Raw genomic sequence first — 55,668 nt, 5'->3', positions numbered from 1 at the left:
GCCGCCCGCACCCTCCCGTCCCGCCCTCCTGGCGGGGACCACTCCCACGATCCACGCCGCGCCCCTGGGTGGGCGCAAAGCCCATCAGACCGAGCACGATCCGGCCCGCCGACGCTGAGGAGATCCCAGCCGTGAACACTCCGGAAGTACGCCGCCGGTTCCTGCCATTACTGACCGAGTGGCAGTTCAGCGGCCTCAAGCCTGAGCTGGCCGACGTCGTCGAGTACCGCAAGTCCGGCCTGTCCCTGAACCATGTGGTCGGCTGCCCGCTGGACTGCGGGTACTGCATTCGCCACCTGGAGCGCTACGCCAATTTCGGGATGAAGACACCGCGGGCGGTCATGCCGGACGACCAAGCGGTGAAGGCTCTCATTGGCCACCGGTACTTCCGGCCGCACGTCACTCCGGTCCAGGTCTTCAACAAGGCCACCGACCCGATGCTGCCGGTCGTCAAACCGCACACGTTCAACACGCTGCGCCTCCTGGACGAGCAGGGTCTGACCAACCACGTCCTCGTCATCACCCGATGGCGCGTCGATCCAGAAGACTGCGCTGCCCTCAACTCCTTCCGGAACATCCGGGTGACGGTGCTGGTGACCTACTCCGGCATCGACCACCCCGGCATCGAACCGGTGGACTCCCGGATCGCCGCGACCAGTCTCAAGACCCTGCGTCAGCACGCCGTGCGGTACCGCACGGTCCTGTACTGGCGGCCGATCGTGCCGGGCTTGAACGACACCGACGTCCACCTGGGCAACGCCAAGACCCTGTCCGAGGACGCGCACGCGACGGTGTTCACCGGCTTGTTCTTCCGCGACGAGATCGCCGCCTACTACCGCGACAACGGCCTCCCGGCGCCGTACACGAACACCGCGCGGCGGAAGATCCTGCCGCAGGAGCTGGAGGCCCGGATCCTGGACCTGTTCCGCAGACCGTCCGACAGTGAGGAGCCGTGGGGGCCGCTGTTCCGTAAGACGTCCTGTGCGGTCGCCTACGCGCACGGCCTGGCTGACTATAACGGGCACTACGGCATCAAGGAGTTGTGCGACATCTGTCCCAAGCGGCAGGTCGATCTCTGCGCGGCGGCGTGGAAGGCCCCGGCCTTCGCGGATGCTGACCGGCTCGCGACGGAACTGGGGGCAACCGGGCCCGTGGAGATCACCGATCGGGCGATCCTCACCGAGGGCCTGTCCGAACAGCCCCGCTACTACATGCAGCACGGCTACGGTTTCCAGGTCCACGACCGTGCCCATCCCCACCGCCAGCGTCGTCACGGCCGCGCCGAGATCGGCTGGAACGGCGAGAACGGAACCCCGACGCCGTGAACTTCACCACCTGGCCTTGCCCCTTCTACGTTGTCGATGTCGAAGGGAACGGCGCCAGCCCGCCCGACCTGGTGGAAGTCGCCGCTGTCCCGTTCGCCGACGGTCAGCCCGTGTCCGGTTCGGCCCGGTCGTGGCTGATCCGGCCACCCGTGCCGATCCCGGACAGGATCTCCCGTATCCACGGCATCACGAACGCCATGGTGGCCGACGCGCCCACCTGGGGGCAGGCCGCCGACGAGGTCGCCGACGTGCTGGACGGGGCGTGGATCGCCGCGCACTCCGCCAGCGTCGAGTACGGCGTCCTGACTCGCCACCTGCCCGCCTGGCGGCCTCTCGGGGTGCTCGACACCCTCCGTCTGGCGAAGGCCACGTTCACTGGGCACAAAGGCTTCGGCCTGGACGCTCTCCTCACACACACCGGTATCGACCTGGACGGGGTCACCGGGGCTCGGCACCGCGCCGGATACGACGCCCACGCCACCGCCCTCCTGCTGGGCCGCCTCGCCGTCCACTACGACAGCTTCGAGGCCCTGGCCGCCCGCGCGGTCCCGCCGGGCATGCCCGGCCAGCCCACCGCACCCGAATCCGAGGAGCGGACTCTGTGGTAGCCACCCCGTCCGACCGTGTCTGGGACGAGCCTCTTTTCTCCCGCACCTTCGAGGGGTCCGGCCGTACGCCCGGCAAGGGTGAGGTGCGGGACGCCGTCGCTGACGCCGTGCGTCGAGAGACCGGGGCCGGGTCCGGGGCCGGGTCCGTCGTGTGATCGTCGTCCCCGAGGTCACGGGGGACCACCTGGGGGCGGCCCGGTCCGTGCGCGCCCGGTACCGGGATCTCGACCTGGACTTGGCGGACGCCGTGAACGTGGCCCTCGCCGGCGACTACGACACCGACGCCGTTCTCACTGTCGACCGCCGTGACTTCCGAGCCGTACGGCCGCTCGGCCGGTACAAGGCGTTTCGGGTGCTGCCCGACGACCTGCCGCTCTGACCGCGCCCGCCCCGGAGTCTCCTTCCGGCCTCGCGCGCTGCGCTGCGTTGTGCTGTGTGTGCTCTCACGCGCGTGCGCGGTGGTGCGGCCTCGTATCCGGGGCCTTGGGTGCGGCGTTGCGAGCTCGCCGCAGGACGGGCTTCGCCGACTGTGTGCGCATCAGCAGCAGGCAGCAGCCGACGCCCGCGCCGATGCCGAGGAAGCGCCAGCGGGCCACCGCGTCATGCCACCCCGCATCGGTGGGACTGACGAAGAGCGCCGCGTCCTGGGGCAGCGCGAGCAGGACCGCCAGGAGTACCGCGAGCCCAGGCGCGGCCAGTGTGCTGCCTGACTGGCCGCCCGTGACCCGAAGGCCGAGCAGGGCGAGCAGCACCGTGAGCAGCGCGAGGGTGCTCGTTTCCTGGGCCAGCGCCGCGATCGGCAACGATTGGCGGTCGGACATCGCTGTGCGGGTCAGGCTCGCCGCGACGCCCCAGCCTCCGGTCAGGACCAGGAAACCCGCGGCTAGCCGGATGGCGCGTCGAGCGCGGCAGGTGACGGGGGCGACCGTTGTGCTGCGCGCTGCGGGATCGTCGAACAGGAAAGCCAGGCCGATGACGCCGAACACCGCGGAGACTCGCAGGAGTACCGCGGCGGCTTCGACCCCCGGACGCGTTGAGGACACGAGGGGAACGGCGGCCACTACGACGGCGCAGACGGCCCCGCAGAGCAGCGGCAGGGTGCGTGCGGCCCGCAGCTCCGGGCGTACCAGGGAGGGCAGCACCCGTGCCGGCCTCAGCATGGCGCGGTTCCTTCCGCGGCGGCTCGCGGGGCGGGGCCGCCGAGGATCTCGGCGGCCTGTTCGAGGCTGGTGTCGGCGTCGGTGAGCGTGCGCCACGACTGCTTGATCTCCGACGCGGTCCGGGTCGTGGGCTGGTCGATGAGGGCGAGTGCCAGATCGACCGCGTTGCGGTCCACGACCAAGCCGACGTTGGCGTTCAACGGGGAGAAGGTGGTCAGCCCGCCGTAACTGCGGGAGGCGTGGGAGCGCAGGGCGGACTTCGTCTCGGGGGTTGCCTGCGCCGCCAGCCAGAGGACGACGACTCCTCGGGCGCCGCACACCTTCGTCACGGCGGTGGCGGTGGCGGGGTCACCGGCGACGGCGCGATGGGCGAAGGCCGCGGCGAAACCGATGGTGGCGGTGTGCGCGCTGTCGCTTCCCTGGCCCCATTCGGTTCCCGCGACCACCGCGTCCGGGGTGCGGGCGTTCTGGTCGTCCGCGGCCCACCGGTTCACGGGCGCGGGCGGCACCACGCCCCCGGACGCGAAGACCGCCGGGTCGATGTGCTGTCGTACGAAGTAGTGGCCGCTCCGTGCCGAAGAGGGCAGGCGGTCGAGGATGCGATCGGCGACTTCGGACCACTGTGCGCGCCGGTCGATGAACTCGGGGAAGGCGCAGTAGGTCACCGCCCTGATGGTTGAGCACTCTTGCACGGCGGCGGGTTCCGTCGCGGCCGTGTCCCGAGCCGTGGCCACCGCGTTCGGCAGCGGACGTAACTGTCCTGCGGCGGTGGCCACGACGCTCACCAGAGCCGCCGCCAGCGCCGCCTGGACGAGCCGTCCGCGCAACCCGGCGCGCAGCAGCGAAAGGACGCCCAAGGCAGCGGTCACGCCAAGGAGGTACGCGAGATGCAGGCCAGCGGGGCGGTACAGCAGGTTGCTGGGGAGCGGGGGCAGGAACTCGTCCTCGAAGGCGATCGGCGCCAGCCAGCGCCATCGCGCGGAGCCGTTCAGAGCACCGGCCACGGTGAGCACGCCAAGCGCGGCGAGGACGAGGAGCCCGGCGGCGACGGAGGAAGCGAAGCGGGCCAGGCACACGGCGAGCACCCCGGCCAAGAGGACCACGAGCGGCCCGGTGGCCATCTCGCCCACGCTCGGCCCGCCGACGGCTCCGGGCTGAGCGGCGAGGTATCCGATCCGGGCACCGGCCAGGGCCCCGGCAACGGCTGCGGCGGGGAGCACGGACAGCAGATGGGCGGTGGTCCGCCGCCACGGTGCCACCACCAGAACGCTGTACGCCTCCGCGGTTCCGTCCCGCGCGGGGCGCAGGACGGAGAGGTGGACGGCGAGGAACGTGCCGACGGCCAGGAAGAGCAGCGGGACCTGCCCGAATCGGGCCTCGTCATGCAGTACGGGGTAGCGGTCCGAGGATGTGGCGGCGGTGTGGATCCATTGGGCCGCGTACGCGGCGAGAGCGGCCAGCAGCGCTGGGTGCCGAAGAAGCCGACGCGTCTCGAAGAGGGTGAGGGCCAGGACGGACATGGTCGTCGGCCGTGCGACCCGAGGCCGCGCCGCGCCCCGTGCGGGGGTGGCGTCCGAGCGCGTGGTGGTCGTCATGCCGCGGGTACCTCCTGGCTGAACTCGGGCACCGTGTCGAGGAGGAGGAGATAGCCGTCTTCGAGGGTCGGGGGCGCCAGTTCGGCCCCGGCGGGCGGGGTGCCGATGTTGCGGTAGGCGCCGCGGCCCGTGAGCCAGCCCGCGATCGCCTGCGGGCTGCGCTGCCGGCTCAGCCAGACCCTGCCCTCCGCTACCTTGCTCAGTTCCTCTGGCGCTCCGTTGAACTTCAGCGATCCGTGGTCGAGGACGACGACCCGACCGCACAGCGCGGTGACGTCTTCGGTCTGGTGTGTGGAGAGCAGGACGGTGCGGTCGGCGCCCAGGTCGGCTACCAGCTCACGGAATCGCAGCCGCTGCTCGGGGTCAAGACCGACCGTGGGCTCGTCCAGGACCAGCAGTCGTGGATTCCCCAGCAGCGACGCGGCCAGGGCCAGACGCTGACGCATGCCGCCGGAGAGCGATTTGGTCTTCTTGCCCCTTTCATCGCTCAGGCCGACCGCGGACAGCACCCTTCGTACCTCCTGGTGCCGTTCCCGGCGGTCGGTGATCTCTCGGAGGATGGCGACGTAGTCGACGAACTCGAAGGCGGTGAAGTGCGGGTGGAAGCCCGGCGACTGCGGGAGATAGCCGAGCCGGCGCCGGATCTCCGTACGCTGCTGCGCCTGGCGGGGGTCGAGTCCCAGTACCTCGATCTCGCCGCTGTCCGGGGGCAACGCCGTGGCCAGGACGCGCAGCAGCGTCGTCTTGCCTGCCCCGTTGGGGCCGAGGAGCCCGGTGATGCCTGGCTGAAAGGCCATGGAGACGTTGTTCACGGCCAAGGTGCTGCGGTACCGGACCGTCAGGTCGCGGACGGCCACGGAGGACGTAGCAGTGGTCATCGGCGGGTCACCTTTTCCACATCGAAGTCGGATCGGAGCACGGCCATCACGGCTACGGAGGCCAGGAGGACACCCGCGACGGCCGCCTGCCCCCCAGCGGAGGCGACTGCCTGCGCCTGCTGCGTGAGCGCGAGAGCGACCAGCCAGCCGACACCGGTCACACCGGCGGCCGCCACCCGGTCCAGGCGCGCGGACAGGGCGATGGTCAGGGCCGTCAGGGCGCAGGAGGGCAGTAACCAGCTGAAGGCCGCGAGCCCCAGCCGGGGGAGCGCGAGGGCAGCGGCGGCGGACAGCGGCACGCAGGTGCCCAGCACCACGGCGGAACGAGTGAGGACCAGGCGGAGCGAGCTCATCGGGGCGACCAGACCGATGTCATGAGCCGGATCCCACCGGCGGCCGAAGGACAGGGCGACGCCCGCGACCGGCAGCAGCGGGGCGATTCCCAGGAAGACCAGATGCGCGTCGGCTGGGCCGACCAGCCGCGCGGCGAGTGCGGTGAACAACAGAATCAGGGCGGCCCCGCACAGCCAGGATGTGCGCAGTGCGGGTGTGGCGGCCATGAGCCGGGCCACGTGGCCCGGCACGCCCACGCGCAGCAGCAGTCGCTCCAGCCGACCTGGGACGGGCATGTCGATTGCTTCGTCGAGGTGCTTCCAGATCCGGTCGAGTGCGACCGGTTCCACGGCGTGGGCTAAGCGGCCGACGCAGTTCGCGCAGGCGTCCAGGTGGGGTTCGAGCGCTTCTCGGGGTCCGGGCGGCAGCTCGCCGCGGGCGTACCGCCGCAGTACCTCATTCGCAGGGTGCACGGGGTGGCCGTCGCGCATCAGCGATCCCTCCTTTCGGTTTCGAGGTCCTCACGTAGCCGCTTCCGGGCCCGCATCGCGCGGGTCTTGACCGTGCCCGGCGGAATCCGCAGCCTGGCCGCCGCCTCGTTGGTCGACAGGCCGTCCAGTACGGTGGCCTGCACCACGGCTCGCAGGTCGGGGGACAGCCGGGCCAGCGCGTCGGACAGGTCGCCGTACCCGACCTCCGAGAGGACCTGTTCCTCCACGGAAGGCTCAGGGCGACCACGCAATCGGCGTAGAGCCAGATGCAGTCGCTCCTGGCCGCCGCCGGATCGTGACGCGTCCACCAGACGCCGGGAGGCGATCCGCCACAGCCAGCCCGCGATGTCACGCACCTCGGGCTGCCGCCCGTCGGCGCACCGTCGCCAAACCGCTAAGAAGGTCTCCTGCACCACGTCGTCGAGTTGGGCGGCGTCGGCGCATCGGTACTGGAGCCGGGCGATCAGCCACGGCGCGTACCGGCGGTACAGCGCCTCGAAGGCCAGCCGGTCCCCGTCGGCGACAGCAGCGACCAGATCCGGCTCCGGAGGATCGTCCCCATGCATCGACGTCACACCCCTTCGTCGTGCCGACCGCGCCGGTTGGTTCACCCTCCTGGAGATTTCGGAGAGAAGACGAGGGAAGACGAGGGAATAGCAGCACAGCACAGTACGGCGGGGAGAAGCCCGAGCCTCTCCCCGCCGTATTGCGGGCACGATCAGGCGCAGGTATCCGCCTTGTCGAACCTCGCAGGCCAAGACCGCTTGCTCGTGAACACGTAGTTCGGCTTCACTCCTGTGCAGGACGTATCAGAGGCGTATGCCCAGTAGATCTTCACGTACTTCGTGGTGGAGCACCAGTTGTAGACGCGTACGGTCCTGCCGTCCACGATGAGGTCCATACAGCCGGGCAGCCCCAGCGCCGATATGCTGCCGCTGCCCGAGCCCGCAGCGGCCGGCGACGAGGTGTCGCTCTCCCCGCCGGCGGCGTGTGCTGTACCGAGAGCGCTGGTGCTTGCGAGCGCGATCGTCGCGCTACCGAGGGCTAACGATCTTTTCAGCGTGCTGAGTTTGCTCACGTGCCCCTCCTGGCGTCGCTGCGGGTTTTCGCGAACTGGCATGCCAGGGAGGGACGTTAGCCAGCGGGGTGAGTGTGACGCATCGGGCCGGCTGGAGAACGGCGAGTATCCGCCGGTAGTTGAAATCGTCATGCTGTGGCGGAATCGCGTCAGTTGCCTGGTGCTTCTGCTCGGCACGGTCTGCTGGCGTATATTCGTGATCGAGCGGCACGGCATAGTTGACCGTATGACGGCGTCAAGCGGGGAATACCTCCGAGGCGGCCAGGCCAAGGGCTGAACCGTAGCGTGCCCCACGCGCTTTCCCAGGGTGAGGTGCGGGACGCCGTCGCTGACGCCGTGCGTCGAGAGACCGGGGCCGGGTCCGGGGCCGGGTCCGTCGTGTGATCGTCGTCCCCGAGGTCACGGGGGACCACCTGGGGGCGGCCCGGTCCGTGCGCGCCCGGTACCGGGATCTCGACCTGGACTTGGCGGACGCCGTGAACGTGGCCCTCGCCGGCGACTACGACACCGACGCCGTTCTCACTGTCGACCGCCGTGACTTCCGAGCCGTACGGCCGCTCGGCCGGTACAAGGCGTTCCGGGTGCTGCCCGACGACCTGCCGCTCTGACCGCGCCCGCCCCGATTGGCCATACCCCCCGCTGCCCCTGCCCCGTCGCCGAGAGCGACGGGGCAGGGGCGGCGTCTTATGCCGCTGCGGGTGCGTCGCGTACCGAGATCTGGGCGACCGTGTTGAGGAGGCTGCGCTGGAAGGTGGCCACGAAGCCCTCGACCGTGTCGGTGTCGCGGGGCTTGGTCAGGTAGGGCTTCAGTTTGCGCTCGACCTCGCGTACGCCCGGCTGGGACGCCATGTGGCGGGCCACGGCCTCCAGGTCGCCGGTGTACTCGATGACCCGGACCAGGGTGTCGTCGCGCAGGAAGACCGCGGTCGCCAGGATGGTGCCCGCCTGCTGGCCTGAGGCGTCTTCTACCTGGCTGCTCTTGACGCGGCGGAAGTTGCCGAAGATCTCGGTGAGCTCCTTCTCGTAACCCGGCTTGATGTCGTACGTGATGGCTGCGAACGGCATGTGGTCGTGCCCTTTCTGACCCGTGTCGAAGGAGCGCCCCCGCCGGGGGCGTCCGGCCAGCACAACGGGTGTGCCTCGGGCCGTGCTCGAACCGGCCTCGCCTGAGACGTGTTCGAGCGGACCTCCAGATCGCGGTGAGACGTTCCCTCGCGTCCCCGACCCCGTTGGGAGGAACCACGTGCATCGCACCCTGATCGTCGCCAAGCTCCGTCCGGACAAGGCCGACGACATCGCGCGGATCTTCGAGGAGTCCGACTCGAGCGACCTGCCGCACATGATCGGCGTCACGCGCCGGACCCTTTTCAAGTTCCATGGCCTCTACTTCCACCTGGTCGAGGCCGACGAGGACATCGGTCCCAATCTCTACCGGGCCCGTAGCCACCCGCTGTACGACGACATCAACACCAAGCTCGCCGAGTGCGTGGAGCCCTACGACCCGGACTGGAAAGAGCCCAAGGACGCGATGGCCGACCCCTTCTACGTGTGGACCAAGGACGGAGGGCGGATCCAGTGACCACCGCCATCACCCGAACCGTGAAGGTGGCCTCCGACGACGTCGAGGCCAACACCAAGCGCGGCGGAGACATCCGCACCACCCTCAGCCCCAAGAGCGTGGGCTGCACCTCCGGCTTCGGCGGCGTCATGACGCTGGAGCCCGGCGACTGGGTGACCGAGCACTACCACCCGTACTCCGAGGAGTTCCTGCACGTCATCGACGGCACCCTGGAGATGACGCTGGACGGCCGCGACGTCGTCGCGCTCGGCGCGGGCGACTCGCTGCTGGTGCCGATCGGAGTGCGCCACCGCCTGGTCAACACCGGTGAGATCACCGCCCGTTGCGCCTTCCACCTGTCGCCGCTCGCGCCGCGCCCCGAGCTCGGCCACGTCGACACCGAGCAGGCCCAGCACCCCGAGCAGCCCAACCCCGACGTCGGTGGTGCGCGGTGACCCGACGCGCCGTCATCACCGGCATCGGCGCGGTCGTGCCGGGCGGTGTGGGCCGTGAGGCGTTCTGGAACACGCTGTCCGAAGGGCGCACCGCGACCCGTCGGATCTCCCTGTTCGACGCGTCGGAGTTCCGCTCGCAGGTCGCCGCCGAGGCGGACTTCGACCCGGCGGCCGCGGGGCTGACGCCACGCCAGATCCGGCGGATGGACCGCGCCGCGCAGTTCGCCGTGGTCTCCGCGCGGGAGGCCCTCGCGGACAGCGGGCTCGACCTGTCCGCCGGTGACCCCGCACGCGTCGGGGTCGCCCTGGGCAGCGCGGTCGGCTGCACCATGGGCCTGGAGGAGGAGTACGTCACGCTCTCCGACAGCGGCCGGAAGTGGCTCGTCGACCATGAGTACGGCGTGCCGCACCTGTACGGCTACATGGTGCCGTCCACGCTCGCGGTGGAGGTCGCCTGGGAGGCCGGGGCCGAGGGCCCGGTCGCGCTGGTGTCCACCGGCTGCACCTCGGGCCTCGACTCGATCGGGCACGCGGCACAGCTCATCGAGGAGGGCTCGGCCGACGTCATGATCACCGGCGCGACCGACGCCCCGATCTCGCCGATCACCTCCGCCTGCTTCGACGCGATCAAGGCGACCACGCCGAACAACTCCGACCCGGAGCACGCCTCCAGGCCGTTCGACGGGGACCGCGACGGCTTCGTACTCGGCGAGGGCTCGGCCGTCATGGTGGTCGAGGAGCGCGAGGCGGCGCTGGCGCGCGGGGCCCGCATCTACGCGGAGATCGCCGGGTTCGCCGGGCGCAGCAACGCGTACCACATGACCGGACTGAAGCCGGACGGGCGGGAGATGGCCGAGGCCATCACCGTCGCGCTCGACCAGGCGAAGCTGGACCCGACCGCCGTCGACTACATCAACGCGCACGGTTCGGGCACCAAGCAGAACGACCGTCACGAGACGGCCGCGTTCAAGCGCAGCCTGGGGCAGCACGCCTATGACGTGCCGGTGAGCTCCATCAAGTCGATGGTCGGGCACTCGCTGGGCGCGATCGGCTCGATCGAGGTGGCCGCCTGCGCCCTGGCGCTCGACCGCCAGGTGGTGCCGCCGACGGCGAACCTCAAGACCAAGGACCCGCTCTGCGACCTGGACTACGTCCCGGTCACCGCACGGGAGCACGCCATGGACGCGGTGCTCTCCGTCGGCAGCGGCTTCGGCGGCTTCCAGAGCGCGATGGTCCTCGCCAGGCCCGGCACCGCCGCGGCCGCCGCCGCAGGAAGGGGACAGTGACCATGAGTGCCGTGAGCGCCCCCGTCGTGACGGGGCTCGGGATCTTCGCGCCCACCGGCATCGGCGTCGAAGACCACTGGTCGGCGGTGCTGGCCGGGAAGTCCGGCATCGGGCGCATCGAGCGCTTCGACCCGTCGTCGTACCCGGTGCGGTACGCCGGGCAGCTGCCGGGCTTCGACACCGCCGAGCGGGTGCCCAGCCGTCTGATCGCGCAGACCGACCACTGGACGCATGTCGCGCTGGCCGCGGGCGAGGCCGCGCTGGCGGACTGCGGCGCCGACGTCGCGGCCATCCCCGAGTACGAGATGGCCGTGGTCACCTCGTCGTCGTCGGGCGGCACCGAGTTCGGTCAGAAGGAGATGACCGCGCTCTACCAGAACGACCCGAGCTGGGTGGGGGCCTACCAGTCCATCGCCTGGTTCTACGCCGCCACCACCGGGCAGCTGTCCATCCGGCACAAGATGCGCGGCCCGTGCGGCGTGCTCGCCTGCGAGCAGGCGGGCGGCCTGGACGCCATCGGCCAGGCCAGGCGGCTGCTCGGCAAGGGCTCCCGGCTGGTCGTCACCGGCGGCACGGACGCCTCGCTGTGCCCGTACGGGCTGACCGCGCAGCTCAGCACGGGCAAGCTGTCCACCGTCCAGGACCCGCAGGGCGCCTATCTGCCCTTCGACGCCGAGGCCACCGGCTATCTGCCCGGCGAAGGCGGCGCGATCCTGGTCGTGGAGGACGCCGCGGCGGCCGCGGAGCGCGGCTCCGGCTCCGGTTACGGCCGGGTGCTCGGCTACGCCGCCGGTTTCGACCCGGCCCCCGAGTCGGGACGGCCGCGCGCCCTGCGCCGGGTGGCCGAGCAGGCCGTCGCCGACGCCGGGCTCGACGCGTCCGACATCGACGTGGTCTTCGCGGACGCCTCCGGCGTGCCCGCCGACGACCGCGACGAGGCGGAGGCCATCGCCGCGCTCTTCGGGCCGAACGGGGTGCCCGTCACCGCGCCGAAGACGCTCACCGGACGCCTCTACGGCGGCGGCGCGCCGCTCGACGCGGCGACCGCCCTGCTCGCCCTGCGCGACGGCGTGATCCCGCACACCCCGCACATCCGCGAAGTCGCCCCCGGCCTCGCCATCGACCTGGTCACCGACGCGCCGCGGGAACTGCCGCTGCGGCACGCCTTGGTCCTGGCGCGCGGACACGGCGGCTTCGCGTCGGCCCTGGTGCTGGGCCGCTGAGCCGACGCGCCGACGACCCACGGGCCGACGACCCATCCGACCTCACCGGCATCGAGGAGTTCCCATGGCTGGACACACCGACAACCACATCGTCATCGACGCGCCCATGGACGTGGTCTGGGACATGACCAACGACGTCCCCAACTGGCCGAACCTGTTCAGCGAGTACGCCAAGGCCGAGGTGCTGGAGCGGGACGGCGACACCGTCGTCTTCCGGCTCACCATGCACCCGGACGACGACGGCAACGTCTGGAGCTGGGTCTCGAAGCGCACCAGCGACCCGACGACCCGCCAGGTGCGCGCCGAGCGCGTGGAGACCGGCCCGTTCGAGTTCATGAACATCTACTGGGAGTACACCGAGGAGCCCAGCGGCGGCGTGCGCATGCGCTGGGTCCAGGACTTCCACATGAAGCCCGCCGCCCCCGCCACCGACGACGCGATGACCGAGCACCTCAACCGCAACACCAAGGTGCAGATGGGCCTCATCAAGGACCGGGTCGAGGCCGCGGCGCGCGCGCTGGTGCGCTGAGGAGTACCCCGTGCTGAACTATCTCGCCCCGGCGCTCCTGCTGCTCAACGGGCTGGCCGCCGGGGTCCTCTTCGGTACTCAGCTCGGTGGCTTCCCCTATCTCGCCTCGCTGCCCACCGGACCGTACGTCCACGCGCACGCGTTCTTCGGGCAGCGCTACGACCCGGCGATGCCGATCTGCCTGGTCGGCACCTTCGCCCTGGACGTGGTGCTGGCGGCGGTCGAGTCCGACGGCGCGGCGCGGACCCTGTTCGCCGTGGCGGCGGTGCTCGCCCTGGCCACCGCGCTGATCTCGGTCACCAAGAACGCGCCGGTCAACCGGTGGATGCGGACGATCGACCCGGACGACCTGCCCGACGACTTCCAGGACCCCCGGCGCGAGTGGGGCGCCTGGAACCGCCGCCGCAGCCTGCTCACCATCGCCGCGCTCGTCGCCAACTGCGCCGCGCTCGGCTTTCTGCTCTAGCCCTTACGTCTGACTTTACGGAGGATTTCCATGGATCTCGGTCTCAAGGGCAAGAAGGCCCTGGTCACCGGCGGCACCCGAGGCGTCGGCCGGGGACTCGTCCTGGCCCTCGCCCGTGCCGGCGTCGACGTCGTCACCTGCTATCAGCGCGACAGCGAGTACGTCGCCTCGCTGGAGCGCGAGCTCAAGGAGACCGGCGGCGACCACCACGTGCTGCGCGCCGACCTCTCCCAGCCCGAGGAGGTCGCCGGGCTGCTGACCCAGGTGCGCGAGCTGTTCGGCGAGCGCCTCGACCTGGTCGTCAACAACGCGGGCGCGATCAGCCACATCCCGTACGGCGAACTGCCGCTGGAGGAGTGGCAGCGCATCCTGAACACCAACGTCACCGGCTCCCACCTGGTCATCCAGAACGCCCTGCCGCTGCTCGGCGAGGGCTCGTCGGTGGTCTCCATCGGCTCCCGCGCGGTCGGCGCGGGCGTCCCGCTGCGCGCCCACTACACCGCGACCAAGGCCGCGCTGGAAGGCCTGAACCGGTCGCTCGCCAAGGAGTTCGGCTCCCAGGGCATCCGCTTCAACATCGTCGCGCTCGGCGTCATCGAGACGGAGAACTTCCACAACCTGCCCGAGGACCAGCGCAAGCTGATGGCCGAGCGGTACGGCGCCAAGACCGCCCTGGGCCGCCTCGGCACCCCCGACGAGGTGGCGGGCGCGGTGCTCTGGCTCGCCAGCGACCTGTCCCGGTACGTCACCGGCAACACCATCGGCGTCGACGGGGGGATCTCCTGATGACCTTCCGCGTGATGCTGCGCATGGAGATCGAGCCGGGCCGGGAGGCCGACTTCGAGAAGGCGTGGCTGGAGGGCACCGAGGCCGTCACCGGCCACCCGGCCAACCTGGGCCAGTCGCTGTCCCGCGAGGCGGGCGCCGACAACACGTACGTCATCGTCAGCGACTGGGTGGACGAACCGCAGTTCCGCGCGTTCGAGGACAGCCCGGCCCACCTGGAGCACCGGGCCACCCTGCACCCCTTCCGCAAGGGCGGCAGCTTCCATGTGATGGAGGTGCTGCACCGCATCGACGGCAAGGCGGCCGCCGATGCCCGGTAAGGACGGGGGCGCGGGCGGGGGCGAGGGTGTCGGCGAGGTCCGGGTCGTGGTGTACCAGGCCGCGTACGACGAGGAGCAGCTCGCCGCGGTCCGGGACGCCTACCACCAGGTGAGCGAGCGGCTCGCGAAGGTGCCCGGCATGCTCGGCAACGAACTGCTGCGCAGCCCCTTCGACACCACCTCGCTCGCCGTGCTGAGCCGCTGGGAGTCGCTGGACGCGTTCCGTACCTGGGAGGCCGGGGCGGACCACCGCCAGGACACGGCCCCGCTGCGGCCGTACCGGGACGACCGTAGCGGCTCCCCGTTCGCCGTCTACGAAGTCGACGCCACGTACTGAGCCCACGTACTGAGCCCACGTACTGAGCGCGGTGTCCGAGCGCACCGTGCGCCCGCTCGGCGTGCCTGCTCCGAGCCCCAAGAAGCCCTGCGACACGGAGAAGAGAAACCATCATGGCAAAGCGCCAGTTGGCGTTCATCGGCCTCGGCAACATGGGCGGCGGCATGGCCCAGCGGCTGCTGGACACCGGGCACGCGCTGACCGTCTACAACCGGACCGCGAGCAAGGCGTCCGCACTCGTCTCGGCGGGCGCGCAGCTCGCCGACGCCCCGGAGCGCGCGGCGGCGGGCCAGGACCTGGTCATGCTCAGCCTCAGCGACGAGAAGGCCGTCGAGGAGATCCTGTTCGACCGGGTGCTCCCGGTGCTGGCGCCCGGCACCGTCATCGTGGACACCTCCACCGTTTCCCCCGGCTACGCCCGCGAGGCCGCCGCCCGGCTCGCCGACAAGGGCATGCGCAGGGTCGAGGCGTGCGTCGTCGGCAACCCGCTCCAGGCCCGCAAGGGCGAGCTGCGGGTGTTCGTCTCGGGCGACCCCGAGGACCTGTACGCGACCCGGCCGGTGCTGGACGCCATCGGCGGCGAGGTCGTCCACGTCGGCGAGCCCGGCGCCGCGACCAGTCTGAAGCTGATCCTCAACCTGTTGCTCGGGGCCCAGGTCGCCGCGCTCTCCGAGGCCGTCGCGTACGGCACGGCGGCCGGACTCGACCGCGACCAGCTGATCAGCGTGGTCTCGGCGAGCGGCTTCAGCTCCCTGGTGATGCGGTTCCGCGCCGATCTGATGCTCAAGCGCAGCTACGAACCGGCCTTCTTCCGCTCCGAGTTGATGGAGAAGGACATCCGGATCGCGATGGAGGCGGCCGCCGAACACGACACCGCGATGCCGGTCCTGGGCGCGGTGCGGGAGCGGTTCGAGCAGGTCCTGGCCGCGGGCGACGGAGACAAGGACGCGTCCGTACTCGTCGAGCACCAGCAGCCACAAGGAAGGTGACGCCGTGCTGAGCACGACCCGGAGCACGTTGCGGAACACCGACGTCCTGGTGGTCGGCGCGGGCATCGCCGGTCTGTCGACCGCGGTGTTCCTCGCCCAGCAGGGCGTGGACTGCCTGCTGGTCGAACGGCAGCCCGAGCTCTCCGGCCACCCCCGCGCCCGCGGCATCCACCCGCGGGCCATGGAGCTGATGCGCGCCGCCGGGGTCGAGCCGGAGATCCGCGCCCTGCCGTCGGCCCGTCTCCTCGCGGACAACTCCGGGGTGATCGCGGCCGATTCGCTGACCGGAACCGAACTGGGCGCGCTCGACGAGAAATACGTGATGGACGTCGGCGCCGACGTGGGCCAGCTGACGCCGACCGGGTGGTGCCTGTGCCACCAGGGCGAACTGGAGGACGTGCTGCGGGGCCGCGCCGAACGGCTCGGCGTCGCCCTGCGGTTCGGCACCGAACTGCTCGGCTTCGAGCAGGACGGCCCCGAGGGCGAAGAGGTCACCGCGCACGTCAGGGACCGCGCCACCGGCGCCGAGCGGACCCTCAAGGCCCGCTATCTGGTCGCCGCCGACGGCGCGCACAGCCAGATCCGCCAGTCGCTCGGCATCCCCTTCGACGGCGAGGTGTTCGGCCACTACGTCAATGTGCACTTCCGCGCGGACCTGACCGAACAGCTCGCCGACCGCCGGTTCCTGCTGTGCTACACGTTCAATGAGCGGGTGCGCGGCGCGCTGCTGCCGCTGGACAACGCGTCCGAATGGCTGCTGCACATCGCCTACGACCCGGAGACGACGGACCTGGAGTCCTTCACCGACGAGCGGTGCGCCGAACTGGTGCGGGCCGCCACCGGGGTGGCCGACCTCGACCCGCGCATCCTGAGCGTCTCTCCCTGGGAGGGCGCGGCCAGGACCGCGGACCGGTTCCGTGACGGGCGGGTGTTCCTGGTCGGAGACGCCGGACATGTGATGCCGCCCAGCGGCGGCTTCGGCTCCAGCACCGGCATCCAGGACGCGCACAACCTGGCCTGGAAGCTGGCCGCCGTACTCGACGGGTGGGCCGGTCCCGCGCTGCTCGACAGCTACGACGAGGAGCGCCAGCCGATCTGCCAGGCCACCGTCGAGCAGGCCGCGCTGCGCTCCAAGGACCGGCCCCGGCTGGTCGACGCGCCGCACGAGCGGCCGCCGGTCGACCCGGAGATCGTCGAGGACTCGCTGGTGTGGCTGTCCTGGCGCTATCGCTCGTCGGCCGTGACGCCCTGGGACGAGGGCGTGCTGCCCGGATACGGCGTCTGGTCGGCCGAGAACGACGGGCGTCCGGGTAGCCGCGCCCCGCATCTGTGGCTGCGCCGGGGCGGGGCCGAGCTGTCCGTCCTGGACCTGTTCGGCTCCGAGCCGGTGCTGCTCACCGGGCCCGACAGCCGCGCCTGGCGGGACGCGGCCCGCGCCGTCTCGCACGAGCTGGGGCTGCCGCTGGTGACGTACGGCATCGGCACGGAGCTGGCCGATGTGGACGACCGCTGGCCGGAGCTGTACGGGGTGACGGCGCAGGGCGCGGTCCTGGTGCGGCCCGACGGCGTGGTCGCCTGGCGGTGCGCCGACGCGCCGGTGTTCGCCCGCAACACGCTGCGGGCGGTGCTGCTGCGGCTGCTGAGCCGTGAACACGGACAGAAGTGACAGAGGGAACGACTGCGGAGTGGGAAAGGACGGGGAGCGGTGACGCACAGGGTGATCCTTCGGATGGAGATCTTCCCGGAGACGGCCGGGGACTTCGAGCGGACCTGGCAGGAGGTGGGCGAGGCCATCGCCCAGGAGCCGGACAACCTCGGGCAGACGCTGCTACGGGACACCGAGGAGGAGGGCGTGTACTGGGTGATCAGCGACTGGACCGACGAGAGCCGGTTCCGGGCCTTCGAGGTCAGCGCGCGGCACCGGGTGCACCGCAGCCGCCTCAAGCCGTACCGCAGGGGCGGAGGGATGAACGTCGCCGAAGTGGTCCGGCACATCGCGCCGGTGAGCGAGCCGGTGGGCGAGCCGGTGGGCGCGGCCAGCTGAGCTGAGCCCACCGGGCCGCGCGAGGGCGCTGGCGGTGAAGGAGGACTCTCCTTCACCGCCAGCGCCCTTTCTGCTGCCGTGTCCGCTCCGAGTGCGCGCGCCTGGGTCGCGGGCGCGCGTTCGGTACGGGGCTGGCCCCGACCGGGCGATCCCGCGTGACCGCGTGACCGCAGGGCTGCTGGGCTGCTGGGCTGCTTGGGGTACGTGGGGCACGCGGGCAAGGAGCGGGCCCGTCTTCCCCGGTCTTCGCGGGGGAGACGGGCCCTGGGGGCAGCGAGGCCAGCGGCGGAGTCAGCGCGGCAGGCGCTCCGGCACCGTGGCGCGGGCGTCGGGGGCCGGTACGGCGTCGGAGCTGGCGTCGGAGCCGGAGTCGGCGTCGGCGTCGGCGGCCGTGGCGCGGCGTGACGGGCGGGGCAGGCCGAACCGGAGCAGGGTCAGCGCCGCCAGATACAGGGCGACCTGGCAGCCCAGCGCCCAGCCGACCGCCGTGACCGAATCGCTGGCGCCGCCCCCGGCCGCGTAGAAGACCGAGCCCACCAGCGCCACCCCGACGGCGTTGCCGACCTGGCCGAAGGTGGAGAACACGCCGCTCGCCGAGCCGATGCCGCCGCGCGCCATCGCGGAGAGCGTGAGGTTGTACAGCGGCGGGCTCAGCAGGCCCATGCCCGCGCCGCACAGCACCAGGCCGGGCAGGATGTGCAGCGGACGCAGGCCCGTGCCCTGTGCGAGGGTCACCCAGAGCAGCACCCCGGTGCCCAGCGCCATCAGCAGCGCGCCGCACTCCAGCATGGGACGGCCCAGACGGCCCGTCAGCGGCACCGACGCGCCCGAGGCGAACGCCGCGGACAGGGCGAAGGGCAGCAGCGTGAACCCCGTCTCCTTGGCGCTGAAGCCCAGACCGTCCTGGAGGTGGACGACGTACACCAGGAAGAAGGAGGCGACCGCGCCCAGCACCATGAAGTTCACCGCGGCGCCCGCCGGGAAGGCGCGACCGCGGAACAGCCCTGGCGCGAGCAGCGGGGTGCGCCCGGCCCGTTCGGCCCGGCGCTGGAGCGGGGCGAGCAGAGCGAGTACGGCGATGCCCGCGAGGCTCAGCAACAGCAGCGGGCCGCCGCCCGAGTCCCGGCCCTCCACCAGCGGGACCAGGAGCAGCAGCAGCCCGGCCGTGGCCACGGCCACACCGACCAGGTCCAGCCGCGGGGCCCCGCCGGAGCGCTCGGCGGGCAGCCAGCGCGCGGCCAGCACCAGGGCGACGGCCCCGATGGGCAGGTTGACCAGGAACACCGCGCGCCAGCCGAGGCCGAACACATCGGCGTGCGCGAGCAGCCCGCCGATCACGGGGCCGCCGCAGGTGGCCGCGGCGATCACGGCGGCCTGTACGCCGAACGCCGCGCCGCGCCGCTCCTTGGGGAACAGCAGAATGATCACCGGGGCGATCTGCGGGGCGAGCAGCGCCGCCGACAGGCCCTGGAACACTCGGGCGGCGATCAGCACACTCGGGTTCGGCGCGGCCGCGCACAGCGCCGACGCCAGCGTGAAGGCCACGATGCCCCACAGCGCCAGCGGCCGCCGCCCGAAGGCGTCGCCCAGGCGGCCCGCGGTGACCAGGGCCAGCGCGAAGGACAGGCTGTAACCGGCCAGCAGCCACTGCACGTCCGCGTCGGACGCGCCAAGACCGTCCTGGATGGACGGCGCCGCGATGCTCACCACCGTCACGTCGAAGGTGTGCAGGAAACCTGCGAGCAGGACCGCGCCCAGTGCGAGCCAGGAGCTGCGCGGCACGGTCGGTTGGGTGGTCACGTACGCCTCCTCGGAGTCCGCGCGTCCGTCCGGACGGCGCGGCAACTGTCCGCACCCGGCGCGGAGAACCGCTTGAGGATCGTTCGCGCCCGCGTCGTGCCTACGCCCCGCTCACCCTCCCGCTCACGCCCCGCCCACGTCGCACCCGCCTCGCGGGCGGGGCGTCGACCGGGCCTCCAGCGCCGCGCGTGTGCCGCGCGACCGAACTGCCCAAGACTGCGGCTGACTTTCTGGTTTTGGCGTAGAACGAGAGGTGGCGGCGTGTCCGGGCTCGTTGGATGGATCGACTTTGAAAGGGACCTGCGCAGGCACCGTCCGGTGGTCACGGCGCTGGCATCCACTCTGGCGCAGCGCGGGCCCGACGGCGAGGCCGTGTGGACCGGCGAACACGCCGCTCTCGGGGCCCGGTTGCTGCATGTGGACGGCGCCGCGGACGAGCAGCCCTATGTGCTGCCCGCCAGCGGACACGACATCGTCGCCTGCGTCACCGGCTGGCCGACCGGCACCGCCGCCGTACGCGCCGACCTGGCCGCGGCCGGGGTGCGGCTGCCCGCGACGGCGAGCCCCACCGCCCTGGTGGCGTACGCCTACCGGGAGTGGGGCCAGGACTTCCTGCCCCGGCTGAACGGCGCCTGGGCGGTGGCGATCTGGGACGGGCGCACCGAGGAGATGATCCTCGCCCGCGACCACCTCGGCGGCCAGCCGCTGTATCTGACCCGTACCGCGACCGGCGTGGTGTTCGGCTCCGAGCGCAAGGTGCTGCTCGCGCACCCCGAGGTGGACCCGGTCGTCGACGCGGCCGGGCTGCGCGAGGCGGTGTCCCAGGCGCTGCCGCACGGCGGCATCTTCTCGGGCTTCGACCGGATCGGCGCCGCGGAGATCGCCCGCTTCGGGCGCGACGGCGTCAAGCGCACCAAGTACTGGGGCATCAGCACCCAGCCGCACACCGACGACTACGACACCACCGTCGCGCGGGTCCGCGAGATCCTGGCGCGCAGCGTCGAGGACAACCTCACCGACGACCCGTCGCAGATGCTGGTGATGCTGTCCGGCGGCGCGGACTCCTCCGCCGTCGCGGGCCTGGCCGCCGACGCGCTGGCCCGTTCGCAGTCCGGCAGCCTGCGGACCTTCACCATCGACTTCCGCAGCAGCCAGTTCCAGGCGGACGTCATGCGCAGCACGCACGACACCCCGTTCGCCGCGGAGGTCGCCGCGCACATGGGCGCCGACCACACGCTGGTCGAGCTGGACACCGGGGACATCCTCGACCCCGTCGTACGGGTCGGCATGCTCAAGTCCAAGGACTTCCCGACGCGCCAGTACGACATGGACACCGCCCAGTATCTGACGGTGCAGCGCGCCGCGCAGGAGGGCTGCAAGGTGGTCTTCGCCGGGTACGGCGGCGACAAGTACTTCCAGGGCGCGACCTGGTTCACGCACAAGGACCTGGTGACCTCCGGCACCTTCCCGTGGGTGGCGCTCGCCCAGAAGTTCGGCGCGGCCAACGGCTTCGGCACCGGCCTGTTCAACGCCGACGCGCTCGCGGCGCTCGACTTCCAGACCTACTACCGCGACGTGTACGCGACCGCGGTCGCCGAGGTCGAGTACCTGCCCCACGAGGACGAGTGGCAGCGCCACATGCGGCGCGTCGCCTACCTCATGAACACCCGCTTCGGCATCGACGCGGGCTCCTACTCGGCGGCCGGACTCCAGCTGCGCACCCCGATCAACCACCCCGAGCTGGTCCAGTACGCGTACAACATCCCCAACGAGATGCACAACCGCCGCGGCATCGAGAAGGGCATCCTGCGGGCGGCCGTCGCCGACCTGCTGCCCGAGTCGGTGCTCAACCGGCACCGCAGCGCGTCCCCGGTGTCCCACCACCCCGACTACCCGGCCGACCTCCAGCGGGCGATCAAGACGGTGCTCGCCGATCCGGGCGCGCCGGTGCGGCAGATCCTGGACGTGGAGGCGACCGGCGCGGTCGCGGCCAGCCTGGAGCGGCTCACCAAGGACCGGATGGCCCGCGCCGACGTGGAGCTGATGCTTCAGCTGAACATGTGGCTGGACCACTACCGGGTGAGGCTGGCGCTGTGACCGGCGCGGACTCGCGCGCACAGCGCCTCGCGCGGCACCTGGACGAGGCGGGCCTCGACGCGCTCGTCGCCACGTCGGCTGAGAACGTCCTGTATCTGACGGGAATCTCCAGCGTCGGCGGCCAGAACCACCCCTACAGCAGCCGCGCCCTCGCGGTGGTGACACGGGACCGCACCGACGCCCCGTACTTCGCGAGTTCGAGCGGCGACGTGGACCAGTTCCTGGACGCCAGCACCGCGCTCAGCGGCGTCGTCGCCTACGGGACGTTCCACCGGATTCTGCCGGACGGCCTCGAACTCACCTCCCGCGAGGAGCGGTTCAGGGAGATCGGGGTGGACACGCCGCCCGCCCCGGACGCCCTGGCCGCCCTGGTGCGGATGCTGACCGACGCCGGTTACGACCGGGCGCGGATCGGCGTGGACGAGAACGCCGCGCCGCTGGGCTTCCTGGAGCGGCTCGGCGAGGCGCTGCCGGGCAGCGAGGTGCGCCCGGCGGCCGCCGTCCTCCAGCAGGTCCGCAAGGCCAAGAGCGAGGCGGAGGTACGCCGGATCGGCGAGTCCGCGGCCATCGCCGAGTCCGGCATCCGGGCCGCGCTGGGCATCGCCGCCGAAGGCGTCACCGAGCGGGACATGACGCGGGAGTTCGAGACGGCCGTGGCACGGGCGGGCGGCCGCCCCCGGTTCACGCTGATCAAGTTCGGCCGGAACGGGGTGCTGGGACAGACCCGGCCGACCGACACGCCGCTGCGGCGCGGCGACTCCATCTGGTTCGACGTGGGGTGCACCCACCAGGGCTACTGGTCCGACATCGCGCGGACCGCCAGCTTCGGTGAGCCCTCGCCCCGGCTGGTCGCGACGTACGAGGCGATGCTGGCCGGTGAGCAGGCCGCGCTGGAGGCGGCGAAGCCGGGCATGACGGGCGGCGAACTGTTCGACCTGACCGTCGAGGCGGTCCGGGACGCCGGGGTGCCGCACTACCGCAGGCACCACGTGGGTCACGGCATCGGCGCGGAGATCTACGAACCGGTGCTGATCACCCCCGGCAACCAGGACGTGATCGAGGCGGGCACCGTCGTCAACTCCGAGACTCCGTACTATGAGTTCGGCCTGGGCGGCGTTCATGTGGAGGATCCGTTCGTCGTGACGCCCGATGGCAACCAGCTTCTGACTACGCTGGACCGTTCGCTCATCGTCATCGGTTAGTCGGCCAGTCGGTCAGTCGATTTGTCGGCTAGGAAGACACAGGGACACATGACTCTTTCGCGACGCGGCTTCATCGGGGCCGTCGGCGCCACCTCGACGGGACTGCTGGCGGCCACCGTCGCCGCCTGCGACAGCGGTGGGGGAGGCGAGGTCCAGTCCACGAGCGCGGAGCTCCCGGAGCGCTTCAGCCTGGACTTCAGACGGCCGCCGGTGATCGAACCGGCCTCGTCGGACGGCACGACCGACTACTTCGATGTGCGGGCCCACACCGCCCGCGTCGAGATATTGCCCGGCTTGCAGACCGAGATCTTCAGCTACAACGGGACCTTCCCCGGCCCCACCTTCAAGGTGCGCAGGGGCCGTACGGCGGTCGTCAGAACCCGCAACGACCTGCCCGTGCCGATCGTCACGCATCTGCACGGCGGCACCACACCGGCCGAGAGCGACGGTTACCCTACCGACCTCATCCTGCCCACGTCGGGCTGGGCGGCCCCGGCGCACCACAGCGGCATGGAGATGACCGGCGAGACCACCGAGGGCAGCAGGGACTACACGTACCCGAACGCCCAGCGGGCCACCACGCTCTGGTACCACGACCACCGGATGGACTTCACCGGCCCGCAGGTCTGGCGCGGTCTCGCCGGGTTCTACCTGGTGCACGACGAGGAGGAGGACGCGCTGCCGCTGCCCAAGGGCGACCGCGACGTCCCTGTGATGATCATGGACCGGGCCTTCGAGGAGGACGGCTCGCTGTCCTACCCGTCGATCGACCCGACCCTGAAGACCACGCCCGGCGTCACCGGCGACGCGCACAACGGCATGACCGGCGACGTCATCCTGGTCAACGGGGTGCCCTGGCCGAAGCTCAAGGTGCCGGGCGCCCGCCACCGGCTGCGGCTGCTCAACGCCTCCAACGCCCGCCGCTACCGGGTGCGGCTGGACCCGGAGCCGCCGTCGGGCGACCCGTTCACGCTGATCGGCGGCGACGGCGGGCTGCTCGCCAAGCCGCAGGCGATGAACTCCGTCTATATGACGCCCGGTGAACGCTTCGACGTGCTCGTCGACTTCAGCGCGTACGAACCCGGCACCAAGGTCACGCTGAAGAACCGGCTCGGGTCCGGGTCCACCGGCGAACTCATGCAGTTCGTGGTGGGGGAGAAGGCCGAGGACGACACCTCCGTGCCGTCCACGCTCTCCACTGTCGAGCGGCTCGACCCGGCCAAGGCGGTGCGCACCCGCTCGTTCACGCTGGCCCGGCACCGGGAGGACGGCCACAACGTCTACAAGATCAACGGCCATCCGTTCAGCACCGACCGCAGCTGGGCCGACGTCAAGCGCGGCGACATCGAGATCTGGGAGTTCACCTCCACCACGCATCACCCCATCCATCTGCACCTGTCGCCCTTCCAGGTGTACAAGCGCGGTTCCTCCACCAACCTCAAGCCCGAGGACGTCGGTTGGAAGGACACGGCGCGGATGCAGCCCCGCGAGAAGCTCAGCCTGCTGGTCCGCTTCGACGACCACACCGGCAAGTTCGTCTTCCACTGCCACAACCTGGAGCACGAGGACATGGCGATGATGGCCAACTTCCGTGTGACGGAGTGACGTCAGGCCGCTCGGGCGGCCTGGTCGAGCAGTAGTTTCGCGGCCGTCGTCGCGCCGTCGGCCGGTTCCCGCCACGGGCTGAGGACCGGGCCGGCGGCCAGCCAGGGCCGGTCGGTGAGGACATGGCCGCGGAAGCGCGCCACCGGCGGCAGGCCGAGGGACTCCCTCAGGGCGTTGAGCCCGGTCCCGAACAGCTCGTCCATGGTCTCGGCGTCCAGGTCCCACAGCATGGAAAGAGGCGGCCTGAACTGCCCGATCCCGTAAGCCGCCCCCACGACACAACGGCCGGCGGCGGCGCCGGCGCGTGTCTCCACGCGTCGGCACCGCCGCCTGTCCCGTGTCCCCTCCTCAGGCCGCGGGCAGCGTCAGCGTCTCGCGCAGGGCCCGCTCCACGGCGGCGGCGTCCGCCGGGGCGTCGGCCGACCGCCAGGCGACGAAGCCGTCGGGGCGCACCAGGACTGCGCCGTCGGCCGTCACCCCGTACCGCTCGTGCCAGCCGCCCTCATCGGACCGGTCCTCCAGCTCCGTGCCGAACGCGGCCGTGCGCAGCCGTACGCCGGTCCGCCGCGCGGCGTCGGCGGCGGCCTCGCGCCACGCCGGGCCGCGCCCGTCGCAGAGCAGCACCGGCGACGCGCCGAACACGTCGAGCAGGGAGCCGGGGCGCGCGCCGTCCGCGTCGCGTATCAGCACCGGCACATGGGGCGCGCGGGTGCCGGGCTCGCCGGTCAGCTCCGCGGGCGTCCGGAACCGGGGCAGCTCCGCGTCCGCGCCCGCCGCCGTCGGATAGGTGTGCCCCAGCATCACGTCCAGCACGTCCGCGGTGGCCGCGCGCTGCGCGTCGCTCGCCCGCCCGGAACGGACCATCAGCCGGAGCCTGGCCTGCTCGATGGTGGCTTCGGCGACCGGCCTGCGCTCCGCGTCGTAGGTGTCGAGCAGCCCCTCGCCCGCCTCGCCGCGCAGCACCATGGCCAGCTTCCAGGCCAGGTTGTGCGCGTCGTGGACGCCGGTGTTGGCGCCGTAGCCGCCGATCGGCGGGATGACGTGCGCGGCGTCCCCGATGAGGAACACCGAGCCGTCCCGGAACCGCTCGGCCGACAGCGCGGCCAGCTCCCACGGCAGTACGCCGATGATCTCCACGGCCGCCTCGGGGTCGCCGATGGCCGAGCGCACCAGCCGCACACTGCGCTCGACGGTGAAGTCGTCGGCCAGTTCGCCCTGGTCGGGGTGGTACTGGAGGATGAGGGTGCCGCGCCCCAGCGTGTCGTCGTGGCCGAGCACCGCGCCGTTCATGTCGTCGTTCTCGATCTGGCAGATGGAGAACCGCCGCCCGTCCAGCGGCCCTTGAAGGTCCGCGCGGAACAGGACGCTCACCTGGTGCTGGAGCGTCCCGGCCCCCGAGCGGCCGATGCCCAGCGTCTCGCGCACCGGGCTGCGGCCGCCGTCGGCGGCGACCAGCCAGCGGGCCCGCACCCGCCGCTCCGCTCCCGTGTCCCGGTCCTTCATCGTGGCGACGACCGGCCCGTGCGGTCCCTCGGGCCGCTCGAACGAGGTCAGTTCGGTGCCGAACCGCAGCTCGGCCCCGGCCCGCACGGCGGCCTCCCGGACGATCGGCTCGATGCGGTCCTGGCCCAGCGAGATCTGCCGGGACGGCGTCAGCGCGCTGAGATCGCCCGGCTCGGGCAGCATCGTCGCCTTCAGCTCGCGGCCCGTCAGCGACTCCACGGTCGCCTGGCGGCGGTGCCCCGCGTAGCCCGCGGCGGCCCGCAGCACCTCGTCCTCGACGCCGACGGACCTGAGCACCTCCAGCGTCCGCGGATACCACCCCCAGGCGCGGGGATGGACGGAGGTCGACGCGTGCCGCTCCACCAGCACGCACCGCACACCGTGGTGCCGCAGGAACAGCGCACAGCTCAGTCCGGTGATCCCGCCGCCCACGATCAGGACATCCGTCGGTTCTCCGGGCAGCTCCTGAAGTTCCTCGGGCTCCTTGCCCACGGCCACTCTCCCTTCCGGTGCCGATGCCGGACCCCGGTACGCCTGGGTCCGGTCCGTGCGACATCGTCCGTACGGCTGCTGGAGAGGCCGTCCAGGGAAACTCGAGGTGGTCCCGCCAGCCTGTGGCTCCACCACCGAGAGGAGCCCCACACCGTGTCCGGAATCGCAGGATGGATCGATCACACGAGGGACCTGCGGCGGGAGCGGTCCACGCTGCTCGCCATGACCGCGGCCCTCGCCCAGCGCGGCCCCGACGGAGAACGGCTGTGGCTCGACGAGCACGCCGGTCTCGGCACCCGGTGGTCCGACGCGGACGGTACCAACACCCCGCAGCAGCCCTGGGAGTTCCAGCAGGACGGGCGCACCGTGCTCGTCGCCGCCGTCACCGGCGTGCTGTACGACACCGACGCGCTGCGCGCCGAACTCGGCGTCACCGGACCCGCCACACAGGCGGAACTCGTCGGCCGCGCCTGGCTGCGCTGGGGCGGGGACTTCGCCGAGCACCTCGACGGCGCCTTCGCCGTCGCCCTGTGGATCGAGCGCGACCGCGAACTGGTGCTGGCCCGCGACCGGCTCGGCAACCAGCCGCTGTTCTACTACCCGCTGCCGTCCGGAGTGCTGTTCGGCTCGGAGCGCAAGGCGATACTCGCCCACCCGGCCGTCGAGCCCGTCATCGACGCCGACGGCCTGCGCGAGCTGTTCTCCTACGCCGGCACCGAGGGCCACGGCATCCTGAAGGGCTTCCACCAGGTGCCGCCCGGCACCGTGCTGCGCTGCACGCAAAGCGGCCGCACCGCGCACCGCTACTGGCAGCTCACCGCCCAGGAGCACACCGACAGCCGGGACGAGACCGTCGCCCGCGTACGCGAACTGCTGTCCGCGTCCGTCACCCGCACCCTGGGCACCGGCGCGGTGCCCGGCATCATGCTGTCCGGCGGCATCGACTCCAGCGCCGTCACCGCGCTCGCCCACCAGGCGCTCGCCCAGCGCGGCGGCGACCCCGTCCGCACCTTCACGGTGTCCTTCGGCGGGGACGAGGACTTCAAGCAGGACGAGATCTGGGGCAGCCCCGACGCCCCGTTCGTGCAGTCCGTCGTCCGGCACCTGGGCACCGAGCACACCGACCTGGTGCTCGACACCGCCGACATCATCGACCCGGCGGTCCGCGCCGCGGTGCTGCGCGCCAAGGACGTGCCCAGCCCGCTCGGCAACATGAACACCTCGCTGTACCTGCTGTGCCGGGCGGTGCGCGAACACGTCGGCTCCGTCCTGCTCGGCGAGATCGCCGACGCCGTGTTCGGCGGTTTCGCCTGGGTGCACAACAAGGAGCTCGTCGAGGCCCCCACCCTGCCCTGGGTGGCGATGGCCCGCTTCGGCGGCGGCCAGCACGGACTCGGCGGCGACCTGCTCGCCCCCGACCTGCTGGGCAAGCTCGACCTCAACGGCTACTGCGCCGACGCGTACACCACCAGCATGGCCAAGGTGCCGCGCCTGGACGGCGAGAGCGGCCAGGACCTGCGCATGCGGGAGATCACCTACTTCCACCTCACCCGCTGGCTGGAGACCCTGCTCAGCCACGACGAGTCGCTGGGCTCCGCCACCGGCCTCGCCACCCGGATGCCGTTCTGCGACTGGCGGCTGGTCTCCTACGCCTACAACGTGCCCTGGGACCTCAAGAGCTTCGGCGGCCAGGAGAAGGCCCTGCTGCGCGCCGCCGTCGCCGACCTGCTGCCCGACGACGTCGTCAACCGCGCCAAGAGCCCCTACCCCGTCACCCAGGACCCGGCCTACGGCCACGCGCTGTGCGACGGCATGACCGCGCTGCTCGCCGACCCCGCCGCACCGGCCGCGCCGCTCGCCGACACCGCCGGGGTGCGGGCCCTCATCGACGACCCGTCCGTCCTGGACAGCGGCATGCGCGCCTGGGTCGCCCGCGCCAACGTCGAGATGCTGCTCGGCCTGAACGACTGGCTGCGCCGCTACGGCGTGCGGGTGGAGCTGTGAGGGCGCCGGGCACGCCCGGCGCGGTCCGCGCGCCCGTCATCGGACGGGACGCCGGACCCGCCGGGCGGGCCGTGCGCGCCCTGGCGGGCGCGGCCGCGCTGACCCACATCCTGACCGCCAAGGTCCCCGACCACAGCACGGGCCAGCTGCTCGCGGCGGCCGCCACGGCCGTCGCCCTGGCCGCCGCGTACACCGCGCTGCTGGCCGTGCTGCGGCCGCTGCTCACGCGGGGCGCGCGCGGCGGCCTCGCCGGGTGGCCGGGCGGCGCGCTGCTCCTGCTGCCGATGCTGCTCTACCCGATCGGCGTGCTGCCCGAAGGACCGGCGCTGGGCGTCGCCCTGTACGTGGAGCTGTCCGTGCTCACCGCCGGGCTCAGCGGCTACGGCGGCATCGAACTGGCCGCGCTGCCCACGCTGGTGCTCGGCTACCGGCCCGTGCTGTACGGCCCGTTCAACGCCGTGGACCTCGCCGAGCGCAGCATGCGCCGCCGCTGGCACGGCACCCCGGAGCGGGTCGCGGGCGGGCTCGCCGTGGCCGGTCTTGGCTGGTTCTGGATCGTGCCGCCGCTGGCCTCGGTGTCCGGCGGCGTCGGCGACGCGTTCGACGCGCTGACCGCACTCGACCCGGTGGCCGGCGGTGCGGTGCTGATCGCCGGTGTGCTGTACGCGCTGCCCGCGGCGGGTCCGGCCCGGCTGCGGCGGCTGGGCGCGGGGGCGTTCGTGCTGCTCGGCCTCGGCGGCATGGTCGGCGCCGTACCCGACGTGCTGTGGCCGGTGACCATCCTGGCCGGTCTGGTGACCGGTCTGGTGCGGCTGCGGTCCGCCGGGCCCCGCGAGGCGCGCGCCCTCGCGCCGGCGGCCGCGGCCCGTCCGCACGTCGAGACGTCTTCCACCACTCGTTGAGACCGTCTGCGGAGCATCCCCCCATGGCTGAGAACATCGCTGAAAGCGCCCAGAGCACACCGGGCACCCCGGACACCGGGCCGGCGACGTCCCCCGGCGGCGACCGGGCCGCGCTCGCGGCCTGGGCGCCCCAGTTCGGACTCCGGCTGACGACCCCCCGGTTGGAGCTGCGCGTCCCCGACGAGAACGACCTCATCGCGCTCGCGGAACGCGTCGCCGACCAGGGCATCCACGCCCCCGGCGAAGCGCCCTTCCCCGGCGGCTGGAGCGACGTACCGCCCAAGGCGGTGGCGGGCAGGGTCCTGCAGTACCTGTGGAAGGGACTCGCGCTGAGCCGCCCCGACTACTGGAACCTCGGCCTCGCGGCCTTCCTGGACGGCCGCCCCATCGGGGTACAGGGTCTCCAGGCGCGGGGTTTCCCCAAGCTCGGAGAGATCGCCACCGAAAGCTGGCTGGTCCGTGACCAGCAGAACCAGGGCTTCGGCACCGAGATGCGCGCCGCCGCGCTCCGCCTCGCTTTCGAGGGGCTTGGCGCCCGGTACGCCACCTCCGCCGTGTTCGAGGACAACGCCGCCGCTCTGGCCGTCAACAAGAAGCTCGGCTACCAGCCGGACGGCATCGAGGTGCAGGCCCGCCGCGGCGAGCCCACGGTGCTCACCCGCTGGCGTCTGGACGGCCCGCAGTGGGAGCTGAGCCCCGCCGCCGACGTACCCGTCGCCAGCCACGGACTCGACGCCTGCCGCGCCGTGCTGGGCGCCCGACCGCAGCAGGCAACCCCTTCCGCGCGACAGGAGCCGACGTGATCCATGACTCCATCACCGACTGCGTCGGCGGCACCCCGCTGGTCCGGCTCAGCCGCCTGTTCCCCGAGCCGGGCATCGAGGTGCTCGCCAAGCTGGAGATGCTCAATCCGGGCGGCAGCGTCAAGGACCGCTCCGCGCGCTACATCATCGAGCGGGGCATCCGCGACGGGATGATCCGTCCGGGCACCCGCATCGTCGAGAGCACATCGGGCAACTTCGGCGTGGCGCTCGCCATGGTCGCGGTCCGCTACGGGCTGCGCTTCACCGCCGTGGTCGACCCCAACGCCTCCCGTACCAACCTGCGGATACTCCGCCAGTTCGGCGCCGGGATCGAGATGGTCGACGAACTCGACTCCGCGGGCGGCTATCTGCACACCCGGCTGGCACGGGTCCAGGACCTGCTGGCCGACGACCCGGACGCGGTGTGGATCAACCAGTACGCCAACCAGCTCAACTGGGAGACCCACGCCGCCACCACCGCCCGCGAGGTCGTCGCGGACTGCCCGGAACCCGTCGACGTCCTGGTGGCCGCCGTCAGCACCACCGGCACCCTGCACGGGCTCGCCCGCGGACTGCGCCGCACCTGGCCCCGGCTGAAGGTGGTGGCCGTGGACGCGGTGGGCTCGGTCATCTTCGGCACTCCGCCGGGCCCGCGGATGCTGCCGGGCGTCGGGTCGAGCCGGGTGCCGGAGCTGCTCACCCCCGCCGAGATCGACCAAGTGGTGCACATCGACGACGCCACCGCCATCCACGGCTGCCACCGGTTGCTGCGCCACGAGGCGATCTTCGCCGGTGGTTCGTCCGGCTCGGTGGTGGCCGCCATCGAGGAACTCCTGCCCGAACTCCCGCGCCCCAGCCGGGTGCTGACCCTGCTGGCCGACCGGGGGGAGCGCTATCTCGACCTCGTGTACACCGACGAGATGGCGATCGAACACGACGAACTCGCCTACTCAGGACACTGACGACGGCTGGTCTCCGGCCCTCGGACCGCGCCGCGGCCGCCCCACAGCGGGGGCGGCCGCGGCGTCCCCAAGCCACCCGCGCCACCCACCCGCTTAGGCTGCACTCGCCCTAGCGGCCCTCCACCGCGGCGCGAGCGGCGCGCGACCGTCTCCGGCTGGAGTGGACGGGCCGTCTGTCACCCGCACACGACCGCAGGACATCACACGACATTCGGCCGTCCAGCCGATCGAGGGGAACCATCGTGGACGACGTGCTCGTACTCGCACGGCTCCAATTCGCCATCACCGCCATCGCGCACTTCCTGTTCGTCGCTCTGACGCTCGGCCTGGTCACCTACCTCGTGGTGATGCAGACCCGCTGGGCGATCACCGGGAAGGAAGCCCACCGGCGGCAGACCCGCTTCTGGGGCCAGCTCTACGTCATCAACTACGCCCTGGGCATCGGCACGGGCCTGGTGATGGAGTTCCAGTTCGGGCTCACCTGGAGCGGCCTGACGCACTTCGTCGGCAACGTCTTCGGCGCCCCGCTGGCCATCGAGACCCTCGTCGCGTTCTTCGCCGAGTCCACCTTCCTCGGCCTGTGGATCTTCGGCTGGAACCGGATGGGCCGGGTCCTGCACACCGCGATGCTCTGGCTGGTGGCGCTCACCGCGTACTCCTCGGTCTTCTTCGTCCTCACCGCCAACGGCTTCCTCAACCACCCGGTGGGCTACGAGATGAAGGACGGCGAGGTCCGCCTCACCGACTTCACGGAACTGCTCACCAACACCAACGCGCTGTCCGCGTCCTTCCACATCATCGCCGCGGCGATGGTCACCGGGTCCTTCTTCATCATCGCCGTGAGCGCCTGGCACCTGCGCCGCCGCACCGGCCACGAGGAGTTCTTCTGGTCGTCGATGAAGCTGGCCCTGCCGCTCACCCCCGTGTTCATCCTGGCGACCGCGTCGCTCGGCGGCATGCAGATCGGCTACTCGGTGAAGCAGACCCCCACCAAGTACGGCGAACGCTCCGAACGGGCCCAGGAGATGGCCGACACGTTCACCCAGAAGTTCGGGCCGGACAACTACTTCGCCCCCGGATTCGCCCAGACCGCGGAATTCGTCATGATCATCCCGGCGCTGCTGATGATGCTGATCGCCGTCATCAGCGTGCTGTTCATGATCAAGCGCAACCTGATCCGCCGCAAGGTCCTGCTGTGGCTGCTCACCGCCGCCGTCTTCCTGCCCTACCTCTCGAACATCTCCGGCTGGATCTTCCGGGAAGTGGGCCGCCAGCCCTGGGCCGTGTACGGCCTGCTGAAGACCGAGGACGCCGTCACACCAGGGCTCACCCAGGGCGCGGTGCTGAGCTCGCTGCTCATCTTCGGCACCCTCGTCACCGTACTGCTGGTCGTGGACTGGACGTTGCTCATCCGGTTCGCCAAGCGCGGTCCGGACGGGTCGCACCTCGGGCGCGCGCCGGGTGACGAGGAATCGCTGAACCCACCGGGCCAGGACCAGGACCAGAGGAAGGGTGAGGCCCAGGGGCGGGACCAGGACCAGGTCCCCGCGCTGTCCGCCTCTTCCGCCGCTTCTTCTGCCTCCTCCTCGTCCTCGCCTTCGTCCTCTTCTTCCGCGCCCACCTTCTGACAGCCCTTCCGACGGCGCTGACACACTGGGAGTTCAACGTGTGGCACAACATCTGGTACGCGCTGCTGGGGCTGCTCCTGGCGGGCTACCTCGTCCTGGACGGCATCACCATCGGCACCGGGATCATCGGCCGGTGGCTGGCCCGCGACGACGCCGACCGGCACACCGTCGCCGCCGCCACCGGACCGTTCTTCCTGGGCAACGAGGTCTGGCTGGTCGCGTCCGCGGGCATCGTCCTGGGCGGCTTCCCCGGCCTGGAGTCCACCGTCATCAGCGGGATGTACCCAGTGGTCGTGTGCGCCGTCGCGGCCCTGCTGGTCCGGCAGGCCGCGATGCAGTTCCGGCGCCGGGTGTCCGGCGAGCGCGCGCGGGGCCGCTGGGAGGCCCTGGTTCACCTGACCTGCCTGGTGCTCGCGCTGATGTGGGGCGCGCTCGGCGGCGCGATGCTCGGCGCCGTACCGGTCGAGGACGGGCACCTCGGCATCGACCTGGGCCTACTGCTGCGCCCGGTGCCGGTGCTGTCCGCGCTCACGGCGGTCGCCGTCTTCGCCCTGCACGCGGCGGTGTTCCTCGCGGTGCGCACCGACGGTCCTGTCGCCACGCGGGCCGCGGAGCTCGCTCAGCGGCTGGCGCCGGTCGCGGCCGGACTCGCCGGGCTCACGGCGCTGGCGGCCGTCGCGGACGGCCGGGCGCGGGACGGACTGCTCAACCCGCTGTCCGCCGCGCTGCTGTTCCTGGTCGCCGTCGGGGCCCTGCTGTTCGCGCCGCGGCTCGCGGCCGCCGCGCACCGGCGGGCGTTCTTCGTCAGCGGCTTCGCCGCGCTGGCCCCCGTCCTGGTCATCGGCGCCGCGCACTTCCCGCAGGCCGTGGTCAGCACCGCGGGCTCGGGCGAGCACCTCTCGGTCTCCGAGGCCGCGGCCGACCCCTCCACGCTCAGCGTCGTCGGGCCCGTGGTGCTGCTGGTCCTGCCGGTGCTGCTCGCCTTCCAGGCGATGCAGTGGTGGGCCTTCCGCGCCAAGGCGGACGACCGCTCCCCGGCGTACTTCTGATGGGTGATCATTGATGGGCGGCCAGCGCACCGCGGCGGTCGCGGACACAGGCACGGGTATGGACACGGACACAGGCACGGGTACGGGTACGGGCACGGGTATGGACGCGTACGGCGACCGCGCGGTGCGGCGGCGACTGCTCGGCCTGACCCCGCGGGCCCGCACCGCCGGGCTGCTGGTGACCGCCGCCGTGCTGCTCGGCGCGGCGGGCGTCGTCGGGCAGGCCGTGGCCCTGGCCGTGCTGCTCGGCGGGGTGTTCGCGGGGGACGGCGTCTCGGGCGACGCCGTCGCGTGGGCCGCGGCGGCCGTCGCGGCTCGGGGGATCGCCGGATGGGCGCAGGCCGCCGCGGCGCAGCGGGCCGCGTCCGAGATCAAGCTCGCGCTGCGGACCGGCCTGCTGGACGCGGCCGCCCGCCGCACCGCGTACGACGCGGGCGGCCGCCGGACCGGTGAGGTCAGCACTCTGCTCACCCGAGGCCTGGACGCGCTCGACCCGTATCTCGTCGGCTATCTGCCGCAGACGCTGGTGGCCGGTCTCGTCCCGCCCGCGGTGGCCGCGACCATGCTGGTCCACGACCCCGTCAGCGCGCTGATCCTGCTGGTCAGCCTCCCGCTGGTGCCCGTGTTCGGCGCGCTGGTCGGGCTGCACACGCGGGACGCCACCGCCCGCCAGTGGGCGGCGCTCGCGCGCCTGGGCGGACACTTCCTGGACGCCCTGCGCGGCCTGACCACGCTGCGCGTCTTCGGCCGTGCCGAAGCCCAGGAGGGCATCGTCGCCGAAGTCGCCGACGCGCACCGCAGGGCCACCATGCGCACCCTGCGGATCACCTTCCTGTCCACGCTGGTGCTGGACACCGTGGCCACCCTGTCGATCGCCCTGATCGCGGTCCCGGTCGGCCTGCGCCTGCTCGGCGGCTCCCTGGACCTGACGACCGCGCTGACGGTGCTGCTGCTCGCCCCGGAGGCGTTCCTGCCGCTGCGCGCGCTGGGCAGCCGCTTCCACGCGGGCACGGAGGGTCTGACGACCGCACGCGAGGCGCTGACCTCACTGGACGCGGCGACTGGGCCCGACATGGGCGCGAGCGCCGACGCGGGTACCGGTCCGGGCCCGCGGCGCGCGGGCGCCGCCGTGCCCGCCACAGCCATCGCGGGGATCGCCCCGGCCCCCCGGATCAGCTTCGAGGACGTCACCGTCCGGCTGCCGGAGCGTCCCGAACCCGTCCTGCGCGAGGTCTCGTTCAGCGTCGAACCAGGGGAGCGGGTCGCCCTGACCGGCCCCAGCGGCGCGGGCAAGTCCACCCTGCTCGCGCTGCTGCTCGGTCTGGTACGGCCCGAGTCGGGCCGGATCCTCATCGGCGGAAAGGACCTCGCCGCGCTCGACCCGGACGCCTGGCTGCGGCACATCGGCTGGGTGCCGCAGCGGCCGCACCTCTTCGACCGCAGCGTCGCCGACAACATCCGCCTGGGTGACCCCGACGCCACCGACGCGCGGGTCGAACGGGCCGCCCGCGCCGCCGCGGCCCACGACTTCATCGCCGCGCTGCCCGACGGGTACGCGACCCGGCTCGGCGCGCGCGGCACCGGGGTGTCCGCGGGGCAGCGCCAGCGCATCGCGCTCGCCCGCGCCTTCCTGCGCGACGCGCCGCTGGTCCTGCTCGACGAACCCACCGCCGGGCTCGACGCCGACAGTGAGGCGGCGGTGCTCACCGCGAGCCAGCGGCTGATGGCGGGCCGTACGGTCCTGGTGGTCGCGCACCGGGAACGGCTGGTCCGCGACGCCGACCGGCGGCTCGACGTACGTGACGCACGGGTGCGCACCTTGGAGGCCGTCCGGTGAGAGACCTGCTCTTCGTCCTGCGGACCGCGGGACCCTCCCGACGGCTGCTCCCGGCCGCCTGCCTGGCGCTCGCGGCCGACCTGGCCGGGGTGGCGCTGATGACCCTGGCCGCCTGGCTCATCGCGCGCGCCGCGCAGCATCCTCCGATGGGCGTGCTGTCCGTGGCCATCGTCGCGGTACGGGCGCTGGCCGTGACCCGCGGCCTGTTCCGGTACGGGGAGCGGCTCGCGGGCCACGACGCGGCGCTGCGCGCGGTGGCACGGCTGCGCGGCAGGGTGTTCGGCGCCCTGGCCCGCCGCCCCGCCGCCGACCGGGACGCCCGCGCGGTGCGGGACGCGGACGCCGCGTCCCGGCTGGTGGCCGACGTCGACGTGGTCCAGGACGCCCTGCTGCGCGTGGTGTTGCCGGTGGTGTCGGCGCTGGCCGTCTCGGCCGCGGCGGTCGGCTGCGCGGCGCTGGTGTCGCCGCTGGCCGGGCTCGTGCTGCTGCTGGGCCTGGCGGTCGGCGGCCTGCTGGTGCCCGCGCTGACCGCGTTCGCGTCGGCGCGGACCGCGCGGCGCGGCGCCGCCCTGCGCGCGGAACTCGCCGTGCGGACCGTCGACTTGCTGGACGGGGCGGCGGACCTGCGGGCCTTCGGCGCGGCCGACCGGGAGACGCGGCGGGCCGTCGGCACCGCCCGCAGGCTGCGCGCCCACGACCGGGGCGCGGCCCTGCTGGCCGCGTTCGCCGCGGCCGCCCTGACCGTGGTGCAGGGCGCCACGGCCGTCGCGGTCGCCCTGGTCTGCGCGCGCCACGTGCCCGGTGTCTGGTCCGTCGTCCTGCCGCTGCTGGCGCTGGCCTCCTTTGAAGTGCTCGCTCCGCTGCCAGCGGCCGCGCAGCGGCTCACGGCCCTGCCCGAGAGCGCCCGTCGCGTACGCGCCCTGCTGAACACGCCGGGCGCACCGGGCGCGTCGGGCGCGCTGGACGCGCCGGACGTACCGGCGGATCCGCCGGGGCTCAAGTCGGCCGCGAGCGGCGGGCCGTTGGCTGAAGGTGCCGGGGCCGCGATGCCGGTCCGCCCGGATGCCCCGACATCCGGGCGGACCGCGGCGACGCTCGCCCCACCACAGACCGCGGCGCCCGGAACCACCCCCAAACCGGGCGCCGCGCACCTCCCCGTACCTCTTCCCGGACCCCGCTCGGTGCACCTCTCGGTGCGTGACCTGCATGTACGCCACCGGCCCGGCGGTCCGTACGCGGTGCGCGGGGTCGATCTGGAGCTGCCGCCCGGACGGCGGGTGGCCATCGTCGGGGCCAGCGGCGCGGGCAAGTCGACGCTGCTCGCCGCGATCGCCCGGCTGGTCGCGGTGGAACGCGGCGAACTCCTGCTGGACGGGGCGGACCTGGGACAGGTCCCGGAGGCCGTGCTGCGCCGCACGGTCAGCGGCGCGCTCCAGGACGCGCACGTCTTCCACACATCCCTGCGGAACAACCTGCTGCCCGCCAGGCCCGACGCCAGCGACGCCGACCTGCGCGACGCGCTGCGCCGGGCCGGTCTCCTGGACTGGGTGCTGGCGCTGCCCGAGCGGCTGGACACCGTCGTCGGAGCCGACGGCGGCCGCCTGTCCGGCGGGCAGCGCCAGCGGCTGGTGCTGGCCCGCGCGCTGCTGGCCGCGCCGCCCCTGCTGCTGCTCGACGAACCGACCGAGGGCGTGGACGCGGCCACCGCGGACGCGGTGCTGGCCGACGTGCTCGCCTCCACCCGAGGCAGCTCCCTGATCCTGGTCACCCACCGCATGGAAGGCCTGGACGCCCTGGACGAGGTCCTGGTGATGGACACCGGCCGCGTCATCCGCCGCGGCGCACCGGCGGACGTACTCCCGCGCCCGGCGCGCCCCCTCCCGGAGACCCCGGAGACCCCGGAGATCCTGGAGCCCGACGCGGCCGTGGTGTGAGGCCCGGCGGGTCCACCGGACCCGGAGCCCGGCGCGGATGCGGGTCGCGGGTCACGGGTCCGGTGCTGACGGTGTGTCAGGCGGTCGGCAGGGTCGCGCGGTACCAGGGCGCGGCGCGCCGGAAGCAGGTGTCGAAGCCGTCGCCGGGTGTCTGGCGGACGTCGGACCACAGGGCGGTGGCCTCGAAGAAGTGATCCGTCGTCAGCAGGTCGAGCACGGACAGCGGGACGCCCTTCTCGGTGAGGATCGCTCGGGCCCGTTCGGCGGTGAGCTCGCCGCGCGGCCAGGGAATCCCCGCGCACTCGGCGACGGCGCGCAGGGCGCGGCCCGCGGTGACCGGCACCGGGTGGGCGGCGTGGTAGACGGACGAGGTGAGGGCGGAGTCCGGGGCGAGCGCGACGGCCGTCAGCAGCCGGGCCAGGTCCGTTACGGCGATCATCGACATGCGGGAGAGCCAGCCCGCCACCGCCCCCGGCAGGGCGCGCAGCAGCCGGGCCAGACCCCGCGCCACCCAGACGTCCCCCTCCCCGTAGACGAGATGGGGACGCAGGACGACACCGCCGGCCGAGAGGACGGCGTCCTCGGCGACGGCACGGGTACGGGAGGTGGCGGATCCCGGATTGCGGGTCAGCTCCTCGGGCCGGTCGCCGCGGAAGGTGCCGCGGCCGTAGACGGAGGCGGTGCTGAGCTGGACGATGCGGCGGACTCCGGCGCGGCGGGCCTCGGCGACCAGGGCCGCGGTGCCGCGCGCGTTGACGGCTTCGTTGGCCTCGGCGGTGCCGCCGATCTGCGCCGCGCAGTGGATCAGCAGGTCGACTCCGTCGCACACTCCGCGCAGGGTGCCGGGGTCGGTCAGATCGGCCCGGACGGTGCGGGCGCCGACGCCGGGCCCGGACACGGCCCAGCGGTGCTTCATGAGTCTGAGGTCGGCTCGCTGCCGCGCGGCCTCGCGGGCGACCTGACCTCCCACGAACCCGGACGCGCCGGTGATGAGGATGCGGGGCACTCGGCACTCTCCCTGGCGACGGTCGGGTTCAGCGGACGTGGGGGCACACGACGAGGTCGGTGGTGAAGACGGTCTTCCGCTGCTGGCTGCCGTGCACGCGTACCAGCAGGTCGCCCGTGGAGCCGTACGGTTCGGGCTCCGCCGTTATCCAGCAAGGCGCGTCGAACTCGGCGTAGCGCGTGAAGGCGCTCTCCACTCCGAGCAGCAGGGCGTCGGGGAGCCCGGTCGAGGCGTGGGCGGCCTGCCGGGCGGCCTGCAGGAGGACCATGCCGGGTATGTGGTCGACCGGGTGGTCGAAGTAGGTCGGGTGGGTGGTGTCGACGCGTAGTTCCCAGCGGTTGCGCGCCCCCGCGGCCGGCTGGCCGAGGACGACGTGCCGGGTGCTGCCGTGGCCCACGGCGGCGGGGTCGAGGGGCGGCGGCGTGGGGCGGTCGGTGGTGGTGGGGCGCTCGCCGCGCAGCCGCCGGTACACATCCGGGCTCATGCACCGGAACGTGGCGGAGGCGGTGGCCCGAGCCCCGTTTCGGCGCAGCACGGTGACGTCGTAGCGCATCTCCCGCAGCTGGCCGCCGCGGCGGACGACGTCCCGGCAGACCGTGTGCATCTCGATGTCGGTGGGGACCGGGTCAGCGGCGAGCAGCTCGGGCTCGGCGTCAACGGAGATGTGCGACATCAGGAACTGGTCGCCGAACGGAACGTCGAACGCGGCGTGGGCGAGGAGGGAGCCGACCTGGCGGACGGACTCGATCAGCAGCATGGGGTCCTGGTAGCCGAGGTGGGGAGCGAACAACGCGTGACCGCGCGGCCATTGGGCGTTGACGACGAAGGTGTCGCAGTCGCCGGGGTCCGTGGGCTCCTCGCGGCGCCAGCCGGTGAGGAGGACTTCCGATACCGCCGCGCGGTGGACGTACTCGCACGGCACCGTGGTGGTCAGTCCGGGGCGTGGGACCTGTACGGCGGGAGTCTTGCTGGTGAGGTGCGGCATGTGCGGGGCTCCTGTCGGTTTCTGGGCAGGTGGCAACAAGCCGTCGTCTGTTGCCCACACTCCGTGGCCAACGTTCCGGCGCACAAGATACAGACAGGTCGGTCCGGTCTGGCAAGGGGGGGCGGGGTTTCTTGCGCCAGATGTGAACTTCTGTGTCCAATCGGGGGAGTTCGGCTCGCCCCTTTCGTCGGTATCGTGCACATGAAGCATGCCTAGCGGTATGGTCTGACGCGGAAAGATCGACTCTTGGTCAAGGATTCCTCTAGTCTTGGTCAAGAATTGACCCCCCTCTTGTGGAGCGGCGAGGGTGTCAACGGCCCCGAAATTTCGGGGCCGTTGCAGCTCACAGCAGTGAGATAGGGGTGGGTAGGGGTTGCCATGGGCGGGCGTGGCGAATCTTGCGGTGCATAGACAATCAGACAAGTCTGTTTGGTATCTTCTCATCGTGAACCCCAGTCCGTGATGACGTAGTGGTGTCTCAGGGGGAGCAGATGAACCGGCAGTACACGAATCTCCTGGCGCCGTCGCCGCAGCGCCACCGCTCGCACAGCCCGGCCGCACCGGCCCCGCACACGGCCCCCTCGCCCGGTGCGGCTCGGGCGGGGAACCTGAACGTCCTGGTCGTCGAGAACGATCAGCGGGCCGCCGACGCGCTCCTGCAGGGGCTGGTCCGGCAGGGCTTCGCCGCCCGCGGTGTGACCACCGGCGCCCAGGCGCTGCGCGGATACCGCGAGGCCGACCTGATCCTGCTCGACCTCGACCTGCCCGACCTGGACGGCCTGGAGGTGTGCCGGGGCATCCGGGCGGTCAGCGACACTCCGATCGTCACGGTCACCGCGCGCGGCTCGGAGCTCGACTGCGTACTCGGCCTGCAGGCGGGCTCGGACGACTACCTGGTCAAACCGTACGGCTTCCGCGAGTTGCTGGCCCGAATGGAGGCGGTGATGCGGCGGGTGCGCTCGCAGTCGGCGCACCAGGACGACGCCCGGACCCTCACCTGCGGGGCGTTGCGCATCGACGCGGGGGCTCGGGTGGTCACCCTGGACGGGGAGCCGCTGGACCTGACGCGCAAGGAGTTCGACCTGCTGTACCTGCTGGCCTCGCGGCCCGGCACGGTGATTCCGCGGAGCCAGATCATGGCTCAGGTGTGGGACGACGCGTGGTCGACGCGCGGCCGCACGGTGGACACGCATGTCGGAACCCTGCGCGGCAAGCTCGGTTCCAGGGAGTGGATCGTCACCGTCCGGGGCGTCGGCTTCCGGTTCGGGCATCCGGTGGAGAGTCTCCGCTGACCCCGAGGGCGGGTCCTCGGTTCGCCGCCGCCCGGACCCTTCTCGGCCACCCTGTGTGTGTCATGTCCCATGGCCCCGATGCGCGTTACTATACAGACAAGTCTGTTGACTTCTGTGAGCGAACATAAGGATCTGGCATGGCTCAGCAGGAACGCGGCAAGCGATCGCGGCGGTCGATCCTGGAGGCCGCCGCCCATGTGTTCGATGAGCGCGGCTACGACGTCGCCAGCACCAACGACATCCTGGCCTGCACCGGGCTCACCCGCGGCTCTCTCTACCATCACTTCCCGTCCAAGGAGGCCATCGCCCAGGCCCTGGTGCAGGCGCACGCCGAGGCCCTGGAAGTGCCGGACCGGCCGGTGAAGCTGCAGTCCGCGATCGACCTCACGCTGGAATTCTCCCAGCGCCTCCAGAGCGACCCCGTGCTGCGCGCCAGCGTGCGCCTGACCACCGAGCAGACGTCCTTCAACTCCTCGCCGCGGACCGCCTACGAGCAGTCCACCGAGACCATCCTCGCCGTGCTGCTGGAGGCCGAGAAGCGGGACGAGATCCTGCCGGGGGTGGACGTGCACGAGGTCGCGTCGACCATCGTCGGCTCCTTCACCGGCCTGCAGATCATGTCCCAGGCCCACAGCAACCGCGAGGACCTGCCCGAACGGGTCGGCGTCTTCTGGAGGTTCCTCCTGCCGGGCGTCGCCACGCCGGGTCTGATCAGCCGCTTGCGCACGACACTCCCGACGGACTGACGGCGCACCGGGGAGGCAGGACCTAGGGGAGGCAGGACCTAGGGGCGGTCGGCGGGGTGGTCGTCCTGGCCGAACAGGGGGCGCAGCAGTCGCCACAGGCGGTGCGAGGCCTCGCCGTTCCACCAGTCGCGATCCGTGTGGCCCAGCGTCTCGATGCCCGCGGCCACCACCACGGCCAGGTCGGCCAGATCCTCCGCCCGGTCCCCGGCTTCCTTCAGCATCCCGGTCACTCGCTCGTGGATGACCGTCAGCAGGTCGTCACGCAGCCGCGGCGGCCCGGCTGAGCCGTCCGCGGCCAGCTGCATGCCCGCCCGCACGATCTTCTCGGTGCGCAGGGCCTCGCCGAGTGCGAACAGGAAGCGCTCCGGCGCGTCCGTCGTGGGGCCCGCGAACGCCTCGTCAGTCAGGGCCTCGACCTGGAGGCGGGCCTGCTCGTATACGGCGGCGGCCAGCGCCGAGGTGGAGGAGAAGTGGTGGTACAGCGCCCCACGGCTGACCCCGGCCCGACGGCAGATGCTCACCAGCCCCGCATCGGCGGGCCGGCCGTCCGCGATCAGCTCGGCGGTGGCATGGACGAGAGCCTGACGCGTCTGCTCGGATCGTGCCTGCATCAAGGTCACACCTGCCTTCTCTTCCCATTCATGCCCGGCACGCGGATAGCTGCAGACGTCGGCCACTACGGTCAAATGATCATACAGCTTAGCCTGTTTCTCTGAGGTGTACCGGTGCGGACTCCCTCTACTCGATCTTTGTGCGGCTTAAAGGCCTGGATTTTGCGGTCGATTGTCCGAAAGCAGCTGCATCGGGGGAAGGGCTTGGCTGACCGTGAAACATACAGATGTGTCTGCGGAGAGGGCCGCGCGGCCCGGCGGGTGCGCGACTTGACATAGATCTGGCAGTCCGTTGACACAGTTGCGGATGATTGTGGGAACCCTGAACCGACGTGCGTTGAAGCGGCTCCCGGCCCCCGTGAGACTGGAGGCATTCGTCGAAAGGGCCAGCGGCTCGGGGGATGGGAATGAATCAGCTTCAGCGACTCACGAACGACCACAGGGCCAGGGACTGCGCGCGGCGCTGTGGCCGGATCTGCGCCGTGTGCGTGGACCGGATGGGGGGTGAACTGCGCACGCTGCTCGACCTGTACGAGGAGAGCGACCAGGCGCTGGCCCCCGCGCCGCCGGTGTTGCGTGAGCGGGTCAGCGGCAGCCGGGGCTCCGTGGGCATCGTGCTCGACGAACAGGCCATGGCGCTGCGGGGCCGAGTGGCCGGGGTGCTGGCGCTGTGGGCGCGGCTCGTCGTGGACGAGCGGGGCGGCGGGTCCCGTCCAAAGGAGCGCGGGGTGGACGCCCTGGTGCGGTTCCTGCGGCGGCAACTGCCGTGGCTGGCCGGACATCCCGCGGGTGTGGACTTCGACGAGGAGCTCACCGAACTGCTCACCGAGCTTGGCAGACTGCTCGGACCGGGGCCGACGCGCGGGTTCCCGCTCGGGCCCTGTACGCGGCCGGGGTGTGCGGGAACGCTGCGCGGCGTGCTGTCGGCGGGCGGTGACGGGGTGCCCAGCCATGTCTCCTGCGACTCTGGGCACGCTCTGCCGCCGCGGCAGTGGCTGCTGGTGGCGAGTCGTATGCGTCAAGGAGCGGCGGTATGACCGGGCCGAAGGGGCCGACCGTGGGGCCGGTCGCGGGACCGACCGTGGGACCGACCGCGGGACCGGTGAAGCGGCGGACGGTGCCGACGGAGCTGGCCGCCCTGGCGATGGGGGTCTCCCAGGCCACCATCCGCAAGTGGGCGAGCCGCGGCAAGATCACACGCTATGGCGGCCCGCAGCGGGCCGAGTACGACCTCGACGAACTGTTCGTGCTGGCCCGCCAGAGCGAACCCGAGTGACACGCACTCCGAAACCACTGCGGAACACACCCGGATCCGTGCGGGGATCCGGTCCGACGAAGCCCCCCGAGGCCCCTGGCCACGGGGGGCTTCGTCGTCAACTCCCTTAAATCAAAGGGGAGTTGACGCCGCGTGGGGAAGGTGTCACACTTTTTCCGCGGCACCTCCATGCCCAGATCCACCCGCCCCTTCGGCCGGTGGCCCCCATGGACGACGCGCCCCCGAGCTTCCCGAAGTCCGCCGGACTCCTCCCGGATCCGTGTCCCGGACCCGGGCGGGCGCTGTGCCCGACTCCACCGGTTTCCCGACTCCACCGGTTTCCCGACTCCACCGGTTTCCCGAAGACACCGCGCGGCAGGCCCGTCCGGCCTGCCGCGCGGTGGTGTGCCGTGCCCGTGGCTCCGTGTCGTTCGTGCCGTACGAAAGAGAGATCCATGACGCTCTCCATACGCGATGCCCAAGCGTCGGCGCCCGCCCGGACCAGGCGGGCGCCGACGTCAGCCGGACTGCCGTCGCTGACGGGACTCCGCTTCTACGCGGCCATGGCGGTGTTCCTGTACCACGTCACCAGCCCTCAGCTCAGTCCCTTCAGCGGGCAGACCGCGCACGACGCGGCCCGGCTGTTCGGGATCGCGGGCGGGCTCGGGGTGTCGTTCTTCTTCATCCTCAGCGGATTCATCCTGACCTGGTCCGCCCGCCCCACGGACACCTCCGGCCTGTTCATGCGCCGCCGCCTGGTCAAGCTGTTCCCGAACCACCTGGTCACCCTGGTGGTCGCGCTACTGGTGTTCGCCGCCGGGGCCACCGCCTCCTGGGAGCACTGGCTGCCCAACCTGTTCCTCGTGCAGACCTGGTCCTGGGACCCGGCGGTGTCGTTCAGCATCAACGCCCCAAGCTGGTCGCTCGGTTGCGAGCTGCTGTTCTACCTGTGCTTCCCGCTGCTGCACCGCGCCGTGCAGGCGATCTCCGCGGCCCGGCTGTGGGCGTGGACGGTCGCCTTCGCGGGCGCCATCGTGGCCGTACCGGCGTTCGCGTACGCCGTCCTGCCCGGTGAGGTGCGCATCCCCGGCTGGCAGGTCAGCGAGGTGCAGAACTGGTTCGTGTACCAGCTGCCGCCGGTGCGGATGCTGGAGTTCGTGCTCGGCATGCTGCTCGCCCGGATCGTGCTGACCGACCGGTGGGTCGGCGTGCGGCTGTGGCAGGCGGTGCTGCTGTGCGGCGCCGCGTATGCCGTGGCGCTCAACGTGCCGTACCTGTACGCCCTTTCCGCGGTGTGGGCGATCCCGCTCGGCCTGCTGATCCCGGCCGCCGCGGTCGCCGACGTGCGCGGACGGCGCTCGCCGTTCCGGGGCCGGGCGATGAGATGGCTCGGCGAGGTGTCGTTCGCCTTCTATCTCCTGCAGGCCATCGTGCTGATCGGCGGCAGCAAGTACCTGGGCGCGCAGGCCGGTTACGGCTTCGCCGAGGCGGTGGGGCTGTGCCTGCTCGCCTGGGTGATCACCACCGTACTCGCGTACGCGCTGTACACGCTGGTGGAGAGGCCGGCGATGAAGCACCTGAGCCGACCGCGCCGAAAGGGCGCGGGGGCGGGCGCACCCGAACAACCGCCCGGCCGCGGCCCGGCCGCGGTGTGAGAACCGTTCCAACCCGTCACCAAGGATGTGTGGACATGCCCGAGACCAAGACCCCCGACCAGATTCCGCACGCCGCGCGCATCATGGACTACTTCCTGGGAGGTTCCGAGAACCTCCCGGTGGACCGCGCCGCGGCGGACGGCATCGTGAAGCTGCTGCCCGGCGGCCCGTTGGGGGCGCGCGCCAACCGGCGCTTCCTCAACCGGGCGGTGCGCACCGCCACCCGGCGCGGCATAGGCCAGTTCCTGGACATCGGCAGCGGCATCCCGGCCGTCGACGCCACCCACGAGGTCGCGTCCGCCGCCAAGGTCGTCTACGTCGACAACGACCCGGTCGTGGGCGACATCGCCCGCAGGCTCCTGGGCCCGGCCCCGGACGGCCGCACGGCGTACGTCGACGCGGACTTCCGCGACCCCGAGGCCGTCCTCTCGGCCCCCGAGACCAAGGAGCTGCTCGACCTCTCCCAGCCGGTGGCGGTCGTGCTCGGCGCGCTGCTGCACTTCGTCGTCGACGCCGAGGACCCGTACGGCACGGTCGAGCGCTACAAGGAGGCGCTGGCCCCCGGCAGCCTCCTGATCCTCACCCACTCCAGCCCCGACTACGTCTCCGGGGCGGTGCGGGCCGCGGTCGACGAGCTGTACACGAACCTGCGGGTCGACCTCGCCTCGCGGTCCCGCGCGGAGGTCACGCGGTTCGTGGACACCGAGGGCTGGACGGTGCTCGCGCCCGGCGTGGTGTCCGTCAACGAGTGGGAGACCGACGAGGAGCGGGCCGCCGACGCGGACTACCAGACCAACCGGGAGGACACGGCCGGCTTCGCCGCCGTCGCCGTCAAGAACTGACGGCCGCCCCGAGCGGCTCTCTCGGGCGGCTCCACGCCCTGCCCCGCCCCGCCGCGACATCCGCATCCGCATCCGCATCCGCATCCGCGTCGGTCGGCCGGTCGGTCGGTCTGGGCGCGGATTTCTTGTTTCCCTCCTACCAGAGGAAGTGTGTCGATGCCTGTTTCAACCTGGACGCCCGTCGGTCGCTGGACCGGTACGGTCACCCACGACGGAGAGGTGGACGACTACACGGTCGCCTTCGAGCCGGACGGTTCGCTCTCGGTCACGACCCGAAAGAGCACCGGCGCCGGGTCCTGGACCGTGCTCAGCGACACGGAACTGCAGTTCTCCCTGCGTGAGGACTTCAACCTCGACGTCACCCAGATCAGCCCCACCGGCCACCGGGCCGCCTACATACAGATCGACATCGCCGCGCGCCGCGACGGCGACATGCTCACGGGCGAGGGCAAGGCCGTCGTGTACGGCGTGGACGACGGCGTGATCTACGCGACGGGCGCCACGACCGAAGCGCGCAGGGTGTCATGACACGGCCGCAGGCGACGGATCCGGCCGCTCTGGCCGCCGAGGTCGCCCGGCTGACCGATCTCGTCGAGCTGGAGAAGCTCGTCGGACGTTACCTGGCCAGCCTCGACGAGGGCGTCTTCGACGAGACCTGGGCCACGTCCCTGTTCACCGAGGACGTCGAGATGACCTTCCCGGTGGGCAGCCACCACGGCATCACCGGCGTCGGCGGCTTCACCAGCGAGATCATGGCGCGCTGGGGCCGTACGCACCACCACGGCTCCGATACCTCGGTCGACCTCGGTTCCGACGGCGACCGGGCCGGGCTCAGCTGGAGCCTGATCGCCTCCCATGTGCACCACGGCTCGCCCGTGCCGCCGAGCCCCTCCGAGTACTTCCAGCTCGGCGGGCGGTTCACCGGCGCGGCCCGGCGCACGCGGGACGGCTGGCGCTTCGACCGGGTGCGGCTCGGCATCGTGTGGACCACGGGAGCCGTGCCCAAGGGCGTGACCGAGGTCGACGCCACGACGCTCGACACACGCGGAAACGCCTCCGCCGACACCAGCGCCTCCGCGGACGCCAGCGCCTTAGCCGACACCTCAGCGACCCAGCGACAGCACTGACATCAGAGCGACGAAGGAGAACGGACGCATGCCTACCACGCTCACCCCCGAGCAGCAGCGGGACGTCATCGAGAGGGTCTTCCACGAGGGCCTCGACCTCGGCGACCTCACGGCCGCCGACCGCTATCTGACCGCGGACTTCCGCAACAACGGCAGTCACGACGACTCCATGCGCGGTCCGGAGGCGTTCAAGCACACCATCAAGATCCAGCAGTCCGCGTTCAGCGACATCCGCTACGAGATCCTCGACTTCATCTCGATGGGCGACAAGGCCGCGATCCGCTGGGTGATGCACGGCAAGCACACCGGCCCGTTCATCGGCATCCCGGCGACCGGCCTTCAGGTGCAGCACCAGGCGATCATCTGGTTCCGCTTCGAGGGCGACCGGATCGCCGAGCGCTGGGGCATCGTCGACAACTTCTCCCTGGAGCGCTTCCTGAAGTCCGGCGGCAAGCCGACCGGGCCGCTGACCCCTGCCGGCGCGGGCGGCGGCCCCGAGGCGCGCAAGCCGGCCGCCTGACCGAAGCCCCGGACCCCGGACGGGCGCCGGCCGCCAGGGAGCGGACCGGCGCCCGTCCGGTGTCCAGCGGGCGACCGACTACTCAAAGGGAGGGAGGATCCGTGCCGATCGACAGGAAAGTGGCGCGCTTCAACCGCAAGTTCGCCAACCGTCTGGTGGGTCCGCTGTTCAGCCGACTGCCCGGATTCGGGAAGGTGCATCACCGCGGCCGCAAGTCGGGGCGCGAGTTCGCCACGCCGGTCAAGCTGTTCCGGCGCGGCGAGGACATCGTCATCACCCTGCCGTACGGACCCGGCTCCGACTGGGTCAAGAACGTACGGGCGGCGGGCGGATGCGAGATCACCACCAGGGGGCGGCGCATCCAGGTCGTCAACCCGGTGGTCTTCACCGACGACGGCACCACGAAGATGCCGGCCCTGACCCGCCGCATCCTGTCTCGGGTCGAGGCCGGCGAGTTCCTGGCGCTGACGCCGGTGACCGCGCCGAGTACGGCGGTACGGCGATGACCGCGCCCGGCCTGACGGTGCGCCCGGTGCGGGTCACGCTGCTCATCGGGTCGGCCCGCGACGGACGGCTCGCGCCGGACGTCGCGGGCTGGTTCGCGCGGGTGGCCGCGCGCCGCGACGACCTGGTGCTCGACGTCGTCGACGTGGCCGGGCACCCGCTGCCGGCGAGTCTCGACGCGAACGATCCGACGGCCGCGGCGCTGCGGCCGCGACTGACCGGGGCCGAGGCCTATGTCGTGGTCGTACCGGAGTACAACCGCAGTGTGCCCGGCCCGCTGAAGACCCTGATCGACAGCTTCCAGCCCGAGTGGCAGGCCAAGCCCGTCGGCTTCGTCGGCTACGGGCTCGGCACGGCCGGCGGAGTGCGCGCGATCGAGCATCTGCGGCAGATCTTCGCCGAGTTCCACTGTGTGGGCATGAAGGACATCGTCACCTTCCCCCGGATCAACGAACAGTACGACGTCGAGGGCCGGTTCCCGGCCGACGCCGAGGGAGCCGAATCCGCGGCCAAGGTCATGCTCGACCAGCTGCTGTGGTGGGCTCGCGCGCTGCGTGAGGCGAAGACGACACGCCCGTACACCTCCTGACCGGCTGTCAGCCGCCTCGGGCACCCGCCGCCCTGAGCTGCCCGAACTCTCCCCTGGAGCTCTTCCGGCTATTTATTGGCGGCTTGATGGTTGGATAGTTGTTAGTTGGTGTATTGATAGATAAGCAAGTTGCCGATACTCTCGTGATGACGGCGACGCAGCAGTGAGGCGCTGAGGGAGACAGTGATGAGCCAGGAGTTCAAGAACCACGACATGACGATGATGTTCGCGATCCACGGCGCCCTGCGGCGGGAGCTGGAGCGGATCGCACGGGTCACGGTCCGGGTCGACGAGGACCCCCGGCATGTGCTGAGCACGGCGGTCGGCTGGGAGCTGTTCAAGAAGTTCCTGACGATCCACCACACGTCCGAGGACGTCACCGTGTGGCCGGTGATGCAGCGGGCGCTGGCCGGGCGGCCCGACGAGCTGGCTCTCCTGGACGCGATGGAAGCCGAGCACGCGGTCATCGACCCGCTGCTCGCCGACATCGACGCGGCTCTCGCCGACCGGGAATCCGGCCTGGAGCGCCTCGGCGGCCTGACCGACGCCCTGCACGCCAAGCTCAACGGCCACCTCGACCACGAGGAGCGCGACGCGCTGCAGCTGATGGACCTCACCATGACCGCGGAGGAGTGGGCCGCCTTCGGCCTCGAACAGCGCACCCGCGTCGGTGACGACTCCCGCCGCTATCTGCCCTGGCTGCTCGACGACATGGACGTCGCCAAGCTCGCCGGAATCCTCCGCAACATCCCCGACGCGCTGAAGAGCGCCTACGAGACCGAGTGGCGCGCCGCCTACGAGGCGCTGGACCTCTGGGGCGCCAAGGCCGGATCCGCCGCCCGCTGACCCAGGGCCCAGGCCCCAGGGCCCAGGGTTCAGACCTGGGCTCAGGGCTCAGGGCTCAGGGCTCAGGGCCCAGACCCCCGCGTCTGGGAGCGCCTCCGCCTGCCGCGCCCAAGACACCTCTCGTACCGCCCCCCGTAACCCAGAGACATCGGAGAGAGCTCATGTCGCTGCAAGATCGCACCCAGGCCGTCCCCCGGTCCGCGGCGCCGCCAGAGAAGGACGCCAAGCTCGGCCTCGCGCTGCTGGTCATCGCCGCGGCGCAGCTGATGCTCGTCCTGGACAACACGATCGTGGCGGTGGCCCTGCCGAGCATGCGGAGCGCCCTCGGCCTGAGCGAGGCCAGCCTCGGCTGGGTCGTCACCGCCTACGCCCTGGCCTTCGGCGGACTGCTCCTCGCCGGCGGCCGCGCCGGTGACCTGTTCGGCCGCCGACGGGTCTTCCGGATCGGCCTGGTCGTCTTCGCCGCCGCCTCCCTGCTCGGCGGTCTGGCCACCAGCGGCGGACTGCTGATCGCCGCCCGGCTGCTGCAGGGCCTGGGCGCCGCCATCGCCGCGCCGACCGCGCTGTCCCTGCTGGCCACCACCTTCCCCGCGGGCCCGGCCCGCAACAAGGCGCTCGGCGTGTACGGCGCGATGGGCGGTCTCGGCTCGGTCGCCGGTCTGCTGCTCGGCGGCGCGCTGACCGAGTACCTGAACTGGCGCTGGGTCATGTTCGTCAACATCCCGATCGCCCTCGCCGTCCTGCTCGGCACCACGGTCCTCGTCGAGGGCGGCCGTGACCGCGGCAAGGTCGACGTGCCGGGCGCCCTCGCCGCCACCTTCGGCTTCGGAGCCCTGGTCTACGGCATCACGCGCGCCGGCGAGGAGGGCTTCGGCAGCACCGACACGCTGATCTCCCTCGGTGTCGCGCTGGTCCTGCTGATCGCCTTCGTGGCCATCCAGCGCACCGCGCAGGCGCCGATGATCCCCCGCGGCGTCCTGGCCGACAAGAGCCGCGTCGGCGCCAACCTGGTGATGTTCCTGGTCGGCGCGGGCATGCTCGCCACCTTCTACTTCCTGACCCTCTACATGCAGGTGGTCAAGGGCTACGACCCGATGATCACCGGCGTCGCCTACCTGCCGTACGCGGTGGGCATGCTGCTCGCGGCCGGCGCCATCGGCCCGCAGCTGCTGGCCCGGCTGCCCGAGCGCACGGTGATCTCCGGCGGCCTGGCCGTCGGCATCCTCGGCATGCTCTGGTTCAGCATGCTGGAGCCGGGCCAGAACCCCTGGGTGGCGCTGCTGCCCGCGCAGCTGGTCTCCGGTCTCGGCCTCGGCATGGTCTTCGTGACCGTCACCGTCGTCAGCGTCCGCGGGGTCGCACCGCAGGAGACCGGCGCCGCGTCCGGCCTGATCAACACCGCCCAGCAGATCGGTGGCGCGATCGGTCTCGCCACGCTGGCCGCGGCGGCGACCGTGATCACGCAGAACGCGTCCGACCCCGGCACGTCCGACGCGCTGACCACCGGCTACTCGTACGGCTTCCTGATCGGTGGCGGCCTCTACCTGCTGGGCCTGGTGACGGCGCTGATGACCGCGCCGAAGTCGGCGCCCCAGCCGCAGCAGGACGGGACACAGCCCCCCGTCGCGCTGTGACACACCCCGACGGCCCCGCCTCATCCCCCGCGGCGGGGCCGTCGGCACACCCCCCACCCGCAGCAAGCCCGGAAAGACGCGCCAACCAGAGCAGGCCCCAAAAAGCAGACCAAGAGCAGGCCAATAAGGGAACGGATATCCGTATGTCGACCGTAAGCACGGGAAATCGTTCGCTCGCACTGTGGGAGCTAGCCGACCTCGTGACGCCCATGGCCGTGCGCGTCGCCGCCACCTTCCGGGTCGCCGACCACATCGCGGTCGGCCGCGTCACCGCCGAGGACATCGCCCGAGCCGAGCAGCTGCACGCCGGGGCGCTGGAGCGGGTCCTGCAACACCTGGTCACCGTCGGCGTCCTCACCGCCGACGGCGGGATGTACGGGCTGACCGGCCTCGGGGAGCAGCTGCGTACCGACCACCCCGGCGGCCAGCACCGGCTCGTCGACCTCAAGGGAGCTCTCGGCCGCGGCGACCTCAGCCTCGTCGAGCTGGCCCACGTCGTGCGCACCGGCGAGCCCGCCCACCCCGTACGCTACGGCCTGCCGTACTGGGAGGACCTGTCCTCCGACCGGGCGCTGGCCGCGTCCTTCGACGCGATCATGGCCGACAACCTCGCGCGGGACGTGCCCTCGATCGCCGCCGCGTACGACTGGTCCGCGCTGGGCCACGTCTACGACCTCGGCGGCGGCAGCGGCGTCCTGCTCGGCGGGCTGCTCACGGCCCACCCTGAACTGCGCGGCACGGTCGTCGACCTCAAGGCCACCGACGGCGGCGCGGCGGCCCGCTTCCGGGAGCTCGGCGTGGCCGACCGGGCCGGAGTCGTAGACGGCAGCTTCTTCGACGCCCTGCCCGCCGACGGCGGGGGCTACATCCTCTCGTCCGTCCTGCACAACTGGTCCGACGACGACGCCCTGCGCATCCTGGACCGCTGCGCCGACGCCGTCGCGGACGGCGGCCGGATCCTGGTCATCGAGGAGACCGGCGAGAAACCCGAGACGGCCATGGACCTGAGGATGCTCGCCTACTTCGCCGGGATGGAACGCGGCGTCGACGACCTCGCCCGCCTCGCGGGCCGGGCGGGCCTCAGGCTGACCGGCGTCTTCGAGGCCGGCAGCCAGGCGGCCGGTGTCCGGTCGATACTGGAACTGGTCCGGCGAGACAGCGCCCGCTGAGGATTCCAGACCGCGGTGCACCCGAGGGGACGGCGGGTGCACCGCACTTATACTCGGCCAGGAGGTGCTGTTGTGCGGCTTGCACATAACGAGGTTGAGGATCCGGTGAGTCAGGTCAATCCGATGGTTCCCGTGACGAGGACCGAGGAGACCGCTGAGGTCCCCGGAGCGCTTCCGGATTTGCTCACGGGCTATATCAGTTACCTGCTGCGCCGGGTCTACGCCCAGTTCTCCGCCGCCTCCGACAGCGCCGACGGCACCGACACCGACTCTCGGGACTTCCTCGTCCTCGACGCCCTCAGCGGCCAGGACTGGGTGTCCCAGCTCGCCCTCGCCGAGCGTCTCGGCATCAACCGCACCATCATGGTCCAGGTCATCGACCGCCTGGAGGGCTGCGGCGAGGTCGAGCGCACCCGTAACCCCGACAACCGGCGCCAGTATGTGCTCTCCCTGACCGACCGGGGCCGCGCCGCCCTCAAGGACCGGCGCCGGGCCGTCGCCGAGCGTGACGCGCGGCTGACGGCCGCACTCACCCGCGCGGAGGTCGCGCGGCTCGACGAGCTGCTAGCCCGGTTGCTGCCCGAGTCGGCGCAGGCACTGGTGCGGGGGACCGCGTATCTGGTGGCGCAGGCCCATCTGAGGCTGCGCCGCCACGGCGACGACAAACTCGCCGGCACCGGCCTGCGCATCCGCCACTACGGCCCCCTGGCCGCGCTCGTCGCCTCCGGCCCCTGTTCACAGCAGCGGCTCGCGGAGTTCCTCGCCGTCACCGGGCCGGCCGTCTCGCAGCTCGTCGACGAACTGGTCAAGCTCGGGCTCGTACGCCGGGGCCGCGACCCGCGCGACCGGCGCCGGTACGCCCTGGAGGTGACCGAGCAGGGCCGGGAGAAACTCGCTGTCGTCACCGCGGCCGTCGAGGAACTCGCCAGCGACGTGGCGGCCATGCTCGGCCCCGGAGGCGAGGACGAACTGCGGGCGCTGCTGCTGAAGTTCCTTCAATCCACGCACACTGACTGAGACGCGCCCCGAAAGCGCAATCACCGGGACGCCAAGTCGACTAATCCGGCCAGGGGTTGACCCGCTGACTGAAACCTGTCACGCTTAACTCAGCGGTTGCCTCACGCCTTTTTCTGCGGCTCTCCATTCTGTGAATGGGGGGCCTTTTTTATGCGGTAATTCCGCCCCGAAGAAGGAGACAGCTCATGGTCACGAAGATGACCGAAGGCGCGACGGAATCGGCGCACATACCCGAGGAGATGACCTTCGACGTCATCATCCTGGGGTCGGGCCTGGCCGGTTCCGTGACCGGCACGATCCTGGCCAGGAACGGTGCGCGGGTTCTGCTGGTGGACGCGGCCGCCCACCCGCGCTTCGCTGTCGGCGAGTCCATGACCCCCCAGCTCGTGGAGTGGATCCACATCCTCTCCGAGCGTCACGACATCCCCGAGCTGAAGAGCCTCGCCAGCGTCCAGGCGTCCACCCGCGACATCGGCCCGACCTTCGGCACCAAGGCGCACTTCGGCTTCATCAAGCACGAAGTGGGCCAGGAGCCCGACCCGCGGGCCGCCACCCAGCTGGCGCTGCCCAAGATCTTCCACCAGAACAGCCATATGCACCGCCAGGACAGCGACTCGTTCATGTTCCATGTGGCGATCAAGTACGGCTGTGTGCCCCGGCAGAACTGGCGCGCGAGCGAGGTCGACTTCGACGACGACGGCGTGACCGTCACCGGCAAGAGCGCCGCACCGGGCGCCGAGGCCGAACAGTACCGGGCGAAGTACCTGGTGGACGCCTCCGGCGTCCGCTCGCCGCTCGCCGACAAGTTCGACCTGCGCGAGAAGCCGGCCCGCTTCAAGCACCACAGCCGCGCGATGTTCACGCACTACGTCGGCATCAAGCGGTTCGACGACGTGAGCGGCCACCCCAAGGACCTGCGCCCGCCGGCCGACTGGCACACCGGCACCCTGCACCACATGATCGAGCGCGGCTGGTTCTGGATCATCCCGTTCGACAACCACGACAAGTCCCGCAACCCGCTGTGCAGCGTCGGCCTGACCGTCGACGAGCGCACCTACCCCAAGCCCAAGGACCTCACCCCGGAGCAGGAGTTCCAGCTCTTCCTCGACAAGTACCCGGCCGTCAAGCGCCAGTTCGCCGGGGCGCAGCGGGTGCGCGAGTGGGTGTCCACCGACCGGCTCCAGTACTCGTCGAAGCAGACCATCGGCGACCGCTGGTGCCTGATGTCGCACGCGGCCGGTTTCATCGACGCGCTGTACTCCCGCGGCCTGTCCAACACCTTCGAGGTGGTGGACGCGCTGACCTCCCGGCTGCTCGGGGCCCTGAAGGACGGCGACTTCTCCGCCGAGCGCTTCGAGTACGTCGAGCGCCTGGAGCAGGGGCTGCTCCAGTACAACGACGAGCTGGTCAACAGCTCCTTCATCGCCTTCTCTCACTTCCGCCTGTGGAACGCGGTGTTCCGGGTGTGGGGCTCCTTCATCACCCCCGGCACCATGCGGCTGAGCAAGGCCCGCCTCGCCTACGCCCGCGACGGCCGCAGGGAGCACTTCGACGAGCTGGAGCGGGTCCCGTATCCGGGTCTGTGGTGGCCCCAGAGCGACTCCTTCAAGCAGATCCTGGACACCACCGCGGAGGCCTGCGAGAAGTACGAGGCGGGCGCGCTGACCGGTGACGAGGCCGCCGACATCATCTTCCAGACCCTGCGCGACTCGCCCACCGTGAACCCGGCCTTCGGCTGGAAGGACGAGAAGCAGCGCTTCATCTACCCGTCGGTGACGACGATGGCCCGCTTCCTGTACTGGGCGTCGGTGCAGGCTCCGACGGAGATGAACAGCGTCGGCCGGGAGTTCCTGCTCGGCATCGTCAAGGCCGGTTCCAAGGTCCGCAAGCTCCTCTGACCCGCGCGGCACACCACGACACTCCCAGGAAAGGGATGAGCATGTCTCCAGCAGCGCGGTCGCTGACCCGCACTCTTGAGCGACAGCCCGTTGAGCCGTTGAGCCTGCGCCGCGTGTGCGGCCTGTTCACGACCGGTGTCACCGTGGTCTCCACCGGGCCGAGCGGCCGAGCGGAAGGCACCACCGTCAACTCCTTCACCTCGGTCTCGCTGGAACCCCCGCTGGTGCTGTTCTGCCTGCACAAGCAGTCCCGGCTGCACGACTTGCTGCGGGAGAGCGGCGGCTTCACCGTGAACTTCCTGTCCGGGCGTCAGCAGCCGCTGGCTCGCCACTTCGCCGAAAAGCGGTCCGATGTGTTCGAGGGGGTCCCGCACCACTTCACCGCGGACGGACTGCCGGTGCTCAGCGAGGCCCTGGCCCACATCAGCTGCACCACCGTCGACGTGCACGCGGCCGGTGACCACGACATCGTGATCGGTGAAGTGGTGGAGTTGGGCCACCGGCACGGCGAGGACCCCCTGATCTTCTTCGACGGGTCGCTCGGCCCGCTCCAGACCGGAGTCGACCGGTTCAGCCAGGCCGACGGGCCGCCGACGCCGGCTCGGGCGTCCTGACATGCGCAAGGTGCTCATCGCCAACCGTGGCGAAATCGCTGTTCGGGTGGCCCGGGCGTGCCGGGACGCGGGGATCGCG

The 55,668-nt window shown here is 71.7% G+C and carries 57 protein-coding genes and 2 pseudogenes; 46 read left to right on the top strand and 13 right to left on the bottom strand.

Translation table 11 applies throughout. From position 1 onward, the window contains the following. The first annotated feature begins 131 nt into the window (after positions 1-131). The 4 genes and pseudogenes from ACX6XY_RS19260 to ACX6XY_RS19245 form a co-directional block, all read left to right on the top strand. On the top strand, positions 132-1,325 hold the full coding sequence (locus ACX6XY_RS19260; protein ID WP_460332172.1) for a radical SAM protein: 1,194 nt from the start codon (positions 132-134) through the stop codon (positions 1,323-1,325). Beyond that, entirely contained in the window at positions 1,322-1,933 is a 612-nt protein-coding gene (locus ACX6XY_RS19255; RefSeq protein WP_460332170.1) for a 3'-5' exonuclease, read from the top strand. Before ACX6XY_RS19260 ends, ACX6XY_RS19255 begins: the two co-directional genes overlap by 4 nt. Beyond that, complete coding sequence (locus tag ACX6XY_RS19250) at positions 1,927-2,088, top strand: hypothetical protein (RefSeq protein WP_460332223.1); 162 nt, start codon at positions 1,927-1,929, stop codon at positions 2,086-2,088. The genes ACX6XY_RS19255 and ACX6XY_RS19250 overlap by 7 nt, the downstream gene beginning before the upstream one ends. Beyond that, positions 2,067-2,312: pseudogene (locus ACX6XY_RS19245) on the top strand (PIN domain-containing protein); the annotation flags it as partial. The gene ACX6XY_RS19250 and the pseudogene ACX6XY_RS19245, both read left to right, overlap by 22 nt. Positions 2,313-2,376: 64 nt before the next feature. Here ACX6XY_RS19245 and ACX6XY_RS19240 read toward each other — a convergent pair. From ACX6XY_RS19240 to ACX6XY_RS19215, 6 genes are all read right to left on the bottom strand, one after another. Next, on the bottom strand, positions 2,377-3,093 hold the full coding sequence (locus ACX6XY_RS19240; RefSeq protein ID WP_460332169.1) for a hypothetical protein: 717 nt from the start codon (positions 3,091-3,093) through the stop codon (positions 2,377-2,379). After that, positions 3,087-4,688, bottom strand: coding sequence for an ABC transporter permease (locus tag ACX6XY_RS19235; protein ID WP_460332167.1), 1,602 nt, complete (start codon positions 4,686-4,688; stop codon positions 3,087-3,089). Before ACX6XY_RS19235 ends, ACX6XY_RS19240 begins: the two co-directional genes overlap by 7 nt. After that, positions 4,685-5,566 (bottom strand): ABC transporter ATP-binding protein, encoded by an 882-nt coding sequence (locus ACX6XY_RS19230; RefSeq protein ID WP_460332165.1) that lies wholly within the window; start codon positions 5,564-5,566, stop codon positions 4,685-4,687. Before ACX6XY_RS19230 ends, ACX6XY_RS19235 begins: the two co-directional genes overlap by 4 nt. Next, positions 5,563-6,390: a zf-HC2 domain-containing protein gene (locus ACX6XY_RS19225; RefSeq protein WP_460332163.1), complete on the bottom strand. Its 828-nt coding sequence runs from the start codon at positions 6,388-6,390 to the stop codon at positions 5,563-5,565. The genes ACX6XY_RS19230 and ACX6XY_RS19225 overlap by 4 nt, the downstream gene beginning before the upstream one ends. Beyond that, on the bottom strand, positions 6,390-6,956 hold the full coding sequence (locus ACX6XY_RS19220) for an RNA polymerase sigma factor (RefSeq protein ID WP_460332161.1): 567 nt from the start codon (positions 6,954-6,956) through the stop codon (positions 6,390-6,392). Before ACX6XY_RS19220 ends, ACX6XY_RS19225 begins: the two co-directional genes overlap by 1 nt. Positions 6,957-7,108: 152 nt before the next feature. Then, positions 7,109-7,468 (bottom strand): hypothetical protein, encoded by a 360-nt coding sequence (locus ACX6XY_RS19215; RefSeq protein ID WP_460332159.1) that lies wholly within the window; start codon positions 7,466-7,468, stop codon positions 7,109-7,111. Between the two features lie 362 nt (positions 7,469-7,830). On the opposite strand from ACX6XY_RS19215, the pseudogene ACX6XY_RS19210 reads away from it, so the two are divergent. Continuing rightward, positions 7,831-8,076, top strand: a pseudogene (locus ACX6XY_RS19210) (PIN domain-containing protein); the annotation flags it as partial. Between the two features lie 76 nt (positions 8,077-8,152). On the opposite strand, the gene ACX6XY_RS19205 reads toward ACX6XY_RS19210, so the two are convergent. Further along, positions 8,153-8,533 (bottom strand): SchA/CurD-like domain-containing protein, encoded by a 381-nt coding sequence (locus tag ACX6XY_RS19205; RefSeq protein ID WP_460332157.1) that lies wholly within the window; start codon positions 8,531-8,533, stop codon positions 8,153-8,155. 178 nt (positions 8,534-8,711) lie between these two features. On the opposite strand from ACX6XY_RS19205, the gene ACX6XY_RS19200 reads away from it, so the two are divergent. From ACX6XY_RS19200 to ACX6XY_RS19145, 12 genes are all read left to right on the top strand, one after another. Further along, positions 8,712-9,047 carry a TcmI family type II polyketide cyclase gene (locus ACX6XY_RS19200; protein WP_460332155.1) on the top strand — a complete coding sequence of 112 codons (336 nt, stop codon included), beginning with the start codon at positions 8,712-8,714 and terminating at the stop codon, positions 9,045-9,047. Next, positions 9,044-9,481: a cupin domain-containing protein gene (locus ACX6XY_RS19195; RefSeq protein WP_460332154.1), complete on the top strand. Its 438-nt coding sequence runs from the start codon at positions 9,044-9,046 to the stop codon at positions 9,479-9,481. The genes ACX6XY_RS19200 and ACX6XY_RS19195 overlap by 4 nt, the downstream gene beginning before the upstream one ends. Then, positions 9,478-10,767: a beta-ketoacyl-[acyl-carrier-protein] synthase family protein gene (locus ACX6XY_RS19190; protein ID WP_460332153.1), complete on the top strand. Its 1,290-nt coding sequence runs from the start codon at positions 9,478-9,480 to the stop codon at positions 10,765-10,767. Before ACX6XY_RS19195 ends, ACX6XY_RS19190 begins: the two co-directional genes overlap by 4 nt. Before the next feature lie 2 nt (positions 10,768-10,769). Next, positions 10,770-11,990, top strand: coding sequence for a ketosynthase chain-length factor (locus ACX6XY_RS19185; RefSeq protein WP_460332151.1), 1,221 nt, complete (start codon positions 10,770-10,772; stop codon positions 11,988-11,990). A 64-nt stretch (positions 11,991-12,054) separates the two neighbouring features. Further along, complete coding sequence (locus ACX6XY_RS19180; protein ID WP_460332149.1) at positions 12,055-12,519, top strand: SRPBCC family protein; 465 nt, start codon at positions 12,055-12,057, stop codon at positions 12,517-12,519. Positions 12,520-12,529: 10 nt separating this feature from the next. Next, a complete protein-coding gene (locus ACX6XY_RS19175; protein ID WP_460332147.1) occupies positions 12,530-12,985 on the top strand; it encodes an anthrone oxygenase family protein in 456 nt (151 codons plus the stop codon). A gap of 30 nt (positions 12,986-13,015) precedes the next feature. After that, the gene (locus ACX6XY_RS19170) at positions 13,016-13,771 is read left to right on the top strand and encodes an SDR family NAD(P)-dependent oxidoreductase (RefSeq protein ID WP_460332146.1); all 756 of its coding nucleotides are present in this window, start codon (positions 13,016-13,018) and stop codon (positions 13,769-13,771) included. Then, complete coding sequence (locus tag ACX6XY_RS19165; RefSeq protein ID WP_460332144.1) at positions 13,771-14,091, top strand: antibiotic biosynthesis monooxygenase family protein; 321 nt, start codon at positions 13,771-13,773, stop codon at positions 14,089-14,091. Before ACX6XY_RS19170 ends, ACX6XY_RS19165 begins: the two co-directional genes overlap by 1 nt. Next, on the top strand, positions 14,081-14,428 hold the full coding sequence (locus tag ACX6XY_RS19160) for an antibiotic biosynthesis monooxygenase family protein (protein ID WP_460332142.1): 348 nt from the start codon (positions 14,081-14,083) through the stop codon (positions 14,426-14,428). The genes ACX6XY_RS19165 and ACX6XY_RS19160 overlap by 11 nt, the downstream gene beginning before the upstream one ends. Positions 14,429-14,541: 113 nt before the next feature. Further along, the gene (locus ACX6XY_RS19155; RefSeq protein ID WP_460332140.1) at positions 14,542-15,417 is read left to right on the top strand and encodes an NAD(P)-dependent oxidoreductase; all 876 of its coding nucleotides are present in this window, start codon (positions 14,542-14,544) and stop codon (positions 15,415-15,417) included. Positions 15,418-15,421: 4 nt separating this feature from the next. After that, on the top strand, positions 15,422-17,083 hold the full coding sequence (locus ACX6XY_RS19150) for an FAD-dependent oxidoreductase (protein WP_460332138.1): 1,662 nt from the start codon (positions 15,422-15,424) through the stop codon (positions 17,081-17,083). Between the two features lie 39 nt (positions 17,084-17,122). Continuing rightward, positions 17,123-17,461, top strand: coding sequence for an antibiotic biosynthesis monooxygenase family protein (locus ACX6XY_RS19145; RefSeq protein ID WP_460332136.1), 339 nt, complete (start codon positions 17,123-17,125; stop codon positions 17,459-17,461). A gap of 291 nt (positions 17,462-17,752) precedes the next feature. Here ACX6XY_RS19145 and ACX6XY_RS19140 read toward each other — a convergent pair whose 3' ends face one another. Beyond that, positions 17,753-19,261 (bottom strand): MFS transporter, encoded by a 1,509-nt coding sequence (locus ACX6XY_RS19140; RefSeq protein WP_460332134.1) that lies wholly within the window; start codon positions 19,259-19,261, stop codon positions 17,753-17,755. Positions 19,262-19,522: 261 nt separating this feature from the next. Here ACX6XY_RS19140 and asnB (ACX6XY_RS19135) point away from each other — a divergent pair, with 261 nt between their 5' ends. From asnB (ACX6XY_RS19135) to ACX6XY_RS19125, 3 genes are read left to right on the top strand one after another with little or no spacing between them, the layout of a single operon-like run. After that, complete coding sequence (gene asnB, locus ACX6XY_RS19135) at positions 19,523-21,358, top strand: asparagine synthase (glutamine-hydrolyzing) (protein WP_460332132.1); 1,836 nt, start codon at positions 19,523-19,525, stop codon at positions 21,356-21,358. Further along, positions 21,355-22,560 carry a M24 family metallopeptidase gene (locus tag ACX6XY_RS19130; RefSeq protein ID WP_460332130.1) on the top strand — a complete coding sequence of 402 codons (1,206 nt, stop codon included), beginning with the start codon at positions 21,355-21,357 and terminating at the stop codon, positions 22,558-22,560. Before asnB (ACX6XY_RS19135) ends, ACX6XY_RS19130 begins: the two co-directional genes overlap by 4 nt. A 48-nt stretch (positions 22,561-22,608) precedes the next feature. Continuing rightward, positions 22,609-24,165, top strand: a complete 1,557-nt coding sequence (locus tag ACX6XY_RS19125; RefSeq protein ID WP_460332128.1) for a multicopper oxidase family protein — start codon at positions 22,609-22,611, stop codon at positions 24,163-24,165. 2 nt (positions 24,166-24,167) lie between these two features. Here the strand turns inward: ACX6XY_RS19125 and ACX6XY_RS19120 are convergent, their stop codons facing one another. After that, entirely contained in the window at positions 24,168-24,395 is a 228-nt protein-coding gene (locus ACX6XY_RS19120; protein ID WP_460332126.1) for a hypothetical protein, read from the bottom strand. A gap of 118 nt (positions 24,396-24,513) precedes the next feature. Continuing rightward, complete coding sequence (locus ACX6XY_RS19115; protein WP_460332124.1) at positions 24,514-26,160, bottom strand: FAD-dependent oxidoreductase; 1,647 nt, start codon at positions 26,158-26,160, stop codon at positions 24,514-24,516. Positions 26,161-26,313: 153 nt separating this feature from the next. Here ACX6XY_RS19115 and asnB (ACX6XY_RS19110) point away from each other — a divergent pair, with 153 nt between their 5' ends. The 8 genes from asnB (ACX6XY_RS19110) to ACX6XY_RS19075 all read left to right on the top strand — a co-directional run bounded on the left by asnB (ACX6XY_RS19110) (position 26,314) and on the right by ACX6XY_RS19075 (position 37,279). After that, positions 26,314-28,164 (top strand): asparagine synthase (glutamine-hydrolyzing), encoded by a 1,851-nt coding sequence (gene asnB / locus ACX6XY_RS19110; RefSeq protein WP_460332122.1) that lies wholly within the window; start codon positions 26,314-26,316, stop codon positions 28,162-28,164. After that, complete coding sequence (locus ACX6XY_RS19105; protein WP_460332120.1) at positions 28,161-29,066, top strand: DUF6410 domain-containing protein; 906 nt, start codon at positions 28,161-28,163, stop codon at positions 29,064-29,066. The genes asnB (ACX6XY_RS19110) and ACX6XY_RS19105 overlap by 4 nt, the downstream gene beginning before the upstream one ends. A 23-nt stretch (positions 29,067-29,089) precedes the next feature. Then, the gene (locus tag ACX6XY_RS19100) at positions 29,090-29,869 is read left to right on the top strand and encodes a GNAT family N-acetyltransferase (protein WP_460332118.1); all 780 of its coding nucleotides are present in this window, start codon (positions 29,090-29,092) and stop codon (positions 29,867-29,869) included. Then, a complete protein-coding gene (gene sbnA, locus ACX6XY_RS19095) occupies positions 29,866-30,831 on the top strand; it encodes a 2,3-diaminopropionate biosynthesis protein SbnA (protein WP_460332117.1) in 966 nt (321 codons plus the stop codon). Before ACX6XY_RS19100 ends, sbnA begins: the two co-directional genes overlap by 4 nt. A gap of 242 nt (positions 30,832-31,073) precedes the next feature. Beyond that, complete coding sequence (locus ACX6XY_RS19090; protein WP_460332115.1) at positions 31,074-32,459, top strand: cytochrome ubiquinol oxidase subunit I; 1,386 nt, start codon at positions 31,074-31,076, stop codon at positions 32,457-32,459. 38 nt (positions 32,460-32,497) lie between these two features. Further along, positions 32,498-33,508: a cytochrome d ubiquinol oxidase subunit II gene (locus ACX6XY_RS19085; RefSeq protein ID WP_460332113.1), complete on the top strand. Its 1,011-nt coding sequence runs from the start codon at positions 32,498-32,500 to the stop codon at positions 33,506-33,508. A gap of 58 nt (positions 33,509-33,566) precedes the next feature. Continuing rightward, positions 33,567-35,345, top strand: coding sequence for a thiol reductant ABC exporter subunit CydD (gene cydD, locus ACX6XY_RS19080; protein WP_460332111.1), 1,779 nt, complete (start codon positions 33,567-33,569; stop codon positions 35,343-35,345). Beyond that, positions 35,342-37,279: an amino acid ABC transporter ATP-binding/permease protein gene (locus tag ACX6XY_RS19075; protein WP_460332109.1), complete on the top strand. Its 1,938-nt coding sequence runs from the start codon at positions 35,342-35,344 to the stop codon at positions 37,277-37,279. Before cydD ends, ACX6XY_RS19075 begins: the two co-directional genes overlap by 4 nt. 76 nt (positions 37,280-37,355) lie before the next feature. Here the strand turns inward: ACX6XY_RS19075 and ACX6XY_RS19070 are convergent, their stop codons facing one another. Next, positions 37,356-38,285 carry an NAD-dependent epimerase/dehydratase family protein gene (locus tag ACX6XY_RS19070; protein WP_460332107.1) on the bottom strand — a complete coding sequence of 310 codons (930 nt, stop codon included), beginning with the start codon at positions 38,283-38,285 and terminating at the stop codon, positions 37,356-37,358. Between the two features lie 28 nt (positions 38,286-38,313). After that, the gene (locus tag ACX6XY_RS19065) at positions 38,314-39,270 is read right to left on the bottom strand and encodes a ScbA/BarX family gamma-butyrolactone biosynthesis protein (RefSeq protein ID WP_460332105.1); all 957 of its coding nucleotides are present in this window, start codon (positions 39,268-39,270) and stop codon (positions 38,314-38,316) included. 491 nt (positions 39,271-39,761) lie between these two features. Here ACX6XY_RS19065 and ACX6XY_RS19060 point away from each other — a divergent pair, with 491 nt between their 5' ends. Continuing rightward, positions 39,762-40,562 (top strand): response regulator transcription factor, encoded by an 801-nt coding sequence (locus tag ACX6XY_RS19060; RefSeq protein WP_460332103.1) that lies wholly within the window; start codon positions 39,762-39,764, stop codon positions 40,560-40,562. Between the two features lie 137 nt (positions 40,563-40,699). Beyond that, positions 40,700-41,308, top strand: coding sequence for a ScbR family autoregulator-binding transcription factor (locus ACX6XY_RS19055; protein WP_460332101.1), 609 nt, complete (start codon positions 40,700-40,702; stop codon positions 41,306-41,308). 38 nt (positions 41,309-41,346) lie between these two features. On the opposite strand, the gene ACX6XY_RS19050 is transcribed toward ACX6XY_RS19055, so the two are convergent. Beyond that, positions 41,347-41,919, bottom strand: a complete 573-nt coding sequence (locus ACX6XY_RS19050) for a TetR family transcriptional regulator (protein WP_460332099.1) — start codon at positions 41,917-41,919, stop codon at positions 41,347-41,349. 407 nt (positions 41,920-42,326) lie between these two features. Here ACX6XY_RS19050 and ACX6XY_RS19045 point away from each other — a divergent pair, with 407 nt between their 5' ends. The 16 genes from ACX6XY_RS19045 to ACX6XY_RS18970 form a co-directional block, all read left to right on the top strand. Beyond that, a complete protein-coding gene (locus tag ACX6XY_RS19045) occupies positions 42,327-42,956 on the top strand; it encodes an OvmZ protein (RefSeq protein WP_460332097.1) in 630 nt (209 codons plus the stop codon). Beyond that, positions 42,953-43,195, top strand: a complete 243-nt coding sequence (locus ACX6XY_RS19040; protein WP_460332095.1) for a MerR family transcriptional regulator — start codon at positions 42,953-42,955, stop codon at positions 43,193-43,195. Before ACX6XY_RS19045 ends, ACX6XY_RS19040 begins: the two co-directional genes overlap by 4 nt. Before the next feature lie 434 nt (positions 43,196-43,629). Continuing rightward, the gene (locus tag ACX6XY_RS19035) at positions 43,630-44,829 is read left to right on the top strand and encodes an acyltransferase family protein (RefSeq protein ID WP_460332093.1); all 1,200 of its coding nucleotides are present in this window, start codon (positions 43,630-43,632) and stop codon (positions 44,827-44,829) included. Between the two features lie 35 nt (positions 44,830-44,864). Next, positions 44,865-45,671 carry an SAM-dependent methyltransferase gene (locus ACX6XY_RS19030; RefSeq protein ID WP_460332091.1) on the top strand — a complete coding sequence of 269 codons (807 nt, stop codon included), beginning with the start codon at positions 44,865-44,867 and terminating at the stop codon, positions 45,669-45,671. 156 nt (positions 45,672-45,827) lie between these two features. Next, positions 45,828-46,199: a dehydrogenase gene (locus ACX6XY_RS19025; protein ID WP_460332089.1), complete on the top strand. Its 372-nt coding sequence runs from the start codon at positions 45,828-45,830 to the stop codon at positions 46,197-46,199. Continuing rightward, complete coding sequence (locus tag ACX6XY_RS19020; protein ID WP_460332088.1) at positions 46,196-46,798, top strand: nuclear transport factor 2 family protein; 603 nt, start codon at positions 46,196-46,198, stop codon at positions 46,796-46,798. The genes ACX6XY_RS19025 and ACX6XY_RS19020 overlap by 4 nt, the downstream gene beginning before the upstream one ends. A 28-nt stretch (positions 46,799-46,826) precedes the next feature. Further along, positions 46,827-47,318, top strand: coding sequence for an ester cyclase (locus ACX6XY_RS19015; RefSeq protein ID WP_460332086.1), 492 nt, complete (start codon positions 46,827-46,829; stop codon positions 47,316-47,318). A 101-nt stretch (positions 47,319-47,419) separates the two neighbouring features. Next, entirely contained in the window at positions 47,420-47,824 is a 405-nt protein-coding gene (locus ACX6XY_RS19010; RefSeq protein WP_460332084.1) for a nitroreductase family deazaflavin-dependent oxidoreductase, read from the top strand. Next, positions 47,821-48,411, top strand: coding sequence for an NADPH-dependent FMN reductase (locus ACX6XY_RS19005; RefSeq protein ID WP_460332082.1), 591 nt, complete (start codon positions 47,821-47,823; stop codon positions 48,409-48,411). Before ACX6XY_RS19010 ends, ACX6XY_RS19005 begins: the two co-directional genes overlap by 4 nt. A gap of 186 nt (positions 48,412-48,597) precedes the next feature. Continuing rightward, positions 48,598-49,257 carry a hemerythrin domain-containing protein gene (locus ACX6XY_RS19000; protein ID WP_460332080.1) on the top strand — a complete coding sequence of 220 codons (660 nt, stop codon included), beginning with the start codon at positions 48,598-48,600 and terminating at the stop codon, positions 49,255-49,257. A 161-nt stretch (positions 49,258-49,418) separates the two neighbouring features. Next, the gene (locus ACX6XY_RS18995; protein WP_460332078.1) at positions 49,419-50,891 is read left to right on the top strand and encodes an MFS transporter; all 1,473 of its coding nucleotides are present in this window, start codon (positions 49,419-49,421) and stop codon (positions 50,889-50,891) included. Between the two features lie 143 nt (positions 50,892-51,034). Beyond that, positions 51,035-52,060: a methyltransferase gene (locus ACX6XY_RS18990; protein ID WP_460332076.1), complete on the top strand. Its 1,026-nt coding sequence runs from the start codon at positions 51,035-51,037 to the stop codon at positions 52,058-52,060. Positions 52,061-52,183: 123 nt separating this feature from the next. Beyond that, a complete protein-coding gene (locus ACX6XY_RS18985; RefSeq protein WP_460332074.1) occupies positions 52,184-53,077 on the top strand; it encodes a MarR family winged helix-turn-helix transcriptional regulator in 894 nt (297 codons plus the stop codon). Positions 53,078-53,262: 185 nt separating this feature from the next. Next, positions 53,263-54,975 carry an NAD(P)/FAD-dependent oxidoreductase gene (locus ACX6XY_RS18980; protein ID WP_460332072.1) on the top strand — a complete coding sequence of 571 codons (1,713 nt, stop codon included), beginning with the start codon at positions 53,263-53,265 and terminating at the stop codon, positions 54,973-54,975. 41 nt (positions 54,976-55,016) lie between these two features. Continuing rightward, positions 55,017-55,589, top strand: coding sequence for a flavin reductase family protein (locus ACX6XY_RS18975; protein WP_460332070.1), 573 nt, complete (start codon positions 55,017-55,019; stop codon positions 55,587-55,589). 1 nt (position 55,590) lies between these two features. Continuing rightward, on the top strand, positions 55,591-55,668 hold a 78-nt coding region (locus ACX6XY_RS18970), incomplete at its 3' end, for a biotin carboxylase N-terminal domain-containing protein (RefSeq protein WP_308435431.1).

It is taken from the genome of Streptomyces sp. O3, assembly GCF_054788135.1.
Note: the sequence above shows the minus strand (reverse complement) of the source record. Positions and strands in the feature narration are given on the sequence as shown.

Excerpts from the sequence above, each read along its gene's own strand:
- ACX6XY_RS19240 (WP_460332169.1), bottom strand. The coding sequence starts at position 3,093 with ATGCTGAGGCCGGCACGGGTGCTGCCCTCCCTGGTACGCCCGGAGCTG.
- ACX6XY_RS19235 (WP_460332167.1), bottom strand. The coding sequence starts at position 4,688 with ATGACGACCACCACGCGCTCGGACGCCACCCCCGCACGGGGCGCGGCG.
- ACX6XY_RS19230 (WP_460332165.1), bottom strand. The coding sequence starts at position 5,566 with ATGACCACTGCTACGTCCTCCGTGGCCGTCCGCGACCTGACGGTCCGG.
- ACX6XY_RS19225 (WP_460332163.1), bottom strand. The coding sequence starts at position 6,390 with ATGCGCGACGGCCACCCCGTGCACCCTGCGAATGAGGTACTGCGGCGG.
- ACX6XY_RS19220 (WP_460332161.1), bottom strand. The coding sequence starts at position 6,956 with ATGCATGGGGACGATCCTCCGGAGCCGGATCTGGTCGCTGCTGTCGCC.
- ACX6XY_RS19205 (WP_460332157.1), bottom strand. The coding sequence starts at position 8,533 with ATGCCGTTCGCAGCCATCACGTACGACATCAAGCCGGGTTACGAGAAG.
- ACX6XY_RS19185 (WP_460332151.1), top strand. The coding sequence starts at position 10,770 with ATGAGTGCCGTGAGCGCCCCCGTCGTGACGGGGCTCGGGATCTTCGCG.
- ACX6XY_RS19180 (WP_460332149.1), top strand. The coding sequence starts at position 12,055 with ATGGCTGGACACACCGACAACCACATCGTCATCGACGCGCCCATGGAC.
- ACX6XY_RS19170 (WP_460332146.1), top strand. The coding sequence starts at position 13,016 with ATGGATCTCGGTCTCAAGGGCAAGAAGGCCCTGGTCACCGGCGGCACC.
- ACX6XY_RS19165 (WP_460332144.1), top strand. The coding sequence starts at position 13,771 with ATGACCTTCCGCGTGATGCTGCGCATGGAGATCGAGCCGGGCCGGGAG.
- ACX6XY_RS19160 (WP_460332142.1), top strand. The coding sequence starts at position 14,081 with ATGCCCGGTAAGGACGGGGGCGCGGGCGGGGGCGAGGGTGTCGGCGAG.
- ACX6XY_RS19155 (WP_460332140.1), top strand. The coding sequence starts at position 14,542 with ATGGCAAAGCGCCAGTTGGCGTTCATCGGCCTCGGCAACATGGGCGGC.
- ACX6XY_RS19125 (WP_460332128.1), top strand. The coding sequence starts at position 22,609 with ATGACTCTTTCGCGACGCGGCTTCATCGGGGCCGTCGGCGCCACCTCG.
- ACX6XY_RS19120 (WP_460332126.1), bottom strand. The coding sequence starts at position 24,395 with ATGCTGTGGGACCTGGACGCCGAGACCATGGACGAGCTGTTCGGGACC.
- ACX6XY_RS19100 (WP_460332118.1), top strand. The coding sequence starts at position 29,090 with ATGGCTGAGAACATCGCTGAAAGCGCCCAGAGCACACCGGGCACCCCG.
- cydD (WP_460332111.1), top strand. The coding sequence starts at position 33,567 with ATGGACACGGACACAGGCACGGGTACGGGTACGGGCACGGGTATGGAC.
- ACX6XY_RS19065 (WP_460332105.1), bottom strand. The coding sequence starts at position 39,270 with ATGCCGCACCTCACCAGCAAGACTCCCGCCGTACAGGTCCCACGCCCC.
- ACX6XY_RS19060 (WP_460332103.1), top strand. The coding sequence starts at position 39,762 with ATGAACCGGCAGTACACGAATCTCCTGGCGCCGTCGCCGCAGCGCCAC.
- ACX6XY_RS19055 (WP_460332101.1), top strand. The coding sequence starts at position 40,700 with ATGGCTCAGCAGGAACGCGGCAAGCGATCGCGGCGGTCGATCCTGGAG.
- ACX6XY_RS19050 (WP_460332099.1), bottom strand. The coding sequence starts at position 41,919 with ATGCAGGCACGATCCGAGCAGACGCGTCAGGCTCTCGTCCATGCCACC.
- ACX6XY_RS19045 (WP_460332097.1), top strand. The coding sequence starts at position 42,327 with ATGAATCAGCTTCAGCGACTCACGAACGACCACAGGGCCAGGGACTGC.
- ACX6XY_RS19040 (WP_460332095.1), top strand. The coding sequence starts at position 42,953 with ATGACCGGGCCGAAGGGGCCGACCGTGGGGCCGGTCGCGGGACCGACC.
- ACX6XY_RS19035 (WP_460332093.1), top strand. The coding sequence starts at position 43,630 with ATGACGCTCTCCATACGCGATGCCCAAGCGTCGGCGCCCGCCCGGACC.
- ACX6XY_RS19030 (WP_460332091.1), top strand. The coding sequence starts at position 44,865 with ATGCCCGAGACCAAGACCCCCGACCAGATTCCGCACGCCGCGCGCATC.
- ACX6XY_RS19025 (WP_460332089.1), top strand. The coding sequence starts at position 45,828 with ATGCCTGTTTCAACCTGGACGCCCGTCGGTCGCTGGACCGGTACGGTC.
- ACX6XY_RS19020 (WP_460332088.1), top strand. The coding sequence starts at position 46,196 with ATGACACGGCCGCAGGCGACGGATCCGGCCGCTCTGGCCGCCGAGGTC.
- ACX6XY_RS19015 (WP_460332086.1), top strand. The coding sequence starts at position 46,827 with ATGCCTACCACGCTCACCCCCGAGCAGCAGCGGGACGTCATCGAGAGG.
- ACX6XY_RS19005 (WP_460332082.1), top strand. The coding sequence starts at position 47,821 with ATGACCGCGCCCGGCCTGACGGTGCGCCCGGTGCGGGTCACGCTGCTC.
- ACX6XY_RS19000 (WP_460332080.1), top strand. The coding sequence starts at position 48,598 with ATGAGCCAGGAGTTCAAGAACCACGACATGACGATGATGTTCGCGATC.
- ACX6XY_RS18995 (WP_460332078.1), top strand. The coding sequence starts at position 49,419 with ATGTCGCTGCAAGATCGCACCCAGGCCGTCCCCCGGTCCGCGGCGCCG.
- ACX6XY_RS18990 (WP_460332076.1), top strand. The coding sequence starts at position 51,035 with ATGTCGACCGTAAGCACGGGAAATCGTTCGCTCGCACTGTGGGAGCTA.
- ACX6XY_RS18985 (WP_460332074.1), top strand. The coding sequence starts at position 52,184 with ATGGTTCCCGTGACGAGGACCGAGGAGACCGCTGAGGTCCCCGGAGCG.
- ACX6XY_RS18980 (WP_460332072.1), top strand. The coding sequence starts at position 53,263 with ATGGTCACGAAGATGACCGAAGGCGCGACGGAATCGGCGCACATACCC.
- ACX6XY_RS18975 (WP_460332070.1), top strand. The coding sequence starts at position 55,017 with ATGTCTCCAGCAGCGCGGTCGCTGACCCGCACTCTTGAGCGACAGCCC.